Genomic DNA, 57671 nt, shown 5'->3' on the forward strand with positions numbered 1-57671 from the left:
GTCTTGATGACGCCGGGCGCCGGCTCCCGTAACCGTCGACGAGGGATCGTCGGTTCAGACGCTATCGAAAACCCAGCTCACCGTCGCCCTCACCGTCCTGACCGCCGCTCGCGAACGGCAAGAACATGCGGGGATCGGCATCGAAAAGACCTTCCGGACCAGGAACGAGCCGAAGGTTCAGTCACCGCTCGTTCTCAACGGAGACGACTAGACGCCCGCCAGCCATCTGTCGAGCTGCTCGAAGGCGGCTTCCTGCATGGCCACGTCGAACCGGTGCGGCCCCGGGAAGAACTGGCCCACGTAAGCGTCTCGCGCGCCGGCGTTCTCGTAGAGGTGCTGCAGCCGCTCGTGGGCCGCTCGCATTCCGGGCACGGAGAAGAGCGAGTCGTCGAGCGAATACTGGACCAGCAACGGCGAAGGGGCCCGGGTCGCAGCGACATCGGGCCAGTCGGCGACGGCGGTCAGGGCGGGAGGGAACAGCATCCAGGTATGGGTGGCGACATGAGCATCGAGCAGCCCTCGGTAGGTCGACATCATCCCGGTGACGACTGCAGCCTTGACCTGCTCGGACGTCGCCTGCAGCAGAGCCGTCCGGCACCCGCCCCCGGAGAACCCCATGCACCCCAGGCCACCGTCTCGTACGTCGGGACGTCCGGCGAGATACTCGGCGGCGATCCGGTCCTCGTAGTTGACCAGGCCGGCCAAGCTGATCCCGAGCAGGGTGCAGTACTTGGCCACCACATGTTCATGGCGAGCCGCCAGGCGGTTGTACCACTGCACATCCGTAGCGTCCCCCTCGGATTCCGGGGCGATCCAGCGGTCTTCCGGGGGCGTGGAGCCCTGCTCGGGCATGTCATCGGCGGGGAAGCGCCGGGAACCCCACAGCGTTGCGTCGTGCACCAGCACCGTGAATCCCCGCCGGGCCAGTTCGTTCGCGTAGGCTCGCCCGCCGTAGAACTTCTGACGCAGGGTGGTCAGCTCTGGTGAGCTCTCACCGGGGCCGTCGGCGATCTTCTCCTTGCCGTTCCACTTGAACGCATCGTGCCCGTGAAGCGTCAGCACCCCCGGCAGCGCGCCCTCGTGGCCGGCCGGTCGCAGCACCCAGGCCTGGGTGCGCGGGCCGTAGCCGACCGACCACGACACCTCCTCGCCGTCCACGCCCTCGCTCGTCCAACGCCCGTGCACCTGGACATCGCGAGGCTGCGGATCGAGGTCCACGCCGAGCAACTCACGTACCCGGGCGGGAGTCAGGGAGTGCGCCGGCAGTGAGGAGTGAGCCCGGGCGGTCTCGCTGAAACTCACCAGATCACTGAACGGTCCAAGGTGCTTGAACGACTCCAACGACCACACTCCAGTGCCGCGAATGTTCGATACGCATCTCCTGCTCAATCCGAGCGTAGTTGAAACGCATGGCCGTTGACAGGCTCACCGGCGCGGCTGGCTGCCACTAGTTCCGGGCTTGCCAAACAGCACTCTTCGCAATGAGGTCGATGGCGAGTGTTCCCGCAGGCTCGTCCACTGCGGCGCGACGCCCCTTGGCTATACCTTCGCGAGTGATGGGAAAGAGCGTGAATGAGACACGCTGAGCTTCTTGGGGGAGGGGATGTGGGCCGCATTGCCCCTCCGTGCTGGGGCCACCGGTCGCCTTGTAGAGAGACCCTGGCCCGCTGCGGGAATCACCGGTATCCCAAGACGGAGGGACATCTGCAGCGTAGGCAGCGTCAATGGCCTGGTACCCAACGTGGCCCGCCGCAACCTCTTCAGGCGTGAGACCTGGGACCAGTTCGTACTCCAGGCACGTCATCCGGTATTCCTCGCGCCCCGCAGGGTCTGAGTCGGTGAAGTCGTCCCGCGAGAAGCCCTGATCGCTCAGCCCGCGTGCTATGAAATGGTGCCCCGGCACGAGCTCGCCGCAGTCCACGTCGAAGGAGACCAGGAGGTTCTCGGTAATTCTCTGAGATCGATCCGGCAATGCCATAGCTGTTTCCCTGGGTCGCGATCAATCTACGCATCTGCGAGCTGCCCCACGGACTTGGCAGGGCCCTGCATAGCTACCCAGCGGGTGCCCGTCAGGAAATCCGCACCATATCAGCCGGAGTGACGGGCTTCGAGGAACGCGATCTGCCCAAGCCGGTTGTTCAGGGACGATCATGAAGGAACCACGTATCGACGTGAGACAGAATCCGGGCCAGGTCGATCTCGGGGAGACCGATACTCGAGGACAGAGACAGTTGCTGATACGCCAGGTCCAAGGCGTCCGGCCCGAACTGCGGGCGCCGCGTGGTCACGAACTGCATCATTGTTCCCCCCGACGCGACGATCTCGGCACCCCCTGCGCTCCGTGCCACCCGTACACGTCGCCCCGGCCTACGTGGTGATGGTTGCGATCGACGAGGACAGCCGTCCTCGTGCTGTTGCCCCCTGGCCCCGGAGACGGACGAGGACCGGCGCCGTTTCCGGGAGGCCCAGGTCCGCCGCTCCCATCGATGGCTCGGCGCGAGGCCATTCGTGATTCTCGAGGAATACCGACATAGGTCCGGGGTGTGGGACGGCGATGCCCACGCCGTTGCACACCACGGTGTTCTTGTACATGCCTGCCGATCAAGGTGGAACCCGAGACCGGCCGATCGGCGAAGCTGGTGCGCTGTGCCGGTCCGAGTGGCTGACTGGTCTGCGTGACCGTTACGCGCCGGGTGGTGTCTCTCGTACCTTCGCTGACCGAAAGCGTCGCGGCCTCGGCCCCGGACCTGCTGGTCGGTGCGACCGACTGGTGCACGTAGCCACCGGATCTGGACGTGACGCGGGTGCGGGGCACGAAGAACCCCGATCTGCAGCGCATCGTCGACCTGCGTCCGGATGTGGTGCTGGCCAACGAGGAGGAGAACCGCCCGGCTGACCTGCAGGCGATGCGCGAGGCAGGTCTGTCCGTGTGGGTCACCCGCATACGCACAGTCCCCGAGGCATTCACGAGCCTGAGGGAGATGCTCGCCGTGGCCTGTGGTCTCGGCGTTCCGGGTTGGCTGAGCGATGCCGAACGACAGTGGCGGTTGCCGGCGACGGGTCAGGCGCGGCGCTCGGCGATCATCCCGATCTGGCGTCGGCCGTGGATGGTGGTCGGGCGCGACACCTTCACCGGTGACGTCCTGGCTCGCCTGGGGGTCGACAACGTGTACGCCGATCATCCGGAGCGCTACCCCAAGGTCGGGCTGAATGAGTTGCGCTCGTGCGGGGCAGATCTGGTGGTGCTGCCGGACGAACCGTATGCCTTCACCGCTGAGGACGGCCCCCCCGACTTCGCGCCGCTTGCGTGCGCTCTGGTCAGCGGGCGCCATCTGACCTGGTACGGGCCCTCTCTACGGGAGGCCCCCTAGTTGTTGCGTAACAGCCTGGACGGCTGACTCCACCCGTAAGGTTCCGTGGGTTCGTGGCCGTGACCACCTGGGGGGCATCGCTCTGCGGTAGCCGGCTGACGGCGGGTAGGGAAGGGTCCTCAGGCACCCAGGTGCCCTCGATCCTTAGCCATTGGTCGGGGGACGGCGCGTCAGCGCCGGCGTGTGATCGGCCTGCTGTCCCACCGCGGTCGGGCGTTCCGGGCCGTGGGGGCCGGTAGCGGTACGGGAGCTGTCGCCGATGAGCGCACGCATCTGGATCCTGACGGGTTCGGCGCAGGAGAGCTTGTTCCCGGATGTAGTTCGGCCAGATCGCGCGGCCTGGAGGCGCCCGCGAGCGGGTCTGTCCCCCTTGCCCGGCTCCGTCACCGCTGGGGGCGACCTCGAACCTGGACCCTCCTTCTAGTGTTTAGTTGAGTTTAGTTGCCGCGGATTTGGCAAACCGGCATTACAAGGGGTCCGAAGACCATTTCCGTGGCTGGCCGCGCGACTTCTTGACAGCGTTTAGCCAAACCGGTTTACTCGCCTCACCTACTTCGTCTGCACACGTCGCGGTTCCGCGGGGTGGCGAACTGGCCGCGCTGCGAGGGTCTGGCTCGTGGCAGCGCGACCGCGGGATGCGGATGGTGGCCGTCACAGCAACATCGGGACGCTCCGAGGGGGCGCCGGAACCAAGGAGCAGTGCGCAATGAAGCGTTACGCAGGAGCCGTCATGTTGGCTGCGATCACGCTGCCGCTGGCAGCATGCGGGTCCAGCGGGGGTGGCGGATCGGAACCGACCACCGGGCCGATCAGTATCTGGTACTCCACCAACGAGCAGGAGATCGCCTGGGGCGAGGAGGTGGTCAAGGCATGGAACGCCGAGCACCCGGACGCGCAGGTGAAGGCCGAGGCCATTCCGGCCGGCAAGTCCTCGGAGGACGCGATCGCGGCGGCGATCACCGCTGGGAACACGCCGTGCCTGGTGTACAACACCGCCCCTGCCGCGGTGCCGGCGTTCCAGAAGCAGGGCGGGCTGGTCAACCTCTCCAAGACCTTTGATGACGCGGAGTCGTTCATCACCAGTCGCTCGGGTGACGCGGCCGACGGGTTCCGCTCTCCGGACGGCGACCTGTACCAGGTCCCCTGGAAGGCGAATCCCTTCATGCTGTACTACAGCAAGGAGGCCTTCGCCAAGGCCGGTCTGGACCCCGAGAAGCCGAGCCTGTCGACCTACGACGACGTGCTCGCGGCGGCCTCGGCCATCAAGACCTCCGGTGCGGCCGACTTCGCCCTGTACCCGCCGGCCTCGAGCGACTACACGAACTCCCTCTTCGACTTCTACCCGCTCTATCTGGCCAACACCGGTGGTACGCAGCTGGTCAAGGACGGGAGCGCGACGTTCACGAGTCCGGAGGGGCTCGAGACGCTCGAGTTCTGGAAGACGCTCTACAGCGAGGGGTTCTCCTCGCCCGAGGCCTACAGCGGCGATGCCTGGGCGGGCCCTTTCGCCGACGGGGTGGCGGCCATGGGTATCGCCGGGCCGTGGGGCGCCGCGCAGTTCGACGGCAAGGTCGACTACGGCGTCGTTCCGCTGCCGACCGCCGACGGCGTCCCGGAGAACGAGACCTACACGTTCGGTGACTCCAAGAACGTCGGGCTCTACAGCTCGTGCGAGAACCAGCAGACCGCCTGGGAGTTCGTGAAGTTCTCGATGGACGCGGGGAACGACAACGCGCTGCTCGAGACCACCGGCCAGTTCCCCATCCGCACGGACATCAGCGAGGTGGCGGCCGACTACCTGGCCGAGAACCCCGTCCTGGCGACCTTCTCGGAGGAAGTCGCACGTACGGTCGACGTGCCGAACATCCCGAACGCCACCGAGATCTGGCAGACCTTCCGCGATGCCTGGAGCGGAGCGGTGATGTCCGGCGAGGGCGATCTGGCCGGCACGATGAACTCGGCGGCGGAAGAGATCAACGACCTGGCCGGCAAGGACTGATTCACAGGCCCCGGGACATGCACTGAGGTGCGTGCCCGGGGCCCTGTCGTTTGCGCCCGTCGCGTCACCGCCCGGGACGGCGGGCCTCCTCATGATCCACAGCGTGCAAACCGGCAAGGGAGCCGCACATGAAACGAGCCCGGGGCGTTCTCGCCTTCACTCTCGCGCTGATGGTGGGCGTCGGCGCCCTCACCACCGCGCCGACCGCAACCGCCGCAGCTGCCGACGAAGCCGACGTGGCCGTCGTCATCGACCGTCTGCAGGAGTACTACCTGGAGCAGGGCGACGAGGTCATCATCGCCAACGGCGTCTACCTCGCCCGATCGTCCGAGGCGCTGGACTACGTGGCCAGTCAGGAGACGGACGGCTCCTGGCCGGACGTCGACTACGCCGATCGCACCAGCTCGGCCAACGGCAGGACCTGGTCGTCGTACATCGCGCTCTACCGGATGCTGGCGATGGCGCAGGCCTACCGCGACCCTGAGACCGCCGGTTTCGAGGACCCTGCCCTGGTCACCGCGCTCGAGCGAGCTCTGGTCCACTGGGACACCGTGGATCCGGGCAACGAGAACTGGTGGGAGACCGAGGTCGGCGAGTCGATGGCGATGGGCCGCATCGGCGTCTTCCTGGGCGATGTCCTTTCCGGACCGGCGCTGCAGGCGGCGTTCGAGCACAACACCGGCAGGCTCGATCCGGTGGGCGCCAACGGCGCCTGGCGTACCACCAACTACCTGTTCGAAGCGGTCGCGAAGGCCGACATCGGCGACATCCGCACCGGATTCGCGACCATGGTGAAGACCGTCGAGGTCGACAACAGCGGGACGGTGCAGGAGGCCGTGCAGCCGGACGCCAGCTTCTGGGCGCACGGGGCACAGTTGTACAGCGAGGGCTACGGCATGGCCCTGTTCGCGAACATCGCGATCTGGGCCGACGCCGCCCGCAGCACTGACCTGGCCTTCACCAGGGCCCAGCTGGACGCCATCGCCTTCTACATCGTCTCCGGCACCCGCTGGATGATCCGCGGTGAGGTGGGCATGCTGTACCTCGGCTATCGTCCGCCCAAGACGGTGGACGGGGTCACCGGGTACGCGGCAGAGTTCCTCGACCCTCTGGACCAGATGGCGCGCACCGACTCCCTCTACGCCACGGCGTACCGGGAGCTCGCCGACAGCATCCGGGGCAGGACACGGGGCAACGGCGTCACGGGTAACCGCTACTTCTGGCGCTCGGAGTTCTCCTCGCACCTGCGCGAGGAGTACGGCATCTTCACCCGTCTCAACTCCAGCCGTACCGTCGGCAGCGAGTACCGTTCGACCATCCGCCCGAAGGTCGGCAACGAGATCGCGTGGAGTTCTGCGGGTGCGACCGCGATCCAGGTCAACAATCGCGAGTATCTGGATCTGGGTCCGGCGTTCGACTGGTTCCACTACCCCGGGGTGACCGCCCCGTACGTCAAGGACTCCACGACCGGGCCCGCCGGGCGCACGAGCAACGGTGGCAGCTTCACCGGAGGCGTCTCGGACGGCCGCTACGGGGCGAGCGTGCACACCCTCGACCGGGCCGCCACCCGGGGACTCAAGAGCTACTTCTCGTTCGACGACGAGATGGTGGCGCTCGGAACAGGTATCGAATCGACCAGCGCGTCCCCGGTGCACTCTGTGGTCAACCAGGCTGCCGCCAAGAGCAACGCGAGCATCGACGGCCGGTCTGTCGCCGCGGGCGTCTCGGACCAGAGCGTGGCCGATCCGCAGTGGGCCTACAACGACGAGGTCGGCTACGTCTTCCCCTCCGGCCAGGACGTGCAGGTCACGAACGCGACGCAGACCGGCAGCTGGCTGAACGGGGAGCCGGTCGAGGCTCAGGCGTTCACGCTGCACTTCGATCACGGGGTGCAGCCGAAAGGCGCGGGCTACGAGTACATCGTGTTGCCCGCCAAGAAGCCGCAGGAGGTCGCGGCGTACGCCGCCAAGCCTGCCGTCCAGGTGCTCAGCAACACCACCGACGTACAGGCGGTGCGTCACGCCGGGCTGCAGCGGACCATGGCGACCTTCTTCCGGGCCGGCGATCTGGACCTGGGAGATGGACGCAGGCTGCGGGTGAGCGGTCCGAGCATTCTCATCCTGGACGAGTCGGGGGCCGAGCCGGTGGTGAGCGTGGCCAGTCCCGATCGGCCGAACGCCATCGTCCAGGTCGCACTCGTCTCGGGGGAGAGGGTCGACGCCCAGGGCACGTTCGTCCTGGGTACGGGGGCCAACCTCGGCAAGACGGTCACGGCGCCGTTGTCGCCCGCAGATGGGGGTCAGTCGCTGTACTCCGCAAGCGATTCGGCCGACGGGCATCCCGCGGCCCTGGCGGGGGACGGAAGTCCCAAGACCGTCTGGCGTTCGGGAAAGACCGCCACGGCGTGGTTGGCCGCGACGATCGGCGGTGGTCGCCTGGTCACCGGGGTCGACATCGACTGGGGGTCCAAGCCCGCCGCCACGTATCTGGTTCAGACGTCGCTGGACGGAACGGCGTGGACCGACCAGCGCCTGGTGCAGAACGGTACGGGGAATCAGGAGAAGATCGATCTGGGCCCGGTCGAAGCGGCTTTCGTCCGGATCCTGATGCTGGACGGGAAGGCCAACGGCTACTGGGTCCGGGAGTTCGCCGTCCGCTCGAGCGCGAACCTGGCCATCGGGGGAACCGTCACGGCCTCGGGAGGTACGACGCCGGCCGCGGTCGCGGACGGGAACCAGACGACGCGCTGGAGCGCCAACAACACCGACACCTCCTGGATCCAGGTCGATCTGGGTTCTGTCCGGCCGGTGGGTGCGGTCCGGCTGGCCTGGGAGGCATCGTTCGCCCGGCAGTACAGCGTTCAGGTCTCGGACGACGGCAAGGACTGGCGGGATGCCTACCGAACGACGGGGACGGGCAGCGACGGGGCGCTGGATGCGGTCAAGCTGCAGGAGCAGGCCCGCTTCGTTCGCGTGCAGACCCGCCAGCGCAGTACGACCCGCTACGGGGTGTCCCTGTGGGAGCTGGAGGTCTATGAGCATGCCGAGGCAGGATCGGCTACCGCGCCGGCAGGCCGGGCGAACCTTGCTCTCGGCCGGCCGATCACGGCGGACTCCACGTTCGCCCATCAGGACATCCAGACCGCGTACGCCAACGACGGGCTCCCGGGGACCCGCTGGGCGTCGCTGAGGCAGGACGCGCCCTACACCACGGAACGCTGGCTCCAGGTTGATCTGGGTAGTGCCCAGCAGGTGAGCCAGGCCGTGGTCTCCTGGGAGGCGGCGACCGCGAACGACTACCGGATCGAGGGCTCACCGGACGGCCGGGCCTGGGAGCAGCTGGCCCGGGTCCAGAAGACCTCGGACGAGCTGCGGAACGCCGTCGACCTGACGCCCACGAAGCTTCGCTACGTGCGCGTCATCGGGCTGCCGGTCACCCGGTACGGGCTGTCGATCTACGAGTTCGAGCTCTACGGCGGATACACCATCACCTGCGCAGGCAAGCCGGTCGAGGTCCCGCGTCAGGGCACCGCGACGCTGACGGCGAGCATCACCCCGTCCGAGAAGGGCGATGTGGTCTCGGCCTACTCGCTGGATGAGGACGTGGCAGAGGTGAAGGGGAAGGCCCGCCTTGACGGTTCAGGCCGCATCGAGGTGGACCTGCGTCGCGGCTCGGGTGCCGCAGGAAGGACCACGGTCCTGCTGACCCATGCGAACGGGCAGGAAGTGGGCCGCTGTGAGGTGTTGGTGGCTGACTGAGCCCCACCAGAGTCCAAACGCAGAAGCGGCGGCCGGTTTCCCGGCCGCCGCTTCTGGCGTCTGTCCTAGATTCTCTCCAGCTCGGCGACGCCGATCGAGGAGTCGGCCATGCCGTAGAACACGAAGTGCCGATCGCCGATCTTCTCGATCGCGGTCGGGAAGACGACATTGCCCAGGGTGCCGTGCAGTTCGTCCGTGGTCTCCGGTTCGAGCAGTGGTTCTGCGGTCCGGCCGATCACCTGACGGGGGTCGTCAGCGTCCAGCAGGATCGCCCCGGCGGCGTACTTCGATCCGTGAGCCAGCTCGAAACCCTTGGGAACGGCACCGGAGACTCCGTGGTGCAGGATGAGCCATCCCTCGGGCACCCGCAGCGGAGCCGGCCCGGCGCCGATCTTGGCTGTCTCGTAGGCCATTTCCGGCGCCACGATCATGGACGAGCTGTGCACGGTGGTCAGTGCGGCCGGGGTGCGCCGGCTGGCTTCCAGATCGATGTAGCCGATCCAGATGGACGGGCGGTCGTCGTCGATCCCGGCCGGGGGGCGGGCGCCTTCTCCGGGGCGCAGCCAGTCGAGATCCCACATCGGGCGGTGCAGCAGCGCGATCGCGGCCCGTCCGTCGGGGCCGGTGACCGGCTCGGGGAAGAACACGATGTCCTTGTTGGGAAAGAGGTTCAGATCGGTGTCGAGTTCGGGCTGGTAGGCGAAGTGCAGCGGCCCGAGCCTGCGCCAGTTCACGGTGTCGTGCGAGATGGCCAGAGCCGGCTTCGGGCCCAGCGGGCCGTAGGCGACGTAGGTCATCACGTGGTAGCCGAGCGCCTCGACGAAGGTGATCCGAGGGTCCTCGACGCCGGCGTTCTGACGCCCGTGCTCCCAGCCCTCATCAGGTGCCAGCACGACACCCAGCCGTTCGATCCCGACCGGTACACCGTCCTGGACGATCACCCGGGTGCGGGCGATCCGGGACACGTTGCCCTGCGCCACGATCCGTGGGTAGAGGTAGAGCTGTCCGTCCGGGCCCCATGCGGTACCGGGATTCAGGACCCCCTCGACCTCCAGCGGATGGCCGGGCTCGGCCGTCATCAGGGTTCCGAGCCGGCGCAGGGAGTAAGGAACGGTCGTGTCGTGATTCATGGCCAGAGCCTTTACATTCGGGGCAACCTCGGAAGGCACGGCGAGTCAGGGCCCTCAGCCCTTGATCGCCGATCCGAGGTTCGCGGAGGTGAAGTGTCGCTGGAAGAGCAGGAAGAGCACGACCACCGGCACCGCCAGCACGCAGGCGCCGGCCAGAACGGCCCCCATCGGGTTGTCGACGAAGGTCCCGTTCGACTGCGAGAAGTTCGCGAGGCTGACGGCCAGGGGCTGCAGCTCGGCTTCCTTCGTCACCAGGAAGGGCCAGAGGAACTCGTTCCACGGCCCGATGAAGGTGACGAGCATGGCGGTCAGGACAGCCGGGCGAACGAGCGGCACAGCGATCGAGACCAGGATGCGCAGCTCGCTCGCCCCGTCGACCCGGGCCGCATCGAAGATCTCCCGCGGAATCTGCAGGAAGTACTGCCGGAAGATCAGCACGGCGACGGAGTTGATGGCGAACGGCAGCATCATGCCGATGTAGGTGTCGGCAAGACCGAAGTAGCGCACCACCATCACGTACAGCGGCACCATGAGCAGCTGGAACGGAATGGCCTGCACGAGCAGCACCAGCGCGAAGACCAGACCGCGCCCACGGAACGAGAGCACGGCCAGCGCGTAGCCGACGAGCAGTCCGAGCACGAGGGTGCAGCCCACCACACCGGCCGTGATGACGAGCGAGTTCAGCAGGGACCGGCCCAGACTGATGGACTCGTTGACCTCGGCGAAGTTGTCGAGGGTCAGCTTCCCGGGCAGCGGGAGCATGCCCTGCAGGCTGGTGTCGCGCTCGCGCTGCAGGGCTCCGACGATCATGTAGAAGAAGGGCACGAGCGCGGTCAGCGCGCCGAGCATCAGCAGCGCGAAGCGAAGGCCTCGCAGCAGGCGCGCTGCGCGCGGTCGTGCTGCAGGGCGGGTTGCAGGGCGGGTAGTGGGGCGGGTGGCGGCGGGCGTGCTCGTCGTGCTCATGAGTTCTTCCCTTCGGTGACGCGCCGGGCGACCAGCGAGAGGATCAGCACCGTGACGACGAGGACCATGCCGATGGCAGCGGCGATGTCGGGCTGACCCTGCTGGATGCCCTTCTGGTACATCAGGAGCGCCGGGGTCATCGAGGCGCCGTCAGGACCGCCGCCGGTGAGCAGGTAGGGCTCGGTGAAGATCTGGCCCGTGGTGATGATCGTGAGCAGCACCACGAGTGAGGTGACGGGCCGGACACCGGGCAGCGTGACCGAACGGAAACGGCGCCACCGGCCGGCCCCGTCGAGCTGGGCCGCCTCGTGCAGTTCCCTGGGAACGTTCTGCAGCGCGGCCAGGTACAGGAGGACGAAGAACCCCAGGTTCTTCCACGAGACGTACACGGCGATCAGCGGCATGATCAGGCTGCGGTTCGCCAGCCACGACGGGGTCGGTGCGAGGTCACCCAGCAGCGAGTTGACGACCCCGTTGCCGTTGAAGAGGAAGATCCAGACCGCGATCGTGGCGACCGAGGCCGTGACGTAGGGGACGTAGTAGGCGACCCGGAAGAAGCCCTTCCAGTGCACCACCGCGTCCAGCCCGCAAGCCAGGGCCAGGCTGAGCACCAGCGTCAGTGGCACATTGATCAGTAGGAAGATCAGCAGGTTGCCGAAGGCCTGGCGTACCGCCGGATCGTTGAGGGCCTCGGAGTAGTTCTCGAGTCCGACGAACGGGTGCGGCACGGCGACACCGGGTGCGGTGAAGAAGAAGTCGTGGAACGACATCCAGACGCCGAAGGCGAACGGGATCAGGAGCACCACCACGACGAAGGCGGTGTAGGGGGCGCTGAGCACCAGGCCCAGCGGATTCTCGCCCAGCCACCGTCGCACCGTGTTGTTCGGTCTGCCCGGTGCGGGACCGCCTCCTGGCGTCCGGGTCTGCGTCTGCCGGCTGGTGCGCATCATCGCGACCACTCCTCACCATCGGGTTCCTTGGTGCGCCTGGTGGGAGCCGTCGGTCGCGGCCCCAGGAGCAATAAGCGGCTAGTAAACCGGTTTTGTAATGGGGGGTCAAACAGTGTGAGGTGCGGGCAAGCGAGCACTTGGGCGGCCCGCAAAGGGTTTATTAAACGGCCGGGTAGAAGCGCGCTAGGATCTTCTGCGTGACCAACCGCCCCGGCAGCGACGACGCCGTCCACCCTGATTCCGGCACCCTGAACGCGGCCGAAGGGGTGCGAGGGCGCCGCGTGACGATCGGAGACGTGGCCGCTCGCGCGAAGGTGTCCAAGAGCTCGGTCTCCTTCGTCTTCAACGGTCGTGCCGGTGTCGGTGACGCTGCTCGCGAGCGCATCCTGCAGGCGGCGAAGGAGCTCGGCTGGCGGCCCGACGCCCGGGCCCGGGCGCTGTCCCGCAGCCGGGCCCAGGCCCTGGGCCTGGTCATGCGGCGCGACCCCGAACTCCTGAGCACCGACCCCTTTTTCCCGCAGTTCGTCGCGGGGGTCGAGAGCGGCCTGTCCGGCGTCAGCTACGCCCTGGTCCTGCAGGTCGTGGACAGTGAGCAGAGCGAGGCTGAGGCCTATCAGCGGTTCGCGCGCGAAGCCCGCGTCGACGGCGTCTTCCTGACCGATCTGCGGACGGACGACGAACGCCCTACTCGGCTGGCCGATCTGCAGTTGCCTTTCGTGCCCGTAGGCCCGGCCTCGTCGATCAGTGGCGCGGTTGAGCCCATCGGGATGGAGGACGCCGCAGGGATCCGGCGCGCCGTCCGTCATCTCTCGGCCCTGGGGCACCGGCGGATCGCCCACGTGGCCGGCTCGGAACGCTACGTGCACTCACGGGCGCGGCGTCAGGCGTGGGCGGAGGAACTCGCCTCGCTGGGCCTGGCGCAGGGGCCGGTGGTCGACGCCGACTTCACCGGAGCCGGAGGTGCACGGGCCACCCACGAGCTGCTGGACCTTCCGGAGCCACCGACGGCGATCGTCTTCGCCAACGACCTGATGGCCATCGCGGGAATGTCGGTCGCCATCGACAGGGGTCTCCGGGTGCCGCAGGACCTGTCGGTCGTCGGGTTCGACGACATCCCACTGGCCCCGTACGCCGTGCCGCCGCTGACCACCGTTCGCCAGGACGTGTTCGCCTGGGGGCGCGAATGTGCCCGCACCCTGGTGGCTATCGTCGAGGGCACGGAGCCGGAGCCGGTCCGGCTCCCGGCGGTGGAGTTCATCGTGCGGGGGAGTACGGCCCCGGTGCGCAGGTCCGACTCGGTGCCCGTCCGTGACGGCAGCTGATCACGAGTATGCGGATCGCCGATCCCTCGGCACGTAAAGGTCAGGCTCAAGCCGGATTTGCCCACAGCTTGCGATGCCCTTGAGTTGTCCGCGATGCAGGTCCCGATAGAACCGAGGTGTAAGGATCGGCGAGCACACACGTTTCGCCGGCTACTGGTTCGAAAGGGAGTCAATGAACGCCAGGACATGGCGGATCTCCGGTGCTGTCGCGGCCGCTCTGGTGGCCGCCGGAGCCATCACCGCGGTGCAGGCCCAGGCCACCGAGCCGGCGGTCAAGGCCCCGGTCAAGGGATCGGCGACCGCCGACTTCCGGGACGACTTCACGACGTTCGACAGGAGCGTCTGGAGCTGCGAGTACGACTGCCCGGTGATCGAGGGTGAAAAGGCCCGTTTCCGGCTGAAGTCCGGGATCAAGCCGGACCAGTACGGCTCCTGGTCCAAGGCGAAGTACAAGAAGGAGAAGTTCACCTCGGGTGAGTTCACCGTGCGGTTCTCCCTGACCGACCGGCCGAAGAAGCTGGTGGACGACAAGAAGGGTGTCTGGTGGGGTGTCGCGCTGTGGGACAACGGTCCCGTGGCCGGCATGAAGGAGTTCAATGAGATCAACTTCGGCTACACCACCAACCAGAGTTTCACGAACACCCAGCTGCTGTTCGAGAGCGCCAAGCGCGGTAGAGCCACGTCCATCAGGGTCGACACCGGTGTGAACCTCTACGACGAGCAGTATCACGAGGCCACGCTGGAGTACGACAAGAACGCGGTGAAGTTCTACCTCGACGGCAAGCTGCTCGAGACGATCACCGACAAGCAGTACATCCCGACCGATCCGATGAGCCTGATCCTCGGCCCACGCCTGGTCACCGGCAGCCAGCCGCTGGCCAAGGGCTTCACCGAGTCGATCGACTGGGTCACGATCTCGAAGTAGCCGGCGTTCGCTCAGGTGCTGCCCCGGGAGGCCACCCGGGGCAGCACCTGTTTCTTCACTGGCCGAGCAGACGTCGCTACCGCTCCGGCCACGTCCTGGCCGGCAGATGCTCGGGCTTGACCTCGGGCAGGCGAGAGCGAGCCGTGCTTGCGGGCTGGCTGAGCGCCTCGCCTCGGGGTCCTGACGGTCCACCACCGCCCTGGGAAAACCTCAGCGGTCGTCGTGGTCGCTGTCCTTGGGTGCTGGACTGCCGTCCTGGGACCATGAGGACGTGACGACCAATCGCGTGAAGGTGCGGTTCGAACTCGAGCCGGATGAGGGTTGGCCTCCCGTCGAGAGTGAGGGACTGTGGGCCGAGCCTCTGGGCGGTAGCGGCTTTCGTATCGACAACGCGCCCTGGTTCGTCCCTGACCTCGCCGCCGCAGATGTCGTCGAAGCTGCCGCCGACAGCGACGGTGTCCTCTGGGCCACCCGCAAGATCGCCCACAGTGGACGCCTTGCCGTGCAGGTCATCCCTTTCCGCCACGGTCCTCTCAACGGTGACCTGCAAGCCGTGCTCGACGTGTTCATCCCCCTCGGCGTCTCCGGCGAGGGAGCCGCACCCACCTTCCATCTCGTCGCCCTCGACATCTCTCCCGACGCCGACCTGCGGGCGATCATCGACAGACTGCGTGAAGGCGAACGCGACGGCAGTTGGGAATACAGCGAGGGCTGCGTCACCAGCGATTGGCTAGCGCTGTGACAGCCGACCCGTCAGGTCCCACACGTTGCGCATACGTGTCCGTCCATGTCCGGGTCACAGCCACGATGGTCACCGTGAAGATCCCTGGTGAAGTGGAGGCGTTCATCCGACGAGGACAGTGAAAGCTGCTGTGTCCTTAGCGCCAGAGCCAGGATTCAGCGACCGTCGACAGGCGCAGCCGCCGGAACGGTTGTCACACGCGGTGCGACCAGGGTGGGGACTTTTGAGACAGTGATTAGGTGACCGTCGACGCTGGTGCCCATTCCTGTGACTGCCTCAGTCAGGCCGATGCGGCGCTTGACGACGATGAACCGGATGCTGGCCTCGCGTTGCTGACGCTGGTCCTCGGTTGTTGTGAACCGGCAGATGCCGTGCTCGCCCGGGTGAAGCGCGGGCTGCGCTCACGGCACCCGCAAGTCAGGGCGAGCGCGCTGCAGTCGCTGGGTCATTTCGGTCGGTTGTACGAGTTGATCGACGCCGACTCGGTCCGCCTGCTGCGTCGTGCCCTGCGCGACCGCACGGTGATTCACGGGGTCTTGATCAGGAGCTACGCCCAGAACGCGGCCGATGATGTCGGTATGTTCGTGCCGCGGTGGCTTCTGCCGCGGTGGCTACGACGCCAATGCGCTGGACCCAGACGAGGTTCACGGGTGGTTCGTGCCCGCAGGAGCAGGCTGAGAACCGCGTCAGGTCTGGAGTCTGGGGCCGCCTGAAGGCATGGCGGCGTCCGAGTGTCCCACCGTGTGCACCCAGACCCGATGGCGACGCCAGATCCTAGCCGCAGATGTGATCCATCAACTGCCCGAAGTCAGCGGTGGTGACGTTCGCGCTGGCGTGGGCGCAGGCCGGGGGCTGGCCAGTTCCAGAAGAGGTCAACGCCGATGGTGCGGCGCGGGAACCGGTGGGCCGGCGGCCTCGACCTCTCGGACGTGTCGACCGCGACGGTCCAGCCGTTGAGTACCACGCGAAGAAGCAGACCGGACCATCCCTATAGTGCTGGGATGCGTCGTTCTACGTTTGCGTACCTGCTCGCGGCTTCGTCGATCGTGTTGGACGGTGCCGTGGTTGCTGGGTGGTACGCCGCGCGCGAACTGGACGACCGGCCCCGTGCACGGCGCCGGGCACGGGTCTTGCTGACGACTGGGGTGGCCGTGGCGGCGGCGGCTCAGGGGGTGGCGGACTTGGCGTGGCAGCGACCGGTCCCCGCAACGGCAGAGCCTGACCCCGGTGCTGATCCGCATGACGAGCACAGCGATGTCGAGCTGTGGAGTGCCGAGGACATCACGGTGTTGCGCCGGTACGGGCTGGTGGCGTTGGTGGCGACGGCGGTGGTGTGGCCGCTGGAGAGGCGGGCGCCGGCAGCGTTGCAGCGGCGTGGGGTGCGCCGCCCGCACCTGATCTTCGGAGTGCTGAGCGGATCCGGGTATGCCCTTGCGACGGCGCCGGTCTGGTTGGCTCATGCCCGTGCCCGGATCGCCGCGCAACGCTGACGTCCGCAGCTCGAGGCCCGGCTGTTGCTCATCAGCGAATCCTGCCTGCGTTTCTCGGCGCCGAGCTCGAGACCAGTCGCATGCTCGGCGGATCTGAACGGCGATTCGTACTCGCGGGTTCGGCATGTCGCCTGACCTGTTCCTCGTACGGTTGTTCGATGGGCGTCGTTGAGGGATGGTCCGGCACGACTCTGCCGAAGGACCACGAGGTGATCATCATTCCGACTGAAGAGCTGACGTGCTGGGCGAACATCGCTCCGGCGGACGCTGCGCAGCCGCAGTGGAAAGAAGCCGTGACCACTGCCTGGACGAAGACCGCGGTGCAGGTGCGCTGGATGGGGCCGGGAGGCACCCATGTGGTCAGCTGGTACCCGCCAGCCCGGATCAGGCGCCGCCAGCTTTGAGGATGAACACCGGCGTAACCATGTGCTGAACGAGCAGGCCTACTGGCCCTGGCTGCCCAAACCGCCGCTGCGCACCTGTTCCCGGGCTACTCGTTCTGCTGGTGGGTGTGGTTACGGTCGCGGGTCATGCGGCAGGGTGAGCGTTAGGGACAGTGGACAGTTTCTGCTCATGACCGAGGTTCTCCAGCCGATGTGTGAGGAATGGTTTACGCGACTGATCTCTCGGATGAGCAGTGGGAGTTGCTGGAGCCGTTGCTGGGGTGTGGCGGCAGCCGTGGCCCGGCGCCTCGGGTAGATCGCCGAGCGATGGTGAATGCGATTCTGTATCAGGCGAAGACGGGGTGTCAGTGGCGGATGCTGCCGGTCGAGTTCGGGAACTGGAACACGATCTGGCGGACCTGGTCTCGCTGGCGGGATCGGGGCACCTGGCAAGACGTCATGGACCTACTGCGTCGCAAGCTGCGCGTGGCTGCCGGTCGGATGGAGGAGCCGTCGCTGCTGATGGTCGATTGTCAGGTGGCCAAAGGCGGCCAGCGAGGCGCCTCGTTCCATGAGAGTCATGGCAAGTACATGCTCAACGGGGCCAAGCGCACGATCGCGATCGACTACCTGGGCCTGCCGGTAGCGGTGCGGGTGGCCGGAGCCCGGATGCACGACGTGCGGGCTGCCCAGGAGCTTTTGGCCGAGGTCCTCCCGAGCGCTGAGCGGGTTAGCACGGTGATGGGCGATGCTGGCTTTCGGAGGATGTCCGGTCCACTGGAACGAGCTTACGGGGTGCAGACGGTGATCAAGCACGATCCAGATCGGCCCAAGGGTGAGTTCCGGCCGCTGCGGCCGTTGTGGAAGGTCGAGGCGGCCTTCTCGGAGCTGGGCCGGTGGAGGCGGCTGGGGCGTTCGTTCGAGGCGACGACAGCTTCGGCGACGGCGTGGATGCAGGTCGCCGCGGTCGGGTGGATGTTGCGCCTGGTGTGAGGGCGGGCCGGGGGTCTCGGCCCCATCTGGTGAGGGTTACCTGCGGTCTGGTCTGGTGTTTCCGGTTTTGTCGGTGGGGTCTGGCACAGTAGGTCGCATGATCTCGTCGGTGGCCAAGGCGCCCCGGTTCGGCAGTGGCCGGGCCGGTGGCAAGCTCGTGGTTGACGGCCGCGACGAGACCGTCTTCCGCAAAGCGCAGATCGCGTTCAAGCCCGCCGGTGCCCGTCAGAAGCGTTCGCTGCTGGCACTTCTGGATGCCACTCGAGATGTTTACAACGCCGGCCTGCAGGAGCGGCGGGATGCTTACCGGCATTCGTCGCAGACCCGGATCGCGTTGTTCGACCAGTTCAACCAGATCAAGGATCTGCGCGGTGCACGGGACGATGTGCTCGTCTGGGGGATCTCACCGCTGCGGTGGGCACTGCGCCGCTTGGACGAGGCGTTCGGAGGGTTCTTTCGTCGGGTCGTGGCGGGTGAGACGCCGGGGTATCCGCGGTTCAAGAGTTTCACCCGGTGGGACACGATCGGCTACGACGAAACCACTGGCTGGCGCCTGCACCTGGACGCGCCCACGCGTCCAGGGAACAAGGCTGCTGCCCGGACGTTTCGGCCTCACCTGTATGTCCAGGGCATCGGGTCGATCCCCCTGTCGAAGTCCGCCATCCGCCAACTGAAAAGGTATGCCACCCGAGGTGGTGTCCCGACGACACTGACGCTGACCCGCATCAACCGGGAAGGCACGGCCTGGCGCGCGAGCATCGGTTTCAAGAACCTCGCCGTCGAGACGCCGCGCATGGCTCCCACGGCCGGCTCGGTGGTGGGCATCGACCGGGGCGTCGCCGTGCTCCTGGCCACCGCGGCCGCCGACAGCTACACCGACGATCAGGGCCAGCTTCTGCATCACACTGACGACCTCATGACGAACCTGGCCGCACTCGGCTCGCAGATCGAGGAACTCCAGCGCCAGCGCTCCTCGCGAAAGAAGTACGGCCGGGCCTGGCGTCAGCTCTCGCGTCGGATCCGGCGGCTGCACCGGCGGCAGTCGAACATCGAGGAGAACTGGGCCCGGCACACCGCGAAAGCCCTCGTCGCCCAGCATGAGGTCCTGGTACTGGAAGACCTCAACCTGCAGGGCATGACCAGATCGGTGAAGGGAACGATCCAGGAACCAGGAAAGAACGTCGCGGCGAAAACGGGGCTGAACCGGGCCCTGGCCGAGGCTGCGCCAGGAAGGCTGGCCAGATGGATCACAGTCAAGGCTGAAAGCGCCGGGCTGGGACACCGCGTCTGGCTGGTCAACCCCGCACACACCTCCCAGCAATGCTCGGCCTGCGGCGTCATCGACGCTGCCTCACGGGTCAACCGGCAGACGTACTACTGCGGCGCCTGTGGCTGGTACGAGCACGCCGACACCAATGCCGCCCGTAACATCCGTGCCCGTGGAATGGCCGCGGAGAAGGCATGGGCGGCAGCCGGCAGCCCACCGCTGACCAGGCCCAAGCCCCGGCTACGACGAAGAAACCCGCTTCAAACCGCCGAACCAGCGGCAGCCTGAACCCCGTAATGCTCAAGGGGGCCGGGACGGCTCCCTCGCCGCTGAAAAGCTGCGTGAAGGACAGTCTTCAAATAACTGTCCACAGTCCCTGAGACCTCGCCGCCTCGACGACGATGCTCTGCTGGAGCGCGTCGCCGACGCTCTGCAGCAGAGCTCCAGCCTGACGCCATGGACCCTCGCGGACATCGCTGAACCGGTCGGTCCTGAGGAGTTCGCCGCGACGTGATCGCAGTCGGTTTGCGGTTTGTCCGGCGACACCACGACGACACTCGACTCCTCATCGACGCCGCAGCCCAGCCCAGCCCAGCCCAGGTCTGCGCTGCTCGCTGGCAGCACCATCACCTTCAGCAGTGACAGCAGATACCGGAGGTCATATCCCGCTAGGCGAGGATGGTGGTCTCAGGCGACGTCTGACGCCTTACCCGGCTGGCTGGCTCGCGCGGCGGGAAATCAGCTGGGTCAGGAGGGGGACACTGAGCAGGATGAGGGTGTGCCGTGCGATCTGGACGCTCAGCACGAAGGTGACGTCGGAGTCGTTGCTGACGGCTGCGGCCAGGACCGGGTAGAGCCCGCCGGGGCTGGTGGCCAGGTAGCCGTCGGTCAGGGTGTGTCCGGTGACCCGGGCCAGGACGAAGCCGAGACCTGCACTGAGGGCTATCAGCCCGGCGATCGTGAGGGTGGCCAGGGGCAGCAGGCTGCCCAGGGTCCGCAGATTCTCCCGGGTGCAGCGCAGGCCGACCTGCAGCCCGATCAGCGCAGAGCCCACACTCGCGAGCGTGTTCGGGACGCTCGCGTCGAGGAGACCGGTGCCGGTCAGCAGCCCGGTGACGATCAGCGGAAAGATCAGGGCGCCGGCGGGTAGGGGCACCCGGCGGGCCAGGGGCACGCCGATGAGGAAGGCGAGGGCGACGAGAAGGAGACCGGGCGCGGCGTGGAGGATTGTGCCGAGCAGTGTCTCGGTGGGGGTGGGCATTTCGTCGACCCAGAGGATGATCCCGGCCCCGTACGACCCTGGGTCGTTCTTGAGCAGTTCGTTGAGTACGAACGGCATGGCGGCGACGATGATCAGCACGCGCAGGTACTGTGCGGCCGTCACCACGCGATCGTCGGCGCCGAGCGTGCGCGCGGTAGCCGTCAGGCTCGGCGCCCCGCCGAGCATGGCGAAGACTGCCGTGGCGGTGGAGATCCCGTTTTTCAGGCAGAGCACGTACCCGGCGCCCACGCACAGCGCCACGATGGCCGAACTGGACACCAGCACGGCGGACCAGTCGGTCTGCAGCGAGCTGATCGAGCCCAGGTCGAGCCGGCTGCCGATGGCGGCCCCCAGGATGACCTGTCCAGCGGTGAAGGTGGCACCCGTCGCGCGCGGGGGGTGCGGGGCGATCAGGGCATAGCCGAGGCCAGCGACCAGCGCCACGAAGAGGACCGGCATGAGCAGGAGCACCGGCGGCAGTAGCCCGCTCGAGCTCAGCAGGCCCACCGGTGCCACTGACCCCCACGACCCTGGGAGGCCGGGTGGATGCAACAGCACGGCGAGGGTGACCGCAAAGGTCAACAGGATCGCTCCGGACCAGAAATTTCGAGGCGTTGGTGGGGTTTCGTCCGGCACGGCGGTCAGCTTAGAGGGCCGGTTGAGTACCCTCGTCGGCCGGCGAATCGCACCGGTGGTTGCCCGGCCGGCAAGGGGGTTCGGGCCGTCCCGGATTCCCGGCTCCGTGGACGCAGGACGCCGGTGGTCACCTCACGATCGCAGGTGACCACCGGCGTCCTCAAACAGTGGCCAGGGCAGAGATTCGTCAGATCCCTCGTGAGCTCGAGGCGCGGACCCGTCTACCTGATGTGCCAGGCTCGCCGGGCTTTGCTTGCTCTCCCCCTGGGGCGCCGAGGCCAAGCGGGGCGCATCCGAAGTTTGATCACCTGGCTTCGGCTTCCGACAGGCGCAGTGGACGAGCAACTTGGTGGGTGCGGTTGGTCGCGTGACGCCGGTTGGTGCCGTGGACGTGGTCAACGAGGCCGGACGGTGGCCGGATGGTCAGGCTGCCGGAAAACCGGCGCGTCCACCGAGACCTGGAGGTGCAGCTTGGCCGCGTCCATCTCATCGCTTCCCCAGCCGGAGCAACGAACAGTAGAGACGAACGAGCGAGCAGGCTGGAGCAGAGCGCCCCTTGCGGTCGTCGAACGGAACACCGACAACCTCCGTATTGCGGCGAGCGCCTGGACGGCCGTTCCACTGAAGACCTCAGTGTCTATCTGGGGTGAGGCCCCCGAGCCGATGACGGTGTCTCAGCTGCGCGCCATGCTCCTTGCGGATGCCTTGTCATTGGAGGTCCGCGATGAGGTGTGGCGGTGCCTGGTTCGTCTGGCACGTGGGGCCACGACGGGCTGCGGCGTGGACTGGAAGCAGGTGTGCCTGGCGTTAGCGGTGCCGGGCCTGGCCCGTCAGGCCTGTGAACTGTCCAGCGGCCGCCACGGACAGGGGTTGGGACGAGACGACGTCGAAGCCGAGCTGATCCTCGGCTTCCTGGAGCGCGTTGGGACGCTGGACGTCGACGACACCACCCAGCGGCGGGTCTGCGGGCGACTGATCGATGCGGGGGTTCGCCGAGCTCGGCGGGTTCTGCGCCAGGCCGGCACCGAGATCGCGCACGGGGTGGACCGGCCGGATGAACCGGCTCTCGGTCTTCACGATGCCGGGCATCCGGAGGTGGTGCTGTGGCGTGCGGTCAGGGCCGGCGTGCTCGGGCCGGAGGAAAGTGAGCTGATCGCGCGCACTCGCCTCGAACGGCACCCGCTCGCGGCCGAGGCCGTTCGGCAAGGCAAGGGGTTTCGGACGGCCTCGGTCCAGAGACGCCGTGCCGAAGCAGATCTGGTGGCGGCGATCCGAGAGGGCAATATCTGAGCTGGTGGAGTGTCGGCTGACGCGACGCCGTAACGCCGTCAACCGCGTCAACGGGACCAACAAGCCATCCCGCCAGCGGGGCCAACTGGCCAACCGGGCCCAAGGGCCCAACGGGGCAACAGGCCCAACGAGCCCTCTGTGGATCCTCGAGATTCTCCCCGGTTGGTCTGGTGACCAGGGGTTTTCGTGCGCTGGCGGTGGGCTGGGCAACACGTGGGCATTGCAGGGTGAAGCTGCCGCATCTCAGGGACGTTCCCGGTTCACGCCGGGTCACCCCCGCCTGATGAGGCGGCTTCTGGGGTCTCGCGCGCGTCCAGGTGTCTGGGCGGGGCGCGGGACCGTCGCAACCGTCCTGATGTCCTGCCTGGCCGAGGCCTCTTCTCCGCGACCGTGGAGAAGAGGCGGCCGGGCCTCGACCTGGTCTGTCCGTGGCCTTCACCGTGGCCCACGGCCGGAACCGGAGGAGCCCCATGCCGAATGATCCGGATCAGCCCGACCCTTCTCCTACTTCACGCCATGTCCACAGTCACGACTGCGGCGCCTGTCTGCTTGCGCTGGGCGCTCGTCACAGCTCAGCCCTGGTACGGCAGAGGTGCGATATCCGCCTGAATCCGCAGACGCACAGACGTGTCTGGCGCTCACGTGCGCGATCTGCTCAGGTCTGTACGTGCCGCCCCGGGCCGGTGCACGTGACCGGCGGCCTCTCAGCGCGCAGCCTCTCCAGCAGTAAGCGCCGCTCGAGGGCGAAAGTCGCCGGCTCCCGCCGCAACGGTGCGCGGCCAGTTGCGCCCGTCCTGGTGGACCGGCGCAGGCGCATGCTGGACGTGCTGTGGGACTGGCGTATCGCCCTGTGGAACGTCCAGGAGCACTGGCGGCTGCGTCTGGAGCAGGCGCGCCGCGGGGGAGTGGACCGGCGGCCTGTGGGTGACGACGGCCCGGTTGCACGCCGGTTCGGGTGGTGGACAGAGGGAGGCGGGGTCGCGCCTGAACGGCAGAGTCGCCGATGGAGCCGGCGGCGCACGATCCGGTTGGTGGCTGCACTGGGCGTGGCCCTGCTGGCCTACGCCCTGTTCCTGGTCATCGGCGCAGACCGCGCGTCCGCTGCCGTGTCGGCGCGGCAGGCGTCAGGAATTGCCACGACAGGCAACGGGACTGGCCCGGCGGATGTCCGGGCGATGGGCGGTCAGCTGGTTGCCCTGCCTCGGGTGAGCGCCCCACCGTCGGCCGGGCGGCAGGCGGTCGTCGCGGTGGCCGCAGCCCGGACGTCGAGGTCAGAGCAGGTCCTTCCGGAGCCCGAGGATCCGGGTGAGACCGCCGAGCTGCCGGTCGTCATCAACAACGCCACCGAGTGGCTGCGGGGGATCGTCGTAGTGGTGGCCACGTGCACGCTGACGCTGGCCGGGCTGTTCTATCTGATGGCCCGCGATCCGCAGTCGGTGGACCGGGCCAAGAGTTTCGCCGGGGCCGCGGTGGCCGGCTACGCGCTGGCTCTGCTGGCCCCGCAGATCCTGACGGTCGTGCAGTCGATCCTCGGGGTGGGGTAGCGGCGGTGCCGAACTTCTTCTTCCAGGAGCTGTTCGACTTCCTGATGGACCGGATCACCGCGCCGCTGTACGTCGTGCTGCTGTGGGCCAAGAGCCTGATCCTGCGGGTGCCGGAGGTGACCGGGCAGCAGCCGGTCATCGACCTGTCGTACCGGTCCCTGCAGATGGTGCAGGCCGGCTACATCGTCCTGGCGCTCATCGCCGTGCTGTTGGCGATGGGGGTCGGCGGGCTGTCGGGGACGTTCTCGGCCAAGGACGTCATCCAGCGGATGGTGCTGGGGTTCGTGGCCGCTCACGAGTCCGCGTGGATCCTGCGCCAGTTCACCCGGATCACCAACACGCTCATCGAGGCACTGGCACCCGGTGGGATGGATGCGCTGGGGGATCTGGGCACGAGCGAGTCGTCCGTGAGCAGTCTCGCGCCGGTCAACATCCTGCTGAGCAGCCTGCTGTACGGGCTGATCCTGTTCCTGCTGCTGTGGCTGGTGGTGACGTGGCTGATCCGCTTCGCCAGCCTGTCGGTGGCCGCCGGACTGGGGCCGCTCGCGCTGGCCTGCCATGCCGTGCCCTGGCTGGATCCCATCGCCCAGGCCTGGTGGCGCAACATCAGCGCCGTGATGCTGACGGTGCTGGGCCAGGCCCTGACCATGCACCTGGGCATCCAGCTGTTCCTGGACCCGGGCCCGCAGGCGCCGGAGCTCAAAGCTTTTGACCAGGACGACATGCTCATCGACCTGCTGCTGACCGTGTGCCTGCTGATCCTGGTGCTCCGTGTCCCGGGCGTCGTGAATCGGGCCCTGCCCGGCCCATCCGGCGGTGGTGGCGGCGGATTCGGCTTCCTCGGGGCGATGGTGCGAGTGGTGGCGGCCCGTCACGTCGCCACCGCCGGAGCTGCCCTGGTCGCCCGGAGGCTCGGGCTGGGTGGCGCGGACTGGGCGATGGGACGCCGCGTGGCGGGCTGGCGACGTTTCGGCATGCGGGCGCGCAGCGCACCTGACGGTGTGCGCTCTCCGAGCGGTTCCCCCACACGCGGCGGTCTTGCTTTCGGATCGAGCAGACGGACGCCGTCCCGGCCGAACATCCGGCGCGGTGGCCGATCCGGGGGTTCCGGCGAGACCGTGGTGGCCACGCTCAACGGCCCTCCTGGCGCCGAGGCAGCTGGTGCGGCCAGGCGCACCGGCAGGGGCAGGCGCCGTCGCCCGGTCACCGTTGAGGCGCAGATCGCGCGCCGGGCACGCCAGCGGAAGGCGGCCACCAAGCGCCGCAACTACGTGCGCAACATCGAGACCGGCCGCCGTAAGGCACAGGAGCAGCGTCGCGCCAAGCAGGGCAAACAGCGCCCACCGCTCACCTCACAGTCCCTGCAGGCATGGCGCGATGCGCAGCGCGATCCGGGCGCCGCGAACGGCACCGGTGAGCCCTCACGCTGGCGCAGGTTCGGTTTCGGCAAGCCGCGCGGTGACCGCCGGGCCCGCGGCAGCGCCTCCGGTACGCAACGTCAGCCGCAGAAAGGTCAGATCCCCCGGCGGCGCCGGCGCCGCGAAAGCGGCGGCCCGAACAGCTGAATCCAGCCCTTCAACCGAAGGCTGGGCCGGGTCACCGCACCCTCGAACGCCTTCCGATCTCAAACCCCCTGGTCAGGCGGAACCGTGCGCTCGTACGACACCACCACGGACGCACGGGCCCGCCACTCCTCCAACGGTTGCGGCCGTCCGGAGGAGACAACACTGTGAGGAGAGGATCCCTTGGCCCACGACGACTTCCGCGACGAACAACCCGTCCGCGCCCGTATCCCCGCCGATCTCGACGCTCCCGACCGCATCCTGGCCGGGCTCACCGTCCGGCAGTTACTCGTGCTGTCCCTGGCCGGCCTGCCGGTGCTGCTGGCGTGGCAGCACCTAGGCCAGCGAGCGCCCTGGCAGTTCCTGCTGGGCCTGAGCGTCATGGTGGGCGCCCTGGCCCTGTCCGCGGTGGTGGGCACCCGCGACGGGCTGAGCCTGGACGCCTGGGTGCTGGCGTGCCTGCGCTACCGGATCCGGCGCAAGTACCTGAACGGGCGTGAACAGTGGGACGCCGACCCTGCCGGAGCGGACGTCTTCGGCCCGGAACTCGAAGAAGTTCATCCGGAAACAGTTTTCCTGCTGCCGGACCCGGTCCACCAGGTCGACGAGCGCGGGGTGATCGTCCTGGACGACGGGCGCTGCGTCGCGCTCGTGGGCAGCACCACCCTGGCGACGATCCTGAGTACCAACGCCGAGGACGCCGTCCTGGCCGACGGCAGCGCCCAGTGGCTGAACTCGCTGTCGGGGCCGGTGCAGATTCTCCTGCAGAGCAGGCCCACCGACCTGACCGGGACGGCGCTGGACCTGGCGGCCCGGGCCGGCGACCTGCCCCATCCCGAACTGGCCCGTGCCGCGCTGGATCACGCCGAGTTCCTGCTCGACATCAACGAGTACGAGCAGCCGCTGCGCCGGCGTGTCCTCATCGCCTGTGCGGGCAACACGTTCACGCCCTTCTCCGTACGCAACCCTCTGGAGCGTCTGCGGGCCCTGATGCCCGGGCGGGGTGACACGCACACCGCCCGGCACGCCGGCCCGGGAACCCGTGCCACGGCGGCCGCGTCCTCGCAGGCCCTCGCCAACGCCAGTCGCACCGTCGAGCACTTGCAGGCCCTAGGCGCGCGGGCCAAGGTGCTGGACGCCGAGGAGGTCCTGGACGTCCTGGACTCGGTCTGGGATCCCTTCGCCACGGCCCCGTTCGACGACGAGAACGCACCGCAACCACCGGCCGCCGACCCCGGCCCGGCGCGCGGATTCAGCGCCTTCGGCCACCTCACCGATGAAGAGAAGTTCCACCGGCCGGAACAGGGACCAGGGGCCAGGCCCGCGGACGTACCGGATCGACCACACCAGCCCGGTGACCTCAACGGCCTGGAGGCACCCGTCCATCGTCACGGGCCCGGCGACCAGCACAGCACACAGCTATCGGCCCACCAGCCCCACCCTGGCATGGCCCACCACGGACGGGGCTCGCGGCGATGAGACGGCAGAGCAGCACGCCACCTACCCCGGCGCCTATCCGCTATCCCAGCGTCCCGCACGCAGCGCTCCACGCCGGGGACCCGGTGGTGCGCGGCGAACATCCCGGGCCGTCCGCACCACTCGCGAACGAACCGCCCGCCGACGTCCTGCGGGACGGGCTGATCGACGTGGCCCCGGACCACCTGCGGGTAGGCGGTGGCTGGTCGGCGAGCCTGATGGTCGACGGGTTCCCGGCCGAGGTGTCGATGGCCTGGCTGCGGCCCCTGACCTCGTGGCCGGGCGTGGTGGACGTCAGCCTGTTCGTCGATCCCATCCCGGCGGCCACCGCCACGGCCCGGATCCGGCGGCAGCGGGTTCGGATGGAGTCCACCCGGCGCCTGCAGGCCGAGCGCGGCGCCCTGGAGGACCCGTTGACCGAGGCCGCGAGTCAGGACGCGCAGGACCTGGCCGACAAGGTGGCCCGGGGCGAGTCGCGGTTGTTCTTCACCTCGGTGGTGCTGACGGTCCACGCCCGCAGCCGCGAGGCCCTGCAGGAGGACGTGGAGGACCTGCAGGCGGCTGCGGCGGCCATGCTGCTGCGGACCCACGTGATGACCTGGCGCCAGCAGCAGGGCTGGACGAGCACCCTGCCGCTGGGGCTCAACCAGGCCGGCACCCGCCGGATCATGGACACCGACGCCCTGGCCGCGGCCTCACCGCTGTCCAGCCCGGACCTGCCCGGCCCGTTGCCCCTGGAACCGCACGTGCCCAATGTCGGTGTCGGCGGCGTCCTGGTCGGGCTGAACCTGGCCTCGGGCGCCGTGGTGGGCCTGGACCGCTGGAGCCTGGACAACCACAACATGGTCGTCCTGGCCCGCTCGGGTGCCGGTAAGTCGTACGCGGTCAAGGTGTCGATCCTGCGCGAGCTGTACCGGGGCACCCGGGTCGCCGTCATCGACCCCGAACGTGAGTACCTGCACCTGGCCGAGCGGGTCGGTGGGACGGTCATCGAACTGGGCGCCCCCGGCGTGCACCTGAACCCCCTGACCCTGCCGGCGGGCGACCCGGACGCCTACACCCGCCGCTGCCTGTTCCTGCACACCCTCGTCGACGTCCTGCTCGGCGAGCCCCTGCCCCCGCACGAGAGGGCTGTCCTGGACGTGGCGGTGCGGGGCGCCTACGCCCGGGCGGGGATCACCGCTGACCCCCGCACCTGGCACCAGGCCGCCCCCACGATGCGCGACCTCCTCGCCGCCCTGCAGGACCAGGCCGAGGGAACTGCGGACGACGCGCCCCCTGCACAGCGGCCCCCGGCAGGCGCCCCCGAAGGCATCCCGGATGACACCCCGGTGGGCACCTGGGAGGGCACCCCGTGGAGCCCCTGGGAGGGCACATCTTCAGGGGCACCCCGCACGGCACCGTGGGGCGCGGCTGTGGGGGCACCGGCCGGCCGAGCCTGGGACGACGAGTTCGAGGGGGAGGGCACCAGGGGCGGGGTCACGGGGACGGACGAGCTCACAGGTTCCGACCGTCAGGGGCATCGGACAGGGGCACACTCGAGCGGATCTGCAGGGGCACCACCGAGCACGCCGGCAGAGGGACAGTTCGGCAGGGCGCAGCTCGGCGGGGCGCAGTACCCGGTGAGCGCCCCCGGGACGGGCGTCCCGGGGACGCCCGGCGCCGCGGCGACGCTCGCGGCACGCCTCGCGCCGTGGGTCACCGGTTCGTTCAGCAGGCTGTTCCACGACCCCGCAGGGGCACCGCCGCAGACCGCCGGCCCGGACCGCAACGGGCACCAGATGCCCGCCACCGCAGGGGCGGTGGCACCCCGGCGGGGGCACATCGACACGCATCCTGACCGGCACCGCGAGCAAGGTCTGGACCCGGACCAGGGGCACCTGGTCGTCTGGTCCACCCGCCTGCTGGCCGAGGAACTGCGCCCCGCCGGAATGCTCCTGGCCGTCGATGCGATCTGGCGCTCGGTGGACCGCCGCACCCCGCCGGGCCGCGTTGGCGCCTCCACAGACCAAGGGCTTACGGACGTCCGTGGTCACCGATCGCACAACACTCACGGCAGCGGGGACATGAGTCGGGAGGACCTACAGGAGCCCGCGGCCGCGCAGGCGCGCCCATCCCCGGACGGCAGGGCAGGGGGACCGGGGGCACCGGGGGCGCAGGCGGGTGCTCGCCCGCGGCAGGTCGTGGTGGTCGACGAGGCGTCACTGCTGCTGTCCGAACCGGCCGGGGCACGTTTCCTGGCCCGCCTGGCCAAGACCTCCCGCAAACGGCAGGCCGGGCTGACCCTCATCACCCCCGACGTGGTCGACCTGCTGGGCAGCGAACTGGGGCAGGTGATCCTGGCCAACGCCGCCAGCGTCCTGCTGCTGCACCAGGCCCCGCAGGCCATCGGAGACCTGACGCGGGCCTGCGCCCTCAGCCCCGGCGAGGCCCGGTTCCTGACCACGGCCCGGCGCGGGGAAGGACTGCTGCTGGCCGAGGGGCGGGTACCGGTCCAGATCGTCGCCTCAACGCTGGAACACCAGATCGCAGCCGCCCCACCGCGCGACCCACACGAGCCGGCCTGACGTGCTTCACCGGCCTGACGTCCTGAGCCATCAACAAACCAACAAGTCAACGAGACAGCGGAGCAGGAACGCGCCAGAGCAACAGGCCAACAGAGCAACCGACCGACAGGTCAACAGCCCAACAGACCAGCGACCCACCACGGTCACCAGACCCCTCTGCGCCAACACGGCAACCAGTGTCAGCAGCGCCCCGGCCAACGCCACCCACACATCCACCGGCCAACAGCGACCCCACCCACAGGATCCACGGGACCCACAGGATCCACGGGACCCACGAGAGCCAAGAGACCCACCGGATCCACGGGACCCACCGAATTCACTGGACCCGCCGAATCCACGGGACTTACCGGATCCACCGGATCCACCGGATCCACCGGGGGCGGCCGGGGCGGCCGAGCAATGGCGGATCACCCACACACCGGACACCGAGACCCGGGCCACCGGGCCACCGGCGCTCGCAGAGCGCCTCACCCAGCCCATCGGCACGGTCCTGTCGACCTGCCCCGCCGGGCACCGAGTCCACCTGAAGGAGAACCGTGATCGTAGAAACGCGTTTCGCCCCAACCTCGTCGGCTGAGGTTCCCCGGCCCTCGGATCCGGTCGGTGAACGCCTGGACCAGTGGCGCGAGAGCATCAGCGGCGTCGTGCTGTGGGCTCAGGCGCATCCTGGCCGAAGCATCGTGCTGGGGGTGCTGACCGGGCTCCTGCTCGCCCTCCTCCTGGCCCTGTCGCTGAATCTGCTGCGCCGGTGGCGCGCATGGCGTCACCGTCGGCTGGTGGACGGAGCGAAGGAGATCGTCCTGTACCTGCCGCTGGAGGTGGATCCGGCCGGGGCGCACCTGTGGTGGAGCCAGGCCGCCACCCTGCTCAGGCACCTGCCGCGCCGCCGGCCGTGGCTGGGACCCGCCCACGTCAGCATGGAGCTGCGGCGGGTGGGGGTGCGCCTGGAGATCGTCGTCTGGGTGCCGGGAGTGCTGGACGCGCAGGCGTTCGCGGCAGCCCTGAGGGCGGCCTGGGACGGGGCCGACACCCGTATCCGTGACGCCGGACCGGCGATTGCCGTGCAGGCTGGTGCTTCCGGCGGCCGGGAGGGGACGCTCGCGCAGGCGGGCCTGTGGTTGCAGGCGCGGCGGGCCGACTGGATGCCGTTCGCGGTGCAGGAGGGCCCGTCGCTCGATCCGATGCGGGCCCTGCTGGAGCAGGGCGCTCGCCTGCAGCGCAACGAGACGTCGTGCGTGCAGTTCTGTGTGCGGCTGGCCAGTTACCGGGCCGAGTCCCGGCTGCGGCGGGGCGCTTCCGGGGGCAGGAGTGACGCACTCGGGGCGGGTTCCGTGGGACTGCGCGGGCTGGAGACCCTACTGACCTGGAGTGCACGCGCCCTCATGGTCGCTGCGGAGGCGGCGTTCACGGTGCTGTGGATGATCCTCGATGCGGTCATCCCGGGCTCTTCTGGCGGTGCACGGAGTGTCTCCTCGCGCTCGTCCTCTGGTCGTTCCGGTTCCGGCTCGCCAGGGCTCTACGGGCCCAACGGGAGCAGGACGTCCGGGCCGGTGCTGGATCCTGTCGCGACCCGGCAACGGCGCGACGCGGTGGAGAAGGCTGCGACCGGGCCCTGGCTGGAGGTCAGTGTGCGCGTCGTCGTGGCCCGCGCACCTGGCCGGCGCCGCACCAGCCCCCTGGACGAGAGGGCAGGCGGCTCCGCCCAGGTCACTGGTGCACGTGACGGCGCAGGTCACGCCGGCGGGCAGCCGGTTCCGGGCCCTGCCCGGCGCTCCTGGTGGCCGGCTCGCGGGGCTCGCCGTGCGGGTGTCGATCCTGCTGCGCAGGCGTCGGTGAGCCTGAAGGCCCGGGCGATGGCCGACGCCCTGGGGGTGCACAACGCCGCCAACCAGTTCGCCAGCCGGGACCTGCACGAGCCGCTCGAGGCCGTGAACCGGCGCTTCATGGGCCGGCCGTTCGTCCTGGGCCTGCCCGAACTGGCCCGTCTGGCGGCAGTTCCCACCGGCCTGGCCGTGCTGGGGCTGGAGCGGGCCGGGGCACGGATGGTCCCGCCGCCCGCGGAGGTGCTCTCCGGTGGCCGGGACGTGAAAGTCCTGGGCCGCAGTAACCTGGGCGATCAGGCGGTGGGCCTGAGCGTGAGCGATGCCCGCCAGCACGTGCACGTCGTGGGCTCCACCGGCGTCGGCAAGAGCACCCTGATCGCCCGGATGGTCCTGGCCGACGTGCACGCTGGGCGGGGCGTGGTCGTCATCGACCCCAAAGGCGACCTGGCGCTGGACATCCTGGACCGGCTGCCCGCCGGCGCCCTGCCGCGGCTGACGCTCATCGACCCCGGCCAGCAGGAGCACGGCGGCGGGTCGGCCCGGTTCAACCCGCTGGAGGCTGGCCGGCACAACCCGGAGGTGGCCGTCGACACGGTGGTCAGCATCTTCCGCAACATCTTCCGCGACTACTGGGGGCCCCGGATGGACGAGACCCTGCGCGCCTGCTGCCTGACCCTGATGCGCTCGGACCGTAACCGGCTGGACGTCATTCCCCGCCTGCTCACCGACACGGCCCTGCGCCGGGAACTGACGGCCAACGTCGCCGGCAACCCCGGCCTGCAGGACTTCTGGAACCGCTTCGAGACGTGGATGCTGTCCGGGGCGGTGGAGCAGCACACCGGCTCGGCGCGGGCCCGGCTGCGGCAGGTGCTCATGCGGCCCTTCGCCACCCACACCTTCGCCGGGGACACCTCGACCTTCGACATGGCCCAGGTCCTGGACGGCGGCATCCTCATCTGCCGCCTGCCCTCGGGGGAGATGGGCTCGGAGACCTCACGCCTGGTGGGATCCCTGATCGTGTCGCTGGTCTGGCAGGCGGCCACGGCCCGGGCCGCCCTGCCGGAGTCGCAGCGCCGCGACGCGGCCCTGTACGTCGACGAGGCCCACACCATGCTGAACCTGGACACCAGCCTGGAGGACATGCTGCCGCAGGCGCGGGCCTTCCACCTGTCGATGGTCCTGGCCCACCAGAACCTCGACCAGTTCGACACCGCCGGCCAGCAGGCCCTGGCCGCGAACGCCCGCACCAAGGTCTTCTTCACCGCCTCGCCCCGTGACGCCCGCCAGATGGCCCAGCACACCGAGCCCTACCTGAGCGAACGGGACCTGTCCCGGCTGTCGGCCTACACCGCGGCCGTGCGGGTCCTGGCCGGCAACCGGGTGGCGCAACCGTTCACCATGAGCACCGTCCCGCTGGGCCAGATCGCCCCCGGCGCCCGGATGAGATGGCGCCAGCACGTCGCCGCCACCGCGCCGGCGCCCCAGTCCTCGCCCGGCCCCTCCATAAGGTCGCCGCAGGCATCGCACGACGGGCAGCCGTGGTGATGAAACGAGCGAGAGAGGGCGCCCACTGCCGCCTGCGCACCCCTTCTCAGGCCCCTGCGTTCACCCCTTCTCAGATCCCTTCGCACCGGGGTGAACGCCCCCGGTCCGTGAGCCGTCCCACCAACAGCGCCAACAGGGCAGGTCACGGGCCGGTTGTGTGGCGCCGACCGCGGTGCGGGCAGGTCCGACTATCTCTGAGGGAGATACCCCGGGAGGGAGTGCCGTACACGGCCCAGCACACCGCACTGCACGCACGCCGGATCGGCTGGTTGCTCACGCGCATGAACCAGCCCCACCGGCCTGGCTCGTGCCCTGCGGCCGGGCCGGTGAGACTGCCTGAGTGGCCGGGGGCGGTTTCGGGGCGGCCGGTGCGTGCGTTGCCGATCCCATTGGTGGGAGGCCCTGGTGAAGGACGAACTGCCTGAGCCGCTGACCCCGGCACCAGACCGGGCCGCCAGCGCAGGCCCAACCCCGGCAACCCCGGCAACGGACGGAGCAGAGGCGGGACAGTCGGGCAGAACAGGCCCGCCGGCCCCCAGGGCGCCGCGCAAACGCGAGTCTGCGGCCCGCCGGGCACGGCCGGGCCGGGAGGCAGTGGGGCAGTGGCTGAAACAGGCCTGGCATCTCCAGGCCCGCGACGAGGTCATCCTGCTGCACCTGTACCGCCACGCCACCCTGACCACCGCCCAGATCGGTGACCTTGTCGCTGCCTCGCCCCACGCCACCCGCCGCCGGCTGGGCCTGCTGCAGCGCCAGGGATGGATCGACCGTTTCCAGGTCCGGCGGGCCGGTCTGCTGCTGCCCGTGCACTGGGTCCTAGCCGACTTCGGCAACCGCTGGGCGGCCTCCTACGAGCACGACAAACCCATGACGGCCCGGCAGTTGCAGGCCCGCAACGAAGCCGTGGCCGGAAGCTCGCAGCTGGCCCACACCGACGGCATCCACGACTTCTTCGTCGAGCTGATCCGGGCCGGGCGCATCCTCAGCGGCCCCGACGACGAGACCACCGATTCGCCGCCCGGAACCGGCAATCACCCGGCCCGTGGGCGGTTCGGCCGCGCGGTGCCCCCGCAGCAGGCGGAACCGGTTTCCTGGATGAAATCGGCGCAGGAGCCGGGGGAGGGGCAGCATCCGCCGGGCTGCTACCGGCTGGCCCGCTGGTGGTCACCGGCCCACACGGCCAACACCCTTGACCTGCAGGTGCGCCCCGACGGACACGGCGTCTGGGAGTACCACCGCACCGGCCCCGTACCCAGGGCGCCCAGCAGCCATGCCCCCGCCACGGATCCACCTATCACGAACTCGCCTGGCACGGTCCCGGCCGGCGCGGACTCGACGGGCACGGACTTGCCTGGCACGGTCCCGGCCGGCGCGGACTCGACGGGCACGGACTTGCCTGGCACGGTCCCGGCCGGCGCGGACTCGACGGGCACGGACTTGCCTGGCACGGACTTGCCTGGCACGGACTCGCCCGGCACGGGTCCGTCAGCTACGAAACCGTCTCTCACGGAACCGCTTAGCCTTGAGCCGCCCAGCACCGTGGCCGCCCAGCTCAGTCTCGGCTCCGCTTCGGAGCCCGCGCCAGCGGGCCAGTCCACTGCAGCCCCTGACGAGGAGTTGGCGCCGGATGCCGGGCCTGGTTCCGCCGGTGGGTCGGACGGCGACGATGACTCCCCGGATCCAGCCGGGCCGCCGGCCGCTGAACTGCCCGGCTCGCCGCGGCCGTACCGGGTGGGCTTCTACCTGGAGTACGACCGGGGGACCGAGACTCTCGAGCGCGTGGTGGGCAAGGTGGGCGTCTACCAGCGGCTTCGGGACGAGCGGGTCGGCCCGGACTGGCTGCTGCTGTTCGTGCTGCCCACGCCGGGGCGGGAGCTGAACGTGCACCGGGCTCTGAACGGGTTCCCGCTCTCCGGCAGCGGACACGTGCTGAACCTGTCCTTCACCTGGAGCGACCTACAGGTGTTCACCACCAACCAGCACCAGATAGCCGACCAGGAGCCGCTGGGACCGGCAGGAGCCGTCTGGTGGCGAGTGCCCCCACCCTGGCCCGGAAACACCCCGGGCACCGGCGAGCCCGCCGGGCCCGGCAGCGGGCCCCGGCTGACGCTGGCCCAGCTACCGGCCACCCGGGCCCTGCGCTGGTACCTCGACCCAGGACCGCCCCGCCCTACCGACGACCCCCTGCACCCCTTACGGGAACAGGCCCGCCGCACCGGCGGGCCACCGCGCCCTCAGAGATAGGGCCTGCTCAGGCCTCAGCCTCGATGAATTCGTCGAAGTCCATGTTGGCCAGAGCAAGATTGACGGCCATCGATTCGGCTTGGCTCGCTGAAACCCTGCCCACAAGTGGCGCTTCCCGCCCGTCCCAGGCCTCGTCATCCTCGAGTTCCTCGCCGTCAGGTTCGTCGTCGTCCTCCTCCGGATCGAGCAGTCGGTCGACGTCTACGGCCAGAAGCTGATGAGTCTCGGACGTCATCGCGATGGAGTCGGCCAGCAGCACGACGCTGGGCCTTTCCTCGCCGGAGGGGACGGACAGGGCCGCGATCACTTCCTCCCAGCTCGCCCCGGCCCAGGCCGGATCGTCGACCACCAGAGGGTTGGGCGGGTCGGCTTCGGGGATATCCATCGGCCGGGCCAGTTCTTGCCGGATCGCGGCCCAGGCGTCCGGATGGTCGTAATCGGTGCGCACCACGAGGGCGTCGAACTCGCTGTGGTCACGCACGTCAATGGCGGGGCGGTCCAACAGAATCTCCTTCAGCAGCGAACGCTCCCATTCGGGCCAATTCTTACATCGCCACATCTTGGACTACTGCGCGGCACAGCTGACCGGTGACCCGGTGCCCATCCGGGCCCAGCACCGCCCTCTCCTGCACGATGCAGCAGCGTTGCGCGAGAAAAACCTTTCGGTGCGCGGGATCTGCCCTCGAGATGCCCCTTGTGATCCCCCGTAGCGGATTGTTGGCGTCAACCGGGCCAACAGAAACCCACCAACGAGAACATCGTTGGTTCGGAGACGCCCACCGCGCCAACCAAACCTCCCGTCAGCAGCCAGGACCAAAAATCCTGGGCAGGACCGGCGCCCAAGCCGAGCTGGGCACTGCCGGGCTGGGCGACGTCCATTTGCTGCCCTTCGAAGGCTCTAGACATCCCACGGTTCTAACGTGTCAAGCAGCCTGGTCCTGAGCGGTCTGATTGGCCCAGGCGACCGTCTCCTCGTAGCTGGTGTGGTGGCTTAGGCAGCCGTGCAGGATGCCGACGCGGCGGTTGCCCAGTGCGCTTAACCTGTCCTTCACCTGGAGCGACCTGCAGGTGTTCACCACCTATGAGCACCAGATAGCCGACCAGGAGCCGCTGGGACCGGCAGGAGCCGTCTGGTGGCGAGTGCCCCCACCCTGGCCCGGAAACACCCCGGGCACCGGCGAGCCCGCCGGGCCCGGCAGCGGGCCCCGGCTGACGCTGGCCCAGCTACCGGCCACCCGCGCGCTGCGCTGGTACCTCGACCCAGGACCGCCCCGCCCTCAGAGGTAGTGGGTGCTCAGGCCTCGGCCTCGATCAGTTCAAAGAAGTCCATGTTGGCCAAGGCAATATTGACAGCCATGGATGCGGCCCGGGCCGCCGAAATCCTTCCGAAGTACGGAACTTCCTCCCAGTCCTCGTCCTCCTCGAGCTCGTCATCCTCAGGTTCCTCGTCCTCGTGCGGATCGAGCAGCCGGCGGATGTCCACGGCCAGAAGTTGATGCGTGTCGGACGTCATCGCGATGGAGTCGGCCAGCAGCACGACGCTGGGTCCTTCCTCGCCGGCAGGGATGGCCAGGGCCTCGATCACGGCCTGCAACCCCGCGCCAGCCCAGACCGGATCGTCGACCAGCAACGGGATGGGCATATGGCCTTCGGCAGCATCCGCCGGGACCAGCTCCTGCTGGATCGCGGCCCATGCCTGCGGACGGTCGTAGTCGGTGCGCACCACGACGAAGGCGTCGAACTCGCTGTGGTCAGTCACATCGATGGCGGGGCGGTCCACCAGGATCTCCTTCAGCAGAAAACATGACACATCGAGCCGGTACCTGCAGCGCCACATCATGGACTACTAGCCAGACCAACGGAAACGGCTCTTTCTCCCGCCCTGACAGGCCAAGCAGATGGACCATCCGACCGGTCCGGGCCGGCTGATGCTCCTTGCCTCCGAAAAGCCTCTGGCTTCCCGGTAGTTGGCATGGGATCCGCGCTTGCGGTAGCACTTTCACCCCGCCGAGGCAGATCGTCGGCGTCAACCAGACCAACAGACTTTCCAACAGGAGGGGTTCGTTGGTCTGTGGAATCCCACCGAGTCAACGAAACCTCCTGTCAGGAGCCTCAACCAAGCATCCTGGCCAGGTCCGGCAACGGGCCGAGCAGGCGCTGGCGGACTGACGGACGTCCATTCGCTGTCTTTCGCAGTTTCTGGCCCCACGCCGCCCGGCCCGTCGCGACAGCTGCCCACTGATCCCCTTACCGAACCGAGAGGAACCACCGTGCACCTGACCAGTCTGACGCTCGATGCCCCCGGGCAGATGCTCGCCACCTACCTGGTGGCCGACGAGCCCCAGGCGTTCGCCACCCTGCGCGAGCGCTTTCCCCAGACGTCGGCGTCGGTGTCCGACGACGACCTGGTGCACGTCCTGAGCGAACACGGGGTGCGGGCGCAGATCCTGCGCCAAGACGTCTCTGAGCTGATCGCTGCCCAGGCCGGCGCAGCAGCCGGCCGCAGCACCTACGGCGACCTGTTCCGCTACGACACCTACGTGTTCACTCCCGACGCCCGGCAGGGCCAGTTCATGCGCCCGGCCACCGCCCTGGAGGCGGCGTACTCGCGCAGTTGCGCCCGCCTGGATGGGGGCCTGGGCGTGTTCGGTGTCCACGCCGCTCCCACCGCAGACCGCGAACGCAGTCGCCCGGCCGGGCCGAACGCCTGGCGGCGCGCACGCGCTGCTTTCATCCACTACGGCACACCCGAGTGGGACCAGGCGCTGCTGACCTCCAGCGTCCGGTACTACCGCGTGGATGCCATTCCCGCCGACGCCGACCTGCCGCCGGTGGAGCTCCCGTGCGCCGCTCCCGCGCCCGGTGACCCCGGTGACCCCGGCGACGACTGACTGACCTGACGGACTGGGCTCACGGCGCGGTTGCCTGCAGGCGATCCAGGGCAGGCAACCGCGCCGCAGCCCTGTCGACGCGCTCGCGCGGCGACCACCAGCCGGCGTCAGCACTCCTTCCGCCACCCGTCGTGAGGGCACCGCGGCGCCTGGGGCCATGTGACGCGGGGCGGACGGGTGTCTTTTCGATGGAAGGCCTCAGATGGACGATCGCCCGCTGGTGCCGGCTCTCGCGGCGGCGGCCGCGCTCATGGTGGTGTCGCTGTTCCTGATGGCAGCGCTCGCCCAGAGCGCCCTCAGTTCGCTGCTGTCCGGGCCGGCCAGGCTTCTCGGCTCCGTGTTCAGCGAATCCTCGACCGACACCGGCTGCCTCGACGTGGCCGGGATCTGGGACGGGGCCAAGGACCTGGACGAGCTGGCCGCCCTGGTCGAGGTGTTCGACGAGGAACAGCGGGCCAACGCCGTCACCGTCATCACCGCCGCCCGTCAGGTGGGCGCTCCACCTCGCGCCTGGGTGATCGCCGTGGCCACCGCGATCCAGGAATCGAGCCTGCGCAACGTCGGCCACGGCGACACGGCCGGCCCGGACTCGCGGGGGCTGTTCCAGCAGCGCGCCGCGTGGGCGCCCGAAGGGCTGCGGATGGACCCGGCCGCGGCCACCGCCCTGTTCCTCACCGGCGGGCAGGGCGGTCAGCCCGGTCTGCTGGACGTGCCCGGCTGGCGGGACTCGGCCCTCATCACCCCGGCGCAGGCCGGCCGCGCCGCCCAGGCCGTCCAGCGCTCGGCCCATCCCGGCGCCTACGCCCAGCACATGGAGACCGCGCTGGTGTTCGTCATGGGATACGTGGCCGACACCGACCTGTCGAAGGCTCCACACGACCGGCTCGTGACCGCCACCTTCGCCGGGGCCGCGGCCCGTCCGTGGACCAGCGGCTCCTGCCGGCAGCAGGCCACCAACAGCACCGACAGCACCGAGGTGCGCCGGGCGCTGGACTTCGCACGCGAGCAGCTCGGGCTTCCCTACCAGTGGGGCGGTAACGGCCCCGACCGCGGGGACCGCGGATTCGACTGCTCCGGCCTGACCGCAGCCGCCTACCGGGCCGCCGGGATCGCCCTGCCGCGCACCGCCCAGCTGCAGTACGAACACGGACCGCACGTACCCCTGGACAGCCTGCAGCCCGGTGACCTGGTCTTCTTCGGCTCCAGCACCGCCGACGTCGACCACGTCGGCCTGTACCTGGGGGAGAACCAGATGATCGACGCCCCGCACACCGGCGCGGTCGTCCGGATCGAGGACCACCGGTGGGACAACCTCCTCGGTGCCACCCGGCCCGCTGGTATGGGCGTCGGCTGAGCGTTGCGGCCGGGTGGCCGCCGGCCCCGTCACCCACAACGGGCATGAGGAGTTCCCGCCAGTTCGACGCCCGGGGTGGGGCGGGCCAGGTGGTGGCGCCGTCGCCGTGGGGCCGCCCGGCGACGTCACCCGCCCGGCCGATCCAACACGTGGGCGGGCACCGATAAAGTCGCGGCGGGTCGCAGCACCACCCGGCACGGCGCCGCCGGAGAGCATTCCCGGAGCAGCGCCATGCCCAGTGTCCCGCGCATCCTGCGCGCCAACGCCGACCCCGACCCCCAGTTCTGTGACCCTGCCCCGGTGACCGTGCGCCTGTGGTGGCGTCACCTGGGCGTGGCCCGAGACTTCCAGGCCTGGGCCCTCACCGAGGACGGCCGGCCCTCCACCCTCATCTACTGGGCCCCGCAGGACCTCGAGCCGCGCAAGGACTGGGTGCGCACCATCGACGTGCGCCTCGACGGCGAACCCTGGCGCGGCCCGGACCGGCCCCTGGGCTTCGACTCGCCCTACCGGGTCGATGGGGGCGTCGAGCCCCGGCCACCGCACCCCGACTTCGGGCTCACCCCCGAGACCGGCGCCTGAACCCGTCCCTGCATCAATAGACACGGGCAGACACGGGGCGGTCGTCAGCAGCGGCTGCACCGTTCACTGCGGCTACCACCGGCACGCTCACACCGGGCACCGTAGCGATGCCTGCCTACGTGGGGGGCCGATGGTGGGTTCTTGTTGCCCTGAGCAGGACCAACAGCACCAACGGGCGCCACCGGTGAGTTGTCCGCCCTGCGGGGGCGACCGATCCTGAAATCTCATTTAGCACAGCACCACCCACGCACGACCGGCTCCCCGGTTCACCCAGCGGACGTCCGGCCCGCCCACCCCCGCGGTCGGCACCGGAACATCCGCTCACGAACCGGCGCTCTGCGCCACCAGCTCCCTTCGCACGTCAACTCGCCCCACCTGCACGGCAGAACCGAGCGCACGTCGCACGCACCGGATGCCAGCATCTGCAGCCTCCGGGCCCAGCTCATCTGTTTGCCGACCCCAACGGCCCACCACATACGGCTGTTTCGCCGGCTGACCAACAGGCCAGTGCCCCAGGCCGCCCGCAGTCACGGGCTCCGGGCGATCGTCCACACGCCAGACGTGGCCACTGTTCACGACGCCCAAGGCGTTGCGAACCGGACGCCGCGATGCAGCACCCGTGCACGGATTGGCTACACGGCAGTGCTTCCGCTCGTGGCCTCAGCCAGGCACGGTGAACCTCTCACCGACGTCCGCACCGGCGCAGTTCAGTCGCCGCCACGGCATCCACACACGGGCGCCACTCTTGCCGGCACTTTCTGCTCGGCGCGCCTGACTGTTCTGGCCCACCCTGTCCGTCCTGCCTCTGCGGTCCCCCAAGCGGGGACACCGACGGCAGCCCGGCCCACCTCACGAGCCACCAGCCCGAGGACTGTCCTCGCAGCCCGTTGCTCGTGCCCCGCTCACGTCCCGGCACCGCCGGCGGTTGAAAACCATCCAACTGAAGGAGAACTATGAGCACAGCCATTCACATCCCGGCTGATCGCAGCCCCGCCAGCGCCTTGTCCTTCGACGGCGCAGCCCACCCGCGCCTGCCCGATCACGATGCCAGGAACGTCGTCAACCACTACCTGGGCAGCACGTTCGGTCTGGAGCGCCAGATGGCGGTGCTGCTGTACGACGACAGGGCCGCCGAGCGGGGCGAGCCGCGCAACCACACCGTCATGCAGCTGCTGCCGGACTCGTTCATCTCTGCCAGCGGCAGAAGGTCGATCCACGGCGGGGCCGTCATCGTCGGGTTCTGCGACGCACAGGGCCACTGGGCGTCAGCCCCGCTGGACCTGATCACCCAGCTGGTCCAGCACGAAAGGTTCTGGATCGAGGTACGGCCCTCGCCGCAGGATCCCTACGAACAGGTGGGACCCGTCTTCGGCGAGCGTGCGCTCGCCCTGGCCTACGCGGAGCACTGGCGCGCCCTCATCCGCAACCGCGGGATCCTGGGCGCCGAGGTCAGCGTGGCCGCCGAGGTCGGGGCGTGCCCGCCGCCACCGGCCAGGGACCAGCTGGTGGCCGATGTCGAGCGGGCCGTCGACGGCTGGCACGAACGATTCAGCGCCAGAAGCGCCCTTCAGGTGCCGGCCGAGTCCGTTCCTGGCCAGTGTCCGCCCAGTGGGCCCGGCCCGTGGCCGCGGCTGCTCAACCGGCCGGCCAGCCGGTGAGGTACTCGCCCACATCCAGGACACCGACGACGCCGGCAACACCGACAACACGGAAAACATCTCCGGCTCGGCGTCTTCGGCTGTTCCTGCCGCACCACCCCTGCCTCACGACACAAGGAGAAGCATGACCAAAGCCATCGTCATCCCGGCCGGTCGCCAGCCAGCGGCCGTCGTGGACTTCGAACCTGGCTCCCGCCGCGGCCTGGCCGCGTTCATTAACGACAGGGCCGCCGCTGCGACGGTCGGCCTCAGCGCGTTCGGCCTCGACCGCCAGATGGCGGTCCTGCTGTACGACGACGACGCGGCCAACCGTGGCGAGCTGCTCAACGGCACTGTCCTGGAGTTGCTGCCCGACTCCTTCATCGCTCCCAGCGGGCAGACCCTGATCTTCGGCAATGCCGTCATCGTCGGGTTCCGGGACGGGCGGGGTCTGTGGACGTCGGTGTCACCGGAGTTGGTCACGGAGCTGGTACGGGCCAACAGGTTCTGGGTCGAGGTTCGCCGCTGGCCGCAGGGCCCCGGCGAACAGGTCGGTCCGGTCTATGACAGCCGCAGCACGGCCATAGGCGCCCGGGACCGCTGGCGCAACGTGATCCTGGACCGCGGGATCGCAGGCGTCGAGGTCAGCGTGGCCGCTGAAGTCGGCCCCCGGCCCCTGCCCGCGGTGGACCTGACGCGTATCGACATGCACCAGAGCATCGACGGCTGGCCTGAGCGTCCTCCCACCCGGACAGACCAGCACGTGCCGACGACGCCCGCTGCGCTCCAGCCGGCGCCCCGCCGCGTGCGCATGGCGCAGTTGCTGAACCGGCGTCTGCGCCGGCGGACCTGACCGTCCCTCACCTGAGACGCCCCGACCGGGGCGTCTTTCCTCGTTCCAGCAACGCAACAGAAGGAGAGTCGATGATCACCGTGATCGTCATTCCCGCCCGCCTGCAGGAACCGCTGCGGGCGCTCACGCTCGAGGACGACCGGCTGGGCGTGTACCAGGAACTGGTGCAAGGGCCGATCGAGGCCCTGGACCTGCGGAACCCGCCCGCCAGCTTCTTCGTCAACGAGGAGGCCAAGCTGCGCGGTATGGAGCTCAACGAGCGGGCCACGACCCTGGCGTGGGCCCACAACGAGCTCATGCGCGGCCAGGACGTCATCGCCGGGCCCGCCGTCCTGCACGGGCCGGTCGGCCCCGACGGCGAGTCCACCTCCGCCCCGGCCGAACTGATCGACCTGCTGCTGAACGCCCGGCGGTTCCAGGTCGAGGTCGCCCCCACCCTGGAGGGCCCGTTCCGGCTGGTCGTGCCCGAACACGGCGACTGGTTCGACGCCTACCAGCACGGCCTTCGCCTCAGCGGCCTGTCCGGGCCGGCCCGGCACATGCGCGTCGTCGCGGCCCACGCCTGAAATCGGGCCCGCGATGTGCGGCCCCGGCACAGCCCTCCCGTCCCGTCCATACAACCCACCGAGGAAGGGGACAGCACCGCACCGGTCCGATACGCCTGTTCAGAAAGGACACTCATGAAAGCGAACCGCCCGCGCACTACTGCAGCCCAGCAGCTGCGCCCGTCCCATGCCGGCAGCGTCGCGCCCGTGCCGGGTACCGGTCGTCAGCGCGTGCACGCCCCGCGCCTGGGCACCCTGCTGTGGTTGTTGCTGGGCGCCGCAACGGCGTGGCAGGCACTCGTCGGCACCCGGCTGCGTCAGTCGCTGCGACAGGCTGAAGCAGCGTGCCAGAGCGACCCGCTGACCGGCCTGCCCAACCGCCGGGCCCTGCACCAGGAACTGTCGGACCCCAGGTCGGGCCGCCCGCTCATGGTGGGGCTGGTGGACCTGGACAAGTTCAAGGACGTCAACGACACCTACGGGCACGCCTGCGGCGACGCCCTTCTGGTGTCGGTGGCCCACCGCCTGGCCCAGGCCATGCACGGCTGCGGCATCGCCGCCCGCCTCGGCGGCGACGAGTTCGTCCTGGTCTGGCACCACGTCCCCGGCGTCACCGGCGCCATGAGCCCCGGCCAGGTCACGCACGAGCAGGCCGCCGCCGAGGCCCAGCGGATCCTGATGCTGCTCAGCGCCCAGCCGGTCACCATCGACGGTGCGCATCTGCGGCCTGAGGCCAGCATCGGCGTAGCCATCATCGAACCGGGCGACGAGCAGCACCGGCACCGGTTCCTGCACGCCGCCGACGTGGCCATGTACGCGGCCAAACAGCACGGGCGCGAGGGACACACGCCGGTCCACGTCGAGACCGTCAAGAGCGCACACGGTCCCGAACGGCGGCGCGGATCCCGCGGCGCGCAGGAACCCGAACCCCAGGAACCGGTGCGCCCGCAGATGGCGCCGGTGAGGAGAGCACGCCCCGGGCGGCGCTTCTCGGTACCCCGGCAGCGTAACCGCCGCTGACGCGTACGCCCGGCCGTCGCCGGCCCGCAGTCGGCCACGTAGCCTGACCGCCGTACCAGCGCCACGCCCCGTGCCGGCGCGCCGCGGCTGACCTGAAACCGGTCAGCCCCGGCTGATCTAGCACCCACCCAGCACCCCATCGAGCCCGTGCACATCCGTGCACGGGCTTTTCGCTGTGCCCGCAACCGCCACCACACCGCGGCCGGCGCCGGCCGGACCGGATGTCTCACACCCCCGGCAGGGAGTGCGCGCATTCGGCCCGGCCGGGTCCGGCCACGTCCGCCGCACCACGCACCTCGGTGCTGCCGGCGACCGGACCGGCTCAGCCCAGCAACCACCACCACGTGACCGCCGCACGGCGACGGCACGAGTCAGGAGAGGCAATGTCCCCTAACCAAAGCAAGACGACCGCGAGCGAGCAGGAGGCCCAGGAGCCGCCCGGGAGCTGGCAGTACGTGTACTCGCCACCGTGCGATTGCAGCTCCTGCATGGCCGCGTACAACCGCGCCGCAACCGGCCAGGACGGTTGCGACGACGACTGCGACGATTGCGACGACAGTGACTACGCCGAGGTACACGACGCCGAGAGCTACATCAAAGACCCATCCTTCAAGCCTGTTCCGATGATGCACGGTGAGGGCCCGCTCTACCTGGGCATGGAGCTGGAGCTCGAGGTCGGCGAGGGCGGCCGAGGTGATTGCGCCTACCTGGCCGACGGGTGGCTGGCCGACCTCGGCTACCTCAAGGAGGACGGGTCCCTCGACGACGGTTTCGAGATCGTCACCCAGCCGATGAGTTTCACCTGGGCGATGGAGAACTTCCCCTGGCGGATGCTTCGGGACCTTCGCGACTGTGGCTGCTGGACACCCGACAACACCGGGATCCACATCCACCTGTCGCGGGCCGGTTTCGCCGACGACCTGCATCGCTACCGGTGGCTGAAGTTCATCTACCGCAACCAGGCAGATGTCACCACGTTCGCCGGACGGGTCAGCGAGACCTACGCCCGCTTCACCCCGGACGAGCGGGCCCTGGTCAACGCCGAACTCAAGGGAAAGACGCCCTCCGACTACAGGTACCGGGCGGTGAACCTCTGCAACGAGGACACCTTCGAGCTCAGGGTGTTCGCCTCCAGCCTTGACGTTGCCACGGTCCAGGCATTCCTGGCCTTCGCGGACGCCTCGGTCCGTTACACCCAGGACCTCACCGTGGCCGACATCCGCCATCACGGCGGCTGGTCCTGGAATGCCTTCCGGACCTGGACGGCCCAGCGCCCGCAGTACACCGCCCTGGACGAGCGGATGCGGAGGCTGACATGTGCCTCCTGAGCTACCTACCGCCCCGGACCCAGCCGGATATGCAGGCCCTGTACAACGGGACCTTCTGGAACCGGGACGGTCACGGCTACGCCATCGTCGCCGGCGAGCGCATTCTCGTGCACCGGGGCATGGGCGCCGAGGTGGTGCTGGAAGGGTTCGAGAGGGACCGGGCCGAGCACCCGGACGGCCCGGCGCTGTTCCACTCCCGGCTGGCCACCGACGGCGACGTGCACCTCGCGAACTGCCATCCCTTCCCGGTGGGGCAGGACCCGCGCACGGTCATCGCACACAACGGGATGCTGCCCAACGACGTCGTCCCGGCCAGGGACGACATCCGCTCCGACACCAGGATCTGCGCCGAGAACTTCATTCCCCGGCGCCTGGGGTCCCTGCACACCGCCAGGAGCAGACGGCGGCTGAGCACCTGGATGGGCCGGCTCAACAAGATCGTGATCCTCACCGTCGACCCTCGGTATGCCGCCCGGGCCTACATCCTCAACGAGGAGGCAGGGATCTGGCATCGGGGGACCTGGTACTCCAACGACACCTTCGAGCCCTCCCCGCTGCTCGAGGTTGCCTGGCACGACCTGGACACGACGTCGGCACAGAACCGTCTCGGCAGCAACGGGTTCGGCGGCGAGCACGACGGCCTCGACGGCCGGTACGCCATAGCCGGTGACCGGGTGCGCGAGTGCGGTGTGTGCCTGTCCGCCGTGCCCGCCGACGAACGGGGCTGTTCCGCCTGCGGGGACTGCCTTATCTGCAGCGGACACCACCGACCTGGTCCCTGCACCGCCCTCACCCCCTGAGCGCCAAACCGACCACAGGAGAGAGATGTCCTCGCCGTCATGCCCCTGCGGGCGCCCCGAGCACGACCCGTTCGACTGGTTCGGGACGAGCCAGGGCAATGCCTCGACCACCCCGACCACCCGGACAGAGAGCCCGGCCGGCGTCCCGGCCTCATCGCAGGCCCTGCCGGGCGGGTCTTTCGGCCCATCGCCTCGACCACACGAGAAGGAGAACGACATGAATGACAAGGACGGCATGAACAACTCTGTCCCGCAACAACCAAGCCCGGGCCCGGCCGGCCCACGGCCCTCCGACCTGCTGGAGATCCACCAGGCGCTCGTGGGCGCCTTCGAAGCGATCCAGCGCTCGGGAGACCTGTTCGTCGTCGCTGACGGAGGGCGCGTCGCCGCCGTCATGTCGATCCCCCTGCAGGATCTGACGGCCGGCCCGGACAGCGAGCAGGCCACGCGCTGGAGCCGCGTGCTGGAGGAGGACACGAACGGTTCACAGGCCAGCGGCGGCGCCGTGGAACAGCTGTACGTGTTCGCCTACTCCGCCGCAGGGCAGGAGTTCGTGGAGCGCGTGCGAGAGCAGACCGAGGCCCGGGGCTGGCACATCGTCTACGGCGACGAGACCGGCTGCATCGACACCACCGCCACGCCGGCCGTCGACGGACCCACACCGGGGGACAAGGTCGAACGTGCCGGTCGCAGCGTTCTGGACCGGCGCCTGGCTGCCGTCGAGCACGCCCGGGCGCTTCTGGCGGCCAACCCCGGTGAGCAGGAGCTGCCCCGCGAGGTGCTCGCCGCGGTCAGTGAGGCACTCACCGACACGTGGATCCAGTTCGGGTGCCTGAACTGGGACGACGACGCGGCTGTGGCCCTGTGGACGTCGGTCGCGGCCTCCGGGCCCGCGCCGGTGCGGCCCACCGCCGACACGCTCCTGGCCGGGGCGCGATACCTGCGAGGTCAACTGCGGGAGGCGGAAGCGGCCTTCCTCCGGGCGCGCGAGGCCCTGGTCCCCGAGTTGGCGGTCACCAGCTTCGCAGGGCTTCTCCTGCCTGCCGCCACCTTGGGGCAGCGGCAGCTGCGCTTCCAGCAGCAGCGCCTGCTGTTCCTGGTGTCCCGCATGGTCCTGGAACTCGTCGGCAAGGACGGGATCCCGGCCCTGATCGACGACGTCGTGAAGGAGCACCCCCTCGACTGAGCAGGGCCGCACAGCGTCGCCAGGCTGCGACCGCTCAGCACCGTCGCCAGTCGTCGCCGGCCGCAGTCAGCCATCGCCACACATGCCAGGGCAGACCGATCACGGTCTGCCCTTCTTCATGCCCACCCACGAAAGGAATGCGCTGTGAACCAGTTCCAGCAGGACGGCAACGAACACCTGAAGCACGCCGAGGCCGGGATCGTGTACGTCCACCACGGCCTGATGCAGTGGCACCAGGCCCTGGCCCGGCCCGCACAGCTGTACGTGGCCGGAGTGTTCGCCACGATGGCCCACATCGAGACGGTGCCGATCACCGTGCGCCCCCGCCGCTCCTGGCCCCTGGTGGACCACAAGGTCCAGGCCAGCGCCCGGACCGTCGGGCACCCTGTGCGGCACACGTACCTGTTCGCCTACTCCACCGAAGCGCGCCAGTACGCCGAGACGATCCGGCCCCAGGCCGAGGAGATGGGCTGGCACATCGTCCACGCCGACATCACCGGGGCCCGCCTGAGCATCCCCGCCAGGCCCGGCGACGACACCGCCCGCAGGCAACGGATCGCCGCCCGTCTGGGCACCGCCATCCGCGAGCAGCGCTACGGCGACCTGCAGGAGGCCCGGAGGGTTCTCGCCGACGCCCCTGACGGCCGGTTGCCCGAGGCCTGGCAGTGGGACTGCGAGGACGCCCTGAGCGACCCCGTCGTCCCGATCGGCTGCCTCACCTGGAGGGACCCGGCCTCGGTCCGGCTGTGGCAGCACCTGGCCGCCACCGCCCCCGCGCCGCTGAACGGCATGGCCGGCGCCGTCCTGGCGTGCGCCCTGCACCAGAGCGGTGACCGCGACGGCGCCGCCACCGCCCTGCAACAGGCCGACGCGATCGCCCAGCAGAACGCGCCCGAAACCGTCCAGGGCGAAACGACACCGGGGCACCAGCAGAACGGACCGCAGGAGAGCCGGCACAGCGACTCCGCCACCCCGCTGCAGCGGGTCGTCCGAACCGTGCAGATGTTCATCGCCGAGAACATCGGCCCGTTCGGCGTCGACGCCATCGTCCGCCCGAGCCTGCAACAGCTCGCCGACATGGAAGCCAACCTGCGCCGCGACTTCGAACGCGGCTGAGCCCAGCCCCACCCGAAGCCGAAGGGCCTGCGATCACTGCCGATCGCAGGCCCTTCGGCGTTCCTGACCAGGAGAAGCCATGCAGCAGAACACGAGCCAGGACCCGTACGACAGCAACGGGCAGGACGAACGCCACGATCGGCCGACCGAGCAGCACCACGGCACCGCAGACACAACACCCACCCGTCCACCGGCCAGCAAGCACGACGAGATCTCCCGGCTGAAGGACATGCTCACCGCCACCCACCGCGCCGACACCCGCGCGAGCGAGGTCTTCGCCGTCGCCGTCATGCAGGGGAGCCACTATGTGCTGCCGATCCGCCTACCGCAGCAAGCAGCCACATCTACCCCCGGCGGCACCCCAACCAGCCAGGACAGCCAGGATCAGGCGCGGAACACCTGGGCTCAGGCCGAGGCCGACATCCTCGCCACGGCGGCTGAACACGAAGCCGGCATCGACGCCGTCCACCTGTTCGCCTTCTCCCCGCAGGCCCACGCCTACGCCCAGGCCCTGTGTGAGCAAGAGAGCCGGCTGCCGTTGACGGTGGTGCCCCTGTACGTGCAGGCTCAGCACCAGCGCACTGCCGGCAGCAGCCACGGCACGACTCCGCCAGTCGCTTCGACGGCCGTGACCTCAGCGCCCCGCAGGTACCGGGTTGCGGTGACCGTCCTTGAGCAGACGGTTCAGACGGGCCCCCATGCCGTGGTTTTCGACGCCATCACCGACGTGATGCTTGAGGACGACGAGGTCGAAGGACTCCGGCAGGCCTTGGGCCTGGCCGTCGGACGCCTCGGACGGCCACTCGGTTGACGCCTCACCGTTGCTGATGTGAGGAGAGACAAGGAAGGTAGGTAGGCAGGAAGTGACCCGGAGCGGCAATGGAAGCCCTCTGCTCCGGGCACCACCTCGTCAGGGTCGCCGCAAACATGATTCCTGCGCCCAGTCACCCAGTCACCCAGTGCCCGGCCTTTTTGCGTTTTGGGGGTTCTGTCAGTGATTTGCCGAGTCAACGGAGGTGCACGTGTGCCTGTCGGCGTGTGTCTCATCTCGTCCAGCTTCCTGGAGCAAGTGTCAGCGGCGCCCAGCATGAGAAGGGCGACGGGCTCGGTGCAGGTGGGCAAGCTCGAAGATCAGCGCAGTCGAGCCGACAGCGCCGAAAGGACCTGGAGCGTCTGCGAGCGGTTGTCGCCGACTTCAACCGGCAGCGGGGGGTTATGGCGCCGTGCTGGATGAGAACATGGCCCGGTTCCTGCGCAACCTGTACCGGAGGAACGAGCCGCCTCACGAGCCTCGTCGCGGGATGCTGATGGTCGATCTGGCCAGCGCGGAGACGGCGCTCGGCGAGCCTGTCCTGAGTGATGAGGAGCTTGCCGGCCTCGTCTGTGCCTTCGAGTCCACGGGGTTCACGGGCAGCATCCATTGGTACCGCAACCTCGACCGCAACTGGCACCTGCTGGCGGATGTGGTCCCGATCGTCCGGCAGCCCGCACTCATGATCTACGGGGATCGGGATGTCATCCCGCGGGCCCCGAGACTGAGCGAGTTCGTACCCCGCGTAGAGGTCGTCGGGCTCGACTGCGGTCACTCGATCCAGCAGGAGAATCCGCAGGAGACAGGCGGGGCGATCCTGACGTGGCTGGAGAAGCAGGACGCCACCTCGGGTAGCAACGGTCTGCTCACCGGTAGAGGAGTAGCTTCCGACCAGATGATGTCCTGAGTGGCCGCACCCTAAGGTCAGGTGCAGTGGCCTTGGGCCCGGACCGCCAGGTCACTCAGTTTCGGCCGCTGACCCTCCAACGTGATGGCCCGCACAAGAACCAGAGATGCAGGTGTCGTCGGTTTCGGCCTGGTCGTGAGGGCTGGCCCCGACGCGAGCAGCGTGCCGACGAGGATCACACAGGTCTTCTTGACCGCCGTCTGAACCGCTGCTTCGGCGTCGGAGCCGGCGCTACCAACACTTTCAGAGCCTCGCGCAAGTAGCGGTAAGCCTGCGTCGCCGGGGATGAAGCGACAGACGCCTTTGCTAAGGAGGGAATCGGCTGTCCGTGCAGGGGTGCACTGGTCTTCGGCGCCCTTGCGCGATGAGAACTGACCCCCGTGATCAGGGCAACAGTTGTCGTTTATCCCTGTAGCTCGGCCATGAATATGCCTAGAGTGATCTTGCTGGCGAGGGGCCAGCGGCGGCGGGGGAGCGGCTAGAACTCTGTCTTCCACGCCGTTCACCACCGTGATGGGAAGTGTTTCAATGCAAGGCCACGGACGAATTCTTGCACTGGGGTTGGCCGTGCTAGGGATGGCCATCACCCCGGTATTCGTGGGCGGGGCTGCGATGGCGGCGCCCAATGGGTACCCTCAGATTTCCGTGGTGGGGAGACAGGGAAACGAGCGCGAAGTAGGCCCGGAGGAGGCTGCTCTTCAGGAGAGTCTTTCCGCAGGGCAGAACTATGCAGTCGCGGGCGAGGAGTTTCTAGTCGGGAAGTCTCCGGCTGGAGCGAGTCAAGAGGAAGTCTCTGTCTCGGAGGAAGCCTCCGGAGATCCCATCGAGGATCAGATTCAGGCAGCGCTCGAGCCGGGGCAGTTCTATGCCGTTTCCGGGGATGAGTTCTACGTCCTGCCTGAGACGGCTGAAGATCTTGAGTCCGATAGGTCGGTGACGGTTGCACCGGAGGCAAGGCTCCGGGTCGCGGACTCTGCTGAGGTCCAGGCGGCGGCTGCAACGCCGCCGTGGAAGAAATGTGGCGTGAAGGACTCAAAGCATAAGCTGGCGCGCGAGTACAAGCGTCAGAAGATGGCTGGGTACACGGGCGCATCTGCACATTTGCGGTGCGGCACTGAGAACTGGAGTTACAAGCACATCAAGAAGCGTCATTTGGGTGACTGGGAAAAGAAGGCTGTGATGATCGGAACAACATGGCAGGATTTTGCTCACTGGTCGATGACGCAGTCGCTGAGTCACCCCTGCGCCAGGGACTACCGTAGCTCGAACGACACCCTTCAGTATCTCGCCAATGTCGAGATCAAGAATAACAAGGGGAAGGTGATCGATTCTTTCGGTTCCTTTGTTTCGGTCGCGCGCAAGACGCAGAACATCATCACGGCGTACCCGCCAAAAAAGGGCTGCTAGGATGGAGTGATGGCAGCAAGAGCTGAAATTGTTCAGGCATTCGAGGGCGACGCCCGGTTCCGCGTCAACGTTGGCGGTCGGTCGATACATTTCCACGTTGCCAATGCAGATGCCTCCGATACGCAGGTGTGGTGGAATATTTCCGACGCGGAACTTTCCACGCTTGCTTCGTCCTTCGCCAAGGACGAAAAGGCCGCTTACGGCTCGAGCAGCGGCGGTATGGCTACTTTGATCACGCTGCTTGTTGGGGAACTCAGCATGTTCGAAGGTGCTCGGGGCGAGATCGTGGCCCAAGCCGATGGCGGTATCGCTATCGAGGCCCGTTGATAGCGGCTCAATTCCATGGCGTGCCGGGGTCGAAGATCGAAGATTCTCGTGATCGACCCCGGCGTGTCCGCTAGCAGGCCTCCGGTGTGAAGCCGGTAGGTCCGGTCTGGGCCGTGGGGCCACGGCGGCGCACGGTGGCCCTCGAATGAGATGGGCGGCGGACGCAGCAGGTGCAGGAGTACCAGGCGCGGCGTGCCGAGGTTGCGCGTAAGGCGTTGTTGATGGCAAGAATTCGTGGGATCAGCCTGGACGGCAGGAGTGCCCGGGCCGCCTGGGGGGCCGCCATATCCGTTATCTGGGCGTGGTTAAGCACAGCAGCGGTCGCTCGCTGGGGCAGGTCCAGATCGATGCCAAGCACAACGAGACCAGCCATTTCCAAGAAGCCCTGAGCGACCTGGACCTGAAGCCGGCGGCCGGGCCGGGCGGTGGTGAGCAGGTCACGGTGGTGACCTTCGACGCGTTGCATACCGTCCGGGCGGACCTGGATTGGCTGGCCACCGAGCAAGTCGTGCACTACGTGAGCTTGTCAAGCTTTCTGCTTGTCAGTCAGTGGTTTTGGCTGAGGTTCGGGTCAGTAGGTCGGTGTGATGCGGTTCGGGTAGGCGTTGATCGCGGCAGTCCAGTTGACGAGGGAGGCCCGTCGGTATCGCCTTGTCCGAAACCACGCTGCCGGTAATCCACCAGCACCGGGGCGACCTCTCCCGCCTGCAGCACGCCCGCAACCACCACGCCCAGCAGAACACTGCAACAGATTCTGCGCGCGAGAGCGGGAACACGGGCGGTGCCCAGTGAGCCGGCCTGGGTTCTTCCTCACCGTCGATGGCCCTGGTGGCATCGGTAAACCCACCACCGTGGCCGCCGTCGCCCGGCGCCTGCGGGCGGCCGGGCACACGGCCGCCGAACCCTCCCCACAGTCCGCTCGGAAAGGTCACCCGCAGCCTGGCCGACGAGGTGCACGGCCACGCCCTGGCCCTGCTGGTCGCCGCCGACCGCCGACACCACCTGAGCACCGAGATCCGCCCTCATCTGCAGCAGGGGCACACCGTGGTGTGCGACCGGTACCTGGCCTCCAGCCTGGTCCTGCAGCGCTGGACGGCGTCGACCTATGCCTCATCCAGACCGCCAACGCAGACATCGACCTGCCCGACCTGGCCGTCATCCTCACCGCCGACGCCGACCTCATCACGGCCCGGCTCACCGCCCACCACCGCTTCGAACGCGACCCCGGCAACGTCCAGCGCGAACTGGACCTCTATCAGGAGGCCGCCCGTATCCTGGCCGGCCTGCCTCTCACCGTGGCCCACGTCGATGCCGGTGCGTCAGGCCCCGACGAAGTCACGGCCGCGATCGTCCACAACAGCGGCCTGCTCTCCGCTACGGTCGCTCCGACCCGCTCTGCCCCCGATCCTGGACACAGCCCATGACCGACAGCACACAGCACACAGCCCACCAGCACCAGCACCAGCACCAGCACCAGCGACGCGGCCGGGCCGGTCATCGATGTGCACCTGATTCTGCGCGACGGCGACAAGATCCTGCTGTCCCAGCGCGGCGGCCCCTACGGATACGGCCAGTGGCACGCACCCTCCGGCAAACTCGACCCAAGCGAGCCACTCACCGTGGCCACCGCACGAGAGGCCTACGAGGAAACCGGCGTCATCGTCGACCCCGAGCACATCCGCCTCGTCCACACCGTGCACCACCATCAAGGCAGCGGCGCCCGCGACCGCATCGGCTTCTTCTTCGAAGCCACCGAATGGCAGAACGACCCGGTGAACCGCGAACCCGAAAAATGCCTACAACTCCAGTGGTTCACGATCCACGACCTCCCCCAGGAACTGATTCCTTACCCGGCAGCCGGCCTGAGGGGATACCTTGACAGCGGCCCCGGCCTCACCATCCATGGATGGTCAGACCACGAGGGTTCATCTTCCGCAATGTGATCCGGGGATCCGAACAGCGTCACGTCGCCTTGTGCCGAGTCCGACTTTCTTCCGCCTGTACGGCTGGCGGACGGCCCCCGACTCATCGCGGTCGGCTCACCGAACCTGAACACCGATCAGGTAGCCAACGAGCCCTTGCCGCTGCGACAGGAGAACGCTCCCATGAGCCACGACGGTCGATCAGGCATCGACAGCGATGCTCAAGGGCCCCTTGTGCCTGGCAGGGGCGCTCGCCACGCTCTGCGCTCCTGCGCCGAGGGCCTTGGGCCTTGTCTTTCACGTCCGTGGCGGCATCGGTCCACGCCCTGGCTTCGGGTGCCTCGTGGCTCGATGCGATGCTGAGGGCGCGGCGGAAGTCGGCACCGACCGACGGCCAGGGCTCAGCGCAGCAGGACGGTGACGCAGTCGGCGGCCGGCCATCTCTGCGGTGGGGACGACCGGCGGGAACCACCACCCGGATCGAGCAGCTGGAGGCCAAGAACGCCGAGCTGGTCGAGTAACAACGGGGTTACCGCACACTTACGTTCGGGACCCGGCAGACGATCACGTTCTGCGCAGGACGTTCATCGTCGTCCGGCCGGGTCCCGTCCGATGTTCGGGACGCGCGATCAGGGAACCTTGATGTCCTCGAACCGCTCCGCGCGCGTGATGGCCTCGATCGCCGCCACATCGTCGGCCTGGCTCAACGCGTCAGCCAGCGCAGCCAGGCCCGGGTGGTCACCGAACCGGGTGCGCATCAGAGCGAGCAGGGTTCGGGCCTGGCCCTCTCGTCGGCCTTCTTGGCGGCCCTCCTGGCGGCCTTCTTGGCGGCCGCGGTTCCTGAGGACCTGGGCCCAGTCGGACTCGCTGTAGAAGTCCGCGGTCTCCTCGACGGTCATCTTGGTCTCCTTTCGGATCTGGTCAATGGTAGGGCGGTCGAGCACGATGCGGGCAAGTTCGAGGGTGGCCTCGACCAGGGCTGAGCGGCGATTTGGTGGTTCTTTCCGGATTTGGAGCAGGGCCTGAGCGAGGCGGTGCTGGCGCGCGGAGGTACTGCCCCTGGTGAGGACGGCCATGGGTGCCAGGGCCGAGTCCGCCAGGAGAACCTGTGGGTCGGCGTCGCGGACGTGGACGGTGCGCAGGCCGAGTCGAAAGCCTGACTCCGGGTCGTCGAGATCTCGCAGGGAACCCTCGCCAAGGACGATCGCGATCTGCGTGACCTGATCGCCGGCATAGCGGCGCATGATCTGTGCTCGGTAGCCCAGCATCCGGACGGGGACGTCTGCTGCTGGGCGGACCATGTACTCCATGTGGAGTAGACGGCCAGGGCTGATCCGGGCCAGAAGGTCGGTGTAAAGGGTTTCGCTGGGGAAGTTGCCGGCAACGAACTGCGGCTTGCCCTCCAGCGTGACTCCCAACCAGTCGCAGAAGCCGGGAAAGTTGCCCTCTTCGACGATCCTGCGCATCATCCGGTCGTAACGCGGGCCTCCGCGCTCAGGGTTCTGGGTCATCAGGCGGCCTCGGCATTGCGGGGACGATGACAACGCTGAGCGGCGCCGGCCGCTGGCAGGCCAGGCCTGGAGACGATGCACTCCGGACCGAAAACTGGTCGACGAGGGACGGGTACCGCCGGGTCCTGATCAAGGGGCCGTGAATTAGTGCTCACGTCGTGGAGACATCGAGGGGTCATGGCTGTGAATCTCACGACGACTACCGTACGGATTCTCCGTTCTGATGAGGTGATATCCGAAGTCCAGTGCAGTGAGCGTGCGCTCAATGATCTTTTCGTTGTTCTCGACGGTTCGGATGGAGTCCTGATTGAGGAGGACGTGTTGCCGGGGCCGCTCCCACATTCCGTCGGCGCCCTGTGACGGCAGTCGTTCGTGGGTGGTCCTGCAGGGCCGTGGTGTTCGGGCAGGTGACGCCAAAGGCGCACCGGGGCGTTCGTTCCACAGGGTTGCGTTGAGCACCCGCCGGTGCGATCTCCTCGCGGTTACGTCCCGGAAGCAGCAGAGGCTCGATGACGGCCCAAGCCCTGTCCCTCAGTTCCCCGCGCTCAACCGCGAATTCGCCTTTTGCATAAGATCATTGACAAGGATCCGCGGTCACGGCGCCGGTGAACTCGCCGCCGCGCTCGGACTGCAGGTGGTCTTGACCACGGTGTGGCCTCGGCGGTGCGGGTGGCCACCGCGGCGTCGATGGCCCGGGCGGCCGTGGGTGCGTCAAAGTGGTCGTTTGATGGCGTAGCCCAGGACGCGTCGGAAGTGTCGTCCCGGATCGCGCACAGGAACGTGTCGCCTTCACCGCACGTCAGATACGTGATGTCGGTGAGCCATGCGGCCTTCAATCGTCCCTGGTGGAACTGCCGCAGGATCAAGTCGGGCGGGAACGAGGCGTCGGGATCCTGCACGGTGGTGCGAACTGCGAACGTGCGGGGCTGATGCCCTCGATCCCGATCGCGGCCATGATTGCCGCAACGGTCTCGGGGGTTCACAAGCTCACCGCGAACGCGGCCACCGATCCGCCCGCCACGCCCGGTCGTCGCAATCGTCCACTTTGGGTGACTTGCGGATTGATTGCTCGCCGTTCTCGATGCGAGACGACTTAGCTCTGGACCCGATCAGTTCCAGGTCCAGGTGACGCAGTCCGTTCTGCTCACGTAGGGAGCGCAGTTGACGACCCAGCGCCTTGCGCGTCCGATAGCTCATCGTTTTCCCCTGCCGGCCCGCCGTTGGTTTGCGCTTCTGGCTCCATCGCTGGACACGGCCGAAATGTTGAGACGGCGTGCTGTTGCAGCACGGAGACCTGCGCAAAGGTAATCTGGCCAGACAGTGTTGGTTCGGATAAACCGTTCTCTCATCGGTTAAGCCTTGGTCAAAGTTGCGCGCACGACGTGCAGACTGGAACGCGGGGGGCAGTCCGAGGCGTGTCATGCCGACCGGTCGCAGTCTGCTAGATCCGCAACTTGCGGCAGGTCGCAATTGACTGCCCGTCGTTCAGGTCCGTGCCCCGGATCAGCTGATGCCTACGCTCCTGTGAATCTTGGTGAAAAATATATCTTCTGGGATCGCTGCGGCAGCACTTTCCGAGATGGGGATGATTTACAGCGAACGTAGCCTTCGTCCTCAGGCTCGGATTCCGGCCGATCCCGACAGCAAGGTGCCGGGCCGGGGACCAGACCCGTGCCGGGCGGACTACTGGTGCAGGCGCGTATTCCACCTGACGCCTATCGCTGACCCTCTCGGTCAGGTGTGCGGGGCGGCGTCCTCGGTACGCCTGGACGGCTCCCTTAAAGTGCGGTGATGAAGGTTCCGATCGTTGGAGAGCCAACCGCCGATCCCCTCGCGCTGGATGGGGTGCTGGCCGGGGCCCGGAGCGTGCGTGTCATCCCCCGCGGGTTCCTGGTCTACGACCGGGATCCCGAACGGGTTCCGGGACCGACGGGTTCGAAGACGGTGGTTTTCAGCGACGATGTGCTCGTCGAGGTTCACGACGACGAGGCGGCGCAAGGACTGCGCCGCGCCCTCGCCGTAAGTAGTTTGAGTGACTTCGCCTGCATGTGCGCCGGCGACCTGGCTCTGGAGTTCCTCGACGCAGGGGGCGAGCACCTCACTGTGGTGCGGGTCGACCACCCAGGCAGTATCGGATGGGCACGGTGGCAGGGGGAGGCGCGGGTGCGTGACCCGGCAGCGCTCCAGGGGTGGCTCAGTTCACACATCGCGCCGGACGCTCAGCCGCGACCTC

At 68.6% G+C, this 57671-nt stretch carries 44 protein-coding genes and 3 pseudogenes (1 of these 47 running past the window's edge); 39 read left to right on the forward strand and 8 right to left on the reverse strand.

What is annotated here, in order from left to right:
* Positions 1 to 207 precede the first annotated feature (207 nt).
* Positions 208 to 1302, reverse strand: a complete 1095-nt coding sequence (locus LWF15_RS30505; RefSeq protein WP_232814435.1) for an alpha/beta hydrolase family protein — start codon at positions 1300 to 1302, stop codon at positions 208 to 210.
* 1364 nt (positions 1303 to 2666) lie between these two features.
* On the opposite strand from LWF15_RS30505, the pseudogene LWF15_RS30510 reads away from it, so the two are divergent.
* The 3 genes and pseudogenes from LWF15_RS30510 (at position 2667) to LWF15_RS30520 (ending at position 9128) form a co-directional block, all read left to right on the forward strand.
* Positions 2667 to 3371 (forward strand): annotated as a pseudogene (locus LWF15_RS30510) (helical backbone metal receptor).
* A 730-nt stretch (positions 3372 to 4101) separates the two neighbouring features.
* Positions 4102 to 5370, forward strand: a complete 1269-nt coding sequence (locus tag LWF15_RS30515) for an extracellular solute-binding protein (protein WP_232814436.1) — start codon at positions 4102 to 4104, stop codon at positions 5368 to 5370.
* A gap of 128 nt (positions 5371 to 5498) precedes the next feature.
* Positions 5499 to 9128, forward strand: a complete 3630-nt coding sequence (locus LWF15_RS30520) for a discoidin domain-containing protein (RefSeq protein WP_232814437.1) — start codon at positions 5499 to 5501, stop codon at positions 9126 to 9128.
* 65 nt (positions 9129 to 9193) lie between these two features.
* Here the strand turns inward: LWF15_RS30520 and LWF15_RS30525 are convergent, their stop codons facing one another.
* The 3 genes from LWF15_RS30525 to LWF15_RS30535 form a co-directional block, all read right to left on the reverse strand.
* A complete protein-coding gene (locus LWF15_RS30525) occupies positions 9194 to 10258 on the reverse strand; it encodes a glycoside hydrolase family 130 protein (RefSeq protein ID WP_232814438.1) in 1065 nt (354 codons plus the stop codon).
* A gap of 54 nt (positions 10259 to 10312) precedes the next feature.
* Positions 10313 to 11107, reverse strand: a complete 795-nt coding sequence (locus LWF15_RS30530) for a carbohydrate ABC transporter permease (protein WP_408624357.1) — start codon at positions 11105 to 11107, stop codon at positions 10313 to 10315.
* Positions 11108 to 11217: 110 nt separating this feature from the next.
* Positions 11218 to 12171: a carbohydrate ABC transporter permease gene (locus tag LWF15_RS30535; protein WP_232814440.1), complete on the reverse strand. Its 954-nt coding sequence runs from the start codon at positions 12169 to 12171 to the stop codon at positions 11218 to 11220.
* A gap of 266 nt (positions 12172 to 12437) precedes the next feature.
* Here LWF15_RS30535 and LWF15_RS30540 point away from each other — a divergent pair, with 266 nt between their 5' ends.
* The 8 genes from LWF15_RS30540 to LWF15_RS30575 all read left to right on the forward strand — a co-directional run bounded on the left by LWF15_RS30540 (position 12438) and on the right by LWF15_RS30575 (position 19581).
* Positions 12438 to 13493: a LacI family DNA-binding transcriptional regulator gene (locus LWF15_RS30540; protein ID WP_408624359.1), complete on the forward strand. Its 1056-nt coding sequence runs from the start codon at positions 12438 to 12440 to the stop codon at positions 13491 to 13493.
* Positions 13494 to 13665: 172 nt separating this feature from the next.
* Positions 13666 to 14418: a glycoside hydrolase family 16 protein gene (locus LWF15_RS30545; RefSeq protein WP_232814442.1), complete on the forward strand. Its 753-nt coding sequence runs from the start codon at positions 13666 to 13668 to the stop codon at positions 14416 to 14418.
* Between the two features lie 271 nt (positions 14419 to 14689).
* Entirely contained in the window at positions 14690 to 15160 is a 471-nt protein-coding gene (locus LWF15_RS30550; protein WP_232814443.1) for a DUF4265 domain-containing protein, read from the forward strand.
* A gap of 239 nt (positions 15161 to 15399) precedes the next feature.
* On the forward strand, positions 15400 to 15873 hold the full coding sequence (locus tag LWF15_RS30555) for a hypothetical protein (RefSeq protein ID WP_232814444.1): 474 nt from the start codon (positions 15400 to 15402) through the stop codon (positions 15871 to 15873).
* A 288-nt stretch (positions 15874 to 16161) separates the two neighbouring features.
* Positions 16162 to 16650: a hypothetical protein gene (locus tag LWF15_RS30560; RefSeq protein WP_232814445.1), complete on the forward strand. Its 489-nt coding sequence runs from the start codon at positions 16162 to 16164 to the stop codon at positions 16648 to 16650.
* 158 nt (positions 16651 to 16808) lie between these two features.
* On the forward strand, positions 16809 to 17054 hold the full coding sequence (locus LWF15_RS30565) for a hypothetical protein (RefSeq protein ID WP_232814446.1): 246 nt from the start codon (positions 16809 to 16811) through the stop codon (positions 17052 to 17054).
* A gap of 201 nt (positions 17055 to 17255) precedes the next feature.
* Positions 17256 to 18026, forward strand: coding sequence for an IS5 family transposase (locus tag LWF15_RS30570; protein WP_232814447.1), 771 nt, complete (start codon positions 17256 to 17258; stop codon positions 18024 to 18026).
* Between the two features lie 97 nt (positions 18027 to 18123).
* On the forward strand, positions 18124 to 19581 hold the full coding sequence (locus LWF15_RS30575; RefSeq protein ID WP_232814448.1) for an RNA-guided endonuclease InsQ/TnpB family protein: 1458 nt from the start codon (positions 18124 to 18126) through the stop codon (positions 19579 to 19581).
* A 418-nt stretch (positions 19582 to 19999) separates the two neighbouring features.
* Here the strand turns inward: LWF15_RS30575 and LWF15_RS30580 are convergent, their stop codons facing one another.
* Positions 20000 to 21061, reverse strand: a complete 1062-nt coding sequence (locus LWF15_RS30580; RefSeq protein WP_232814449.1) for an AbrB family transcriptional regulator — start codon at positions 21059 to 21061, stop codon at positions 20000 to 20002.
* Positions 21062 to 21661: 600 nt separating this feature from the next.
* Between LWF15_RS30580 and LWF15_RS30585 the strand changes: the two genes are divergently transcribed.
* From LWF15_RS30585 to LWF15_RS30615, 7 genes are all read left to right on the forward strand, one after another.
* Positions 21662 to 22480, forward strand: coding sequence for a hypothetical protein (locus LWF15_RS30585; protein ID WP_232814450.1), 819 nt, complete (start codon positions 21662 to 21664; stop codon positions 22478 to 22480).
* 1031 nt (positions 22481 to 23511) lie between these two features.
* Positions 23512 to 24024 carry a pilin gene (locus tag LWF15_RS30590; RefSeq protein WP_232814451.1) on the forward strand — a complete coding sequence of 171 codons (513 nt, stop codon included), beginning with the start codon at positions 23512 to 23514 and terminating at the stop codon, positions 24022 to 24024.
* Positions 24025 to 24029: 5 nt separating this feature from the next.
* Positions 24030 to 25589, forward strand: a complete 1560-nt coding sequence (locus LWF15_RS30595) for a type IV secretion system protein (RefSeq protein ID WP_232814452.1) — start codon at positions 24030 to 24032, stop codon at positions 25587 to 25589.
* 180 nt (positions 25590 to 25769) lie between these two features.
* Positions 25770 to 27065, forward strand: a complete 1296-nt coding sequence (locus LWF15_RS30600; protein ID WP_232814453.1) for a PrgI family protein — start codon at positions 25770 to 25772, stop codon at positions 27063 to 27065.
* Entirely contained in the window at positions 27062 to 29629 is a 2568-nt protein-coding gene (locus LWF15_RS37020; RefSeq protein ID WP_269811124.1) for a VirB4 family type IV secretion system protein, read from the forward strand. The genes LWF15_RS30600 and LWF15_RS37020 overlap by 4 nt, the downstream gene beginning before the upstream one ends.
* Positions 29630 to 30165: 536 nt before the next feature.
* Complete coding sequence (locus LWF15_RS37940) at positions 30166 to 32997, forward strand: type IV secretory system conjugative DNA transfer family protein (protein ID WP_232814454.1); 2832 nt, start codon at positions 30166 to 30168, stop codon at positions 32995 to 32997.
* 594 nt (positions 32998 to 33591) lie between these two features.
* Entirely contained in the window at positions 33592 to 35241 is a 1650-nt protein-coding gene (locus LWF15_RS30615) for a replication-relaxation family protein (protein WP_232814455.1), read from the forward strand.
* A gap of 7 nt (positions 35242 to 35248) precedes the next feature.
* Here the strand turns inward: LWF15_RS30615 and LWF15_RS30620 are convergent, their stop codons facing one another.
* Positions 35249 to 35743, reverse strand: coding sequence for a DUF6924 domain-containing protein (locus tag LWF15_RS30620; RefSeq protein ID WP_232814456.1), 495 nt, complete (start codon positions 35741 to 35743; stop codon positions 35249 to 35251).
* Between the two features lie 521 nt (positions 35744 to 36264).
* On the opposite strand from LWF15_RS30620, the gene LWF15_RS30625 reads away from it, so the two are divergent.
* Complete coding sequence (locus LWF15_RS30625) at positions 36265 to 36528, forward strand: hypothetical protein (RefSeq protein WP_232814490.1); 264 nt, start codon at positions 36265 to 36267, stop codon at positions 36526 to 36528.
* Positions 36529 to 36535: 7 nt separating this feature from the next.
* On the opposite strand, the gene LWF15_RS30630 is transcribed toward LWF15_RS30625, so the two are convergent.
* Positions 36536 to 37021, reverse strand: a complete 486-nt coding sequence (locus tag LWF15_RS30630) for a DUF6924 domain-containing protein (RefSeq protein WP_232814457.1) — start codon at positions 37019 to 37021, stop codon at positions 36536 to 36538.
* A 490-nt stretch (positions 37022 to 37511) separates the two neighbouring features.
* Between LWF15_RS30630 and LWF15_RS30635 the strand changes: the two genes are divergently transcribed.
* The 19 genes and pseudogenes from LWF15_RS30635 (at position 37512) to LWF15_RS30720 (ending at position 54448) form a co-directional block, all read left to right on the forward strand.
* Positions 37512 to 38132, forward strand: a complete 621-nt coding sequence (locus LWF15_RS30635) for a hypothetical protein (RefSeq protein WP_232814458.1) — start codon at positions 37512 to 37514, stop codon at positions 38130 to 38132.
* A 202-nt stretch (positions 38133 to 38334) separates the two neighbouring features.
* Entirely contained in the window at positions 38335 to 39486 is a 1152-nt protein-coding gene (locus tag LWF15_RS30640; protein ID WP_232814459.1) for an NlpC/P60 family protein, read from the forward strand.
* Positions 39487 to 39717: 231 nt separating this feature from the next.
* Positions 39718 to 40068, forward strand: a complete 351-nt coding sequence (locus tag LWF15_RS30645; protein ID WP_232814460.1) for a hypothetical protein — start codon at positions 39718 to 39720, stop codon at positions 40066 to 40068.
* Between the two features lie 953 nt (positions 40069 to 41021).
* Entirely contained in the window at positions 41022 to 41726 is a 705-nt protein-coding gene (locus tag LWF15_RS30650) for a hypothetical protein (RefSeq protein ID WP_232814461.1), read from the forward strand.
* A 124-nt stretch (positions 41727 to 41850) separates the two neighbouring features.
* Positions 41851 to 42558, forward strand: a complete 708-nt coding sequence (locus LWF15_RS30655; protein WP_232814462.1) for a hypothetical protein — start codon at positions 41851 to 41853, stop codon at positions 42556 to 42558.
* A 71-nt stretch (positions 42559 to 42629) separates the two neighbouring features.
* Positions 42630 to 43124, forward strand: coding sequence for a DUF3846 domain-containing protein (locus LWF15_RS30660; RefSeq protein ID WP_232814463.1), 495 nt, complete (start codon positions 42630 to 42632; stop codon positions 43122 to 43124).
* Positions 43125 to 43238: 114 nt separating this feature from the next.
* A complete protein-coding gene (locus tag LWF15_RS30665; RefSeq protein ID WP_232814464.1) occupies positions 43239 to 44123 on the forward strand; it encodes a GGDEF domain-containing protein in 885 nt (294 codons plus the stop codon).
* A 383-nt stretch (positions 44124 to 44506) separates the two neighbouring features.
* Complete coding sequence (locus tag LWF15_RS30670) at positions 44507 to 45451, forward strand: hypothetical protein (protein WP_232814465.1); 945 nt, start codon at positions 44507 to 44509, stop codon at positions 45449 to 45451.
* Entirely contained in the window at positions 45439 to 46251 is an 813-nt protein-coding gene (locus LWF15_RS30675) for a class II glutamine amidotransferase domain-containing protein (protein ID WP_232814466.1), read from the forward strand. Before LWF15_RS30670 ends, LWF15_RS30675 begins: the two co-directional genes overlap by 13 nt.
* 217 nt (positions 46252 to 46468) lie before the next feature.
* Positions 46469 to 47437: a DUF4192 domain-containing protein gene (locus LWF15_RS30680; protein WP_232814467.1), complete on the forward strand. Its 969-nt coding sequence runs from the start codon at positions 46469 to 46471 to the stop codon at positions 47435 to 47437.
* Between the two features lie 144 nt (positions 47438 to 47581).
* Complete coding sequence (locus LWF15_RS30685; RefSeq protein ID WP_232814468.1) at positions 47582 to 48553, forward strand: hypothetical protein; 972 nt, start codon at positions 47582 to 47584, stop codon at positions 48551 to 48553.
* 79 nt (positions 48554 to 48632) lie between these two features.
* Positions 48633 to 49364, forward strand: a complete 732-nt coding sequence (locus LWF15_RS30690; protein ID WP_232814469.1) for a hypothetical protein — start codon at positions 48633 to 48635, stop codon at positions 49362 to 49364.
* A gap of 383 nt (positions 49365 to 49747) precedes the next feature.
* A pseudogene (locus tag LWF15_RS30695) lies at positions 49748 to 50271 on the forward strand (alpha/beta fold hydrolase); the annotation flags it as partial.
* A 576-nt stretch (positions 50272 to 50847) separates the two neighbouring features.
* Positions 50848 to 51678 carry a hypothetical protein gene (locus LWF15_RS30700; RefSeq protein ID WP_232814471.1) on the forward strand — a complete coding sequence of 277 codons (831 nt, stop codon included), beginning with the start codon at positions 50848 to 50850 and terminating at the stop codon, positions 51676 to 51678.
* 9 nt (positions 51679 to 51687) lie between these two features.
* Complete coding sequence (locus LWF15_RS30705; protein WP_232814472.1) at positions 51688 to 52005, forward strand: hypothetical protein; 318 nt, start codon at positions 51688 to 51690, stop codon at positions 52003 to 52005.
* 819 nt (positions 52006 to 52824) lie between these two features.
* A pseudogene (locus LWF15_RS38290) lies at positions 52825 to 53037 on the forward strand (hypothetical protein); the annotation flags it as partial.
* A gap of 17 nt (positions 53038 to 53054) precedes the next feature.
* Positions 53055 to 53429 carry a hypothetical protein gene (locus LWF15_RS30710; RefSeq protein ID WP_232814473.1) on the forward strand — a complete coding sequence of 125 codons (375 nt, stop codon included), beginning with the start codon at positions 53055 to 53057 and terminating at the stop codon, positions 53427 to 53429.
* A gap of 78 nt (positions 53430 to 53507) precedes the next feature.
* Positions 53508 to 53948 (forward strand): NUDIX hydrolase, encoded by a 441-nt coding sequence (locus LWF15_RS30715; RefSeq protein WP_232814474.1) that lies wholly within the window; start codon positions 53508 to 53510, stop codon positions 53946 to 53948.
* A gap of 269 nt (positions 53949 to 54217) precedes the next feature.
* On the forward strand, positions 54218 to 54448 hold the full coding sequence (locus LWF15_RS30720) for a hypothetical protein (protein WP_232814475.1): 231 nt from the start codon (positions 54218 to 54220) through the stop codon (positions 54446 to 54448).
* A gap of 108 nt (positions 54449 to 54556) precedes the next feature.
* Here the strand turns inward: LWF15_RS30720 and LWF15_RS30725 are convergent, their stop codons facing one another.
* Positions 54557 to 55393 carry an RpnC/YadD family protein gene (locus tag LWF15_RS30725; RefSeq protein WP_232814476.1) on the reverse strand — a complete coding sequence of 279 codons (837 nt, stop codon included), beginning with the start codon at positions 55391 to 55393 and terminating at the stop codon, positions 54557 to 54559.
* A gap of 1836 nt (positions 55394 to 57229) precedes the next feature.
* On the opposite strand from LWF15_RS30725, the gene LWF15_RS30730 reads away from it, so the two are divergent.
* A protein-coding gene (locus LWF15_RS30730; protein ID WP_232814477.1) for a hypothetical protein crosses the window boundary here: on the forward strand, positions 57230 to 57671 show its 5' portion. The gene runs 71 nt beyond the window's last position; only the first 442 of its 513 coding nucleotides appear in the window; it begins with the start codon at positions 57230 to 57232; the stop codon falls past the right edge of the window.

This window comes from Kineosporia rhizophila, assembly GCF_021277265.1.
Taxonomy (GTDB): domain Bacteria; phylum Actinomycetota; class Actinomycetes; order Actinomycetales; family Kineosporiaceae; genus Kineosporia; species Kineosporia rhizophila.

Coding starts and splice junctions, on each gene's coding strand:
- LWF15_RS30535 (WP_232814440.1), bottom strand. CDS start 12,171: ATGATGCGCACCAGCCGGCAGACGCAGACCCGGACGCCAGGAGGCGGT.
- LWF15_RS30725 (WP_232814476.1), bottom strand. CDS start 55,393: ATGCGCAGGATCGTCGAAGAGGGCAACTTTCCCGGCTTCTGCGACTGG.
- LWF15_RS30570 (WP_232814447.1), top strand. CDS start 17,256: ATGGTTTACGCGACTGATCTCTCGGATGAGCAGTGGGAGTTGCTGGAG.
- LWF15_RS30680 (WP_232814467.1), top strand. CDS start 46,469: ATGAATGACAAGGACGGCATGAACAACTCTGTCCCGCAACAACCAAGC.
- LWF15_RS30520 (WP_232814437.1), top strand. CDS start 5,499: ATGAAACGAGCCCGGGGCGTTCTCGCCTTCACTCTCGCGCTGATGGTG.
- LWF15_RS30675 (WP_232814466.1), top strand. CDS start 45,439: ATGTGCCTCCTGAGCTACCTACCGCCCCGGACCCAGCCGGATATGCAG.
- LWF15_RS30650 (WP_232814461.1), top strand. CDS start 41,022: ATGAGCACAGCCATTCACATCCCGGCTGATCGCAGCCCCGCCAGCGCC.
- LWF15_RS30575 (WP_232814448.1), top strand. CDS start 18,124: ATGATCTCGTCGGTGGCCAAGGCGCCCCGGTTCGGCAGTGGCCGGGCC.
- LWF15_RS30670 (WP_232814465.1), top strand. CDS start 44,507: ATGTCCCCTAACCAAAGCAAGACGACCGCGAGCGAGCAGGAGGCCCAG.
- LWF15_RS30565 (WP_232814446.1), top strand. CDS start 16,809: ATGGGCGTCGTTGAGGGATGGTCCGGCACGACTCTGCCGAAGGACCAC.
- LWF15_RS30515 (WP_232814436.1), top strand. CDS start 4,102: ATGTTGGCTGCGATCACGCTGCCGCTGGCAGCATGCGGGTCCAGCGGG.
- LWF15_RS37020 (WP_269811124.1), top strand. CDS start 27,062: ATGAGACGGCAGAGCAGCACGCCACCTACCCCGGCGCCTATCCGCTAT.
- LWF15_RS30655 (WP_232814462.1), top strand. CDS start 41,851: ATGACCAAAGCCATCGTCATCCCGGCCGGTCGCCAGCCAGCGGCCGTC.
- LWF15_RS30660 (WP_232814463.1), top strand. CDS start 42,630: ATGATCACCGTGATCGTCATTCCCGCCCGCCTGCAGGAACCGCTGCGG.
- LWF15_RS30640 (WP_232814459.1), top strand. CDS start 38,335: ATGGACGATCGCCCGCTGGTGCCGGCTCTCGCGGCGGCGGCCGCGCTC.
- LWF15_RS30530 (WP_408624357.1), bottom strand. CDS start 11,107: ATGCTCGGCGCGCTGACCGCGCTCGTGCCCTTCTTCTACATGATCGTC.
- LWF15_RS30690 (WP_232814469.1), top strand. CDS start 48,633: ATGCAGCAGAACACGAGCCAGGACCCGTACGACAGCAACGGGCAGGAC.
- LWF15_RS30665 (WP_232814464.1), top strand. CDS start 43,239: ATGAAAGCGAACCGCCCGCGCACTACTGCAGCCCAGCAGCTGCGCCCG.
- LWF15_RS30705 (WP_232814472.1), top strand. CDS start 51,688: ATGGCAGCAAGAGCTGAAATTGTTCAGGCATTCGAGGGCGACGCCCGG.
- LWF15_RS30700 (WP_232814471.1), top strand. CDS start 50,848: ATGGCCATCACCCCGGTATTCGTGGGCGGGGCTGCGATGGCGGCGCCC.
- LWF15_RS30525 (WP_232814438.1), bottom strand. CDS start 10,258: ATGAATCACGACACGACCGTTCCTTACTCCCTGCGCCGGCTCGGAACC.
- LWF15_RS30545 (WP_232814442.1), top strand. CDS start 13,666: ATGAACGCCAGGACATGGCGGATCTCCGGTGCTGTCGCGGCCGCTCTG.
- LWF15_RS30645 (WP_232814460.1), top strand. CDS start 39,718: ATGCCCAGTGTCCCGCGCATCCTGCGCGCCAACGCCGACCCCGACCCC.
- LWF15_RS30560 (WP_232814445.1), top strand. CDS start 16,162: ATGCGTCGTTCTACGTTTGCGTACCTGCTCGCGGCTTCGTCGATCGTG.